The 43382-nt window shown below is 73.0% G+C and carries 38 protein-coding genes; 32 read left to right on the top strand and 6 right to left on the bottom strand.

Annotated features, from left to right (window positions below; all coding sequences use genetic code 11):
- Positions 1–179: 179 nt before the first annotated feature.
- Positions 180–1040, top strand: coding sequence for a helix-turn-helix transcriptional regulator (locus tag ABZ479_RS37630; RefSeq protein WP_500465763.1), 861 nt, complete (start codon positions 180–182; stop codon positions 1038–1040).
- Between the two features lie 135 nt (positions 1041–1175).
- Positions 1176–2009, top strand: coding sequence for an oxidoreductase (locus ABZ479_RS37625; protein ID WP_500465762.1), 834 nt, complete (start codon positions 1176–1178; stop codon positions 2007–2009).
- Between the two features lie 96 nt (positions 2010–2105).
- On the opposite strand, the gene ABZ479_RS37620 is transcribed toward ABZ479_RS37625, so the two are convergent.
- Genes ABZ479_RS37620 through ABZ479_RS37605 form a run of 4 tightly spaced genes read right to left on the bottom strand, consistent with a single transcriptional unit; the run spans position 2106 to position 7285 of the window.
- Entirely contained in the window at positions 2106–4061 is a 1956-nt protein-coding gene (locus ABZ479_RS37620) for an amylo-alpha-1,6-glucosidase (RefSeq protein WP_500465761.1), read from the bottom strand.
- Positions 4058–5428, bottom strand: coding sequence for an MGH1-like glycoside hydrolase domain-containing protein (locus ABZ479_RS37615; protein WP_500465760.1), 1371 nt, complete (start codon positions 5426–5428; stop codon positions 4058–4060). Before ABZ479_RS37615 ends, ABZ479_RS37620 begins: the two co-directional genes overlap by 4 nt.
- Positions 5425–6225 (bottom strand): sugar phosphate isomerase/epimerase family protein, encoded by an 801-nt coding sequence (locus tag ABZ479_RS37610; protein WP_500465759.1) that lies wholly within the window; start codon positions 6223–6225, stop codon positions 5425–5427. Before ABZ479_RS37610 ends, ABZ479_RS37615 begins: the two co-directional genes overlap by 4 nt.
- 13 nt (positions 6226–6238) lie before the next feature.
- On the bottom strand, positions 6239–7285 hold the full coding sequence (locus tag ABZ479_RS37605) for a zinc-dependent alcohol dehydrogenase (protein WP_500465758.1): 1047 nt from the start codon (positions 7283–7285) through the stop codon (positions 6239–6241).
- A gap of 153 nt (positions 7286–7438) precedes the next feature.
- Here ABZ479_RS37605 and ABZ479_RS37600 point away from each other — a divergent pair, with 153 nt between their 5' ends.
- The 10 genes from ABZ479_RS37600 (at position 7439) to ABZ479_RS37555 (ending at position 16559) form a co-directional block, all read left to right on the top strand.
- Entirely contained in the window at positions 7439–8839 is a 1401-nt protein-coding gene (locus tag ABZ479_RS37600; RefSeq protein ID WP_500465757.1) for an ABC transporter substrate-binding protein, read from the top strand.
- Between the two features lie 34 nt (positions 8840–8873).
- Positions 8874–9881, top strand: coding sequence for a carbohydrate ABC transporter permease (locus ABZ479_RS37595; RefSeq protein WP_500465756.1), 1008 nt, complete (start codon positions 8874–8876; stop codon positions 9879–9881).
- Positions 9881–10750 (top strand): carbohydrate ABC transporter permease, encoded by an 870-nt coding sequence (locus tag ABZ479_RS37590; protein WP_500465755.1) that lies wholly within the window; start codon positions 9881–9883, stop codon positions 10748–10750. Before ABZ479_RS37595 ends, ABZ479_RS37590 begins: the two co-directional genes overlap by 1 nt.
- A 35-nt stretch (positions 10751–10785) precedes the next feature.
- Positions 10786–11982, top strand: a complete 1197-nt coding sequence (locus ABZ479_RS37585; RefSeq protein ID WP_500465754.1) for an ROK family protein — start codon at positions 10786–10788, stop codon at positions 11980–11982.
- Positions 11983–12057: 75 nt separating this feature from the next.
- Positions 12058–12870, top strand: a complete 813-nt coding sequence (locus tag ABZ479_RS37580; protein ID WP_500465767.1) for a Gfo/Idh/MocA family protein — start codon at positions 12058–12060, stop codon at positions 12868–12870.
- A gap of 142 nt (positions 12871–13012) precedes the next feature.
- Entirely contained in the window at positions 13013–13879 is an 867-nt protein-coding gene (locus ABZ479_RS37575; RefSeq protein WP_500465753.1) for an NAD-dependent epimerase/dehydratase family protein, read from the top strand.
- Between the two features lie 77 nt (positions 13880–13956).
- Positions 13957–14832, top strand: coding sequence for a LysR family transcriptional regulator (locus tag ABZ479_RS37570; RefSeq protein ID WP_500465752.1), 876 nt, complete (start codon positions 13957–13959; stop codon positions 14830–14832).
- Between the two features lie 104 nt (positions 14833–14936).
- Positions 14937–15290: a WhiB family transcriptional regulator gene (locus tag ABZ479_RS37565; RefSeq protein WP_500465751.1), complete on the top strand. Its 354-nt coding sequence runs from the start codon at positions 14937–14939 to the stop codon at positions 15288–15290.
- A 71-nt stretch (positions 15291–15361) separates the two neighbouring features.
- Entirely contained in the window at positions 15362–16054 is a 693-nt protein-coding gene (locus ABZ479_RS37560) for a hypothetical protein (RefSeq protein ID WP_500465750.1), read from the top strand.
- A gap of 64 nt (positions 16055–16118) precedes the next feature.
- The gene (locus ABZ479_RS37555) at positions 16119–16559 is read left to right on the top strand and encodes a hypothetical protein (RefSeq protein WP_500465749.1); all 441 of its coding nucleotides are present in this window, start codon (positions 16119–16121) and stop codon (positions 16557–16559) included.
- Positions 16560–16607: 48 nt separating this feature from the next.
- On the opposite strand, the gene ABZ479_RS37550 is transcribed toward ABZ479_RS37555, so the two are convergent.
- Together ABZ479_RS37550 and ABZ479_RS37545 are read right to left on the bottom strand one after the other, a co-directional pair.
- Positions 16608–17033: a nuclear transport factor 2 family protein gene (locus ABZ479_RS37550; RefSeq protein ID WP_500465748.1), complete on the bottom strand. Its 426-nt coding sequence runs from the start codon at positions 17031–17033 to the stop codon at positions 16608–16610.
- Between the two features lie 578 nt (positions 17034–17611).
- Complete coding sequence (locus tag ABZ479_RS37545; RefSeq protein ID WP_500465747.1) at positions 17612–18412, bottom strand: alpha/beta fold hydrolase; 801 nt, start codon at positions 18410–18412, stop codon at positions 17612–17614.
- 221 nt (positions 18413–18633) lie between these two features.
- Here ABZ479_RS37545 and ABZ479_RS37540 point away from each other — a divergent pair, with 221 nt between their 5' ends.
- The 20 genes from ABZ479_RS37540 to ABZ479_RS37445 all read left to right on the top strand — a co-directional run bounded on the left by ABZ479_RS37540 (position 18634) and on the right by ABZ479_RS37445 (position 43267).
- Complete coding sequence (locus tag ABZ479_RS37540) at positions 18634–19815, top strand: ROK family protein (RefSeq protein WP_500465766.1); 1182 nt, start codon at positions 18634–18636, stop codon at positions 19813–19815.
- 293 nt (positions 19816–20108) lie between these two features.
- Complete coding sequence (locus tag ABZ479_RS37535) at positions 20109–21290, top strand: ROK family protein (protein WP_500465746.1); 1182 nt, start codon at positions 20109–20111, stop codon at positions 21288–21290.
- A 95-nt stretch (positions 21291–21385) separates the two neighbouring features.
- Positions 21386–22933, top strand: coding sequence for a sugar ABC transporter ATP-binding protein (locus tag ABZ479_RS37530; RefSeq protein WP_500465745.1), 1548 nt, complete (start codon positions 21386–21388; stop codon positions 22931–22933).
- Positions 22930–23967 (top strand): ABC transporter permease, encoded by a 1038-nt coding sequence (locus tag ABZ479_RS37525; RefSeq protein ID WP_500465744.1) that lies wholly within the window; start codon positions 22930–22932, stop codon positions 23965–23967. Before ABZ479_RS37530 ends, ABZ479_RS37525 begins: the two co-directional genes overlap by 4 nt.
- An 86-nt stretch (positions 23968–24053) precedes the next feature.
- Positions 24054–25091 carry a substrate-binding domain-containing protein gene (locus tag ABZ479_RS37520; RefSeq protein ID WP_500465765.1) on the top strand — a complete coding sequence of 346 codons (1038 nt, stop codon included), beginning with the start codon at positions 24054–24056 and terminating at the stop codon, positions 25089–25091.
- A 49-nt stretch (positions 25092–25140) separates the two neighbouring features.
- On the top strand, positions 25141–26367 hold the full coding sequence (locus ABZ479_RS37515; protein ID WP_500465743.1) for a Gfo/Idh/MocA family protein: 1227 nt from the start codon (positions 25141–25143) through the stop codon (positions 26365–26367).
- A gap of 28 nt (positions 26368–26395) precedes the next feature.
- Positions 26396–27400 carry a sugar phosphate isomerase/epimerase family protein gene (locus tag ABZ479_RS37510; protein WP_499605321.1) on the top strand — a complete coding sequence of 335 codons (1005 nt, stop codon included), beginning with the start codon at positions 26396–26398 and terminating at the stop codon, positions 27398–27400.
- 299 nt (positions 27401–27699) lie between these two features.
- A complete protein-coding gene (locus tag ABZ479_RS37505; RefSeq protein WP_500465742.1) occupies positions 27700–31419 on the top strand; it encodes a ThuA domain-containing protein in 3720 nt (1239 codons plus the stop codon).
- Between the two features lie 94 nt (positions 31420–31513).
- Positions 31514–32668: an inositol-3-phosphate synthase gene (locus ABZ479_RS37500; RefSeq protein ID WP_500465741.1), complete on the top strand. Its 1155-nt coding sequence runs from the start codon at positions 31514–31516 to the stop codon at positions 32666–32668.
- Positions 32665–33912 carry an SCO3242 family prenyltransferase gene (locus ABZ479_RS37495; RefSeq protein WP_500465740.1) on the top strand — a complete coding sequence of 416 codons (1248 nt, stop codon included), beginning with the start codon at positions 32665–32667 and terminating at the stop codon, positions 33910–33912. The genes ABZ479_RS37500 and ABZ479_RS37495 overlap by 4 nt, the downstream gene beginning before the upstream one ends.
- Entirely contained in the window at positions 33909–34766 is an 858-nt protein-coding gene (locus ABZ479_RS37490) for a sugar phosphate isomerase/epimerase family protein (RefSeq protein WP_500465739.1), read from the top strand. Before ABZ479_RS37495 ends, ABZ479_RS37490 begins: the two co-directional genes overlap by 4 nt.
- Complete coding sequence (locus tag ABZ479_RS37485; protein WP_500465738.1) at positions 34763–35398, top strand: EboA domain-containing protein; 636 nt, start codon at positions 34763–34765, stop codon at positions 35396–35398. Before ABZ479_RS37490 ends, ABZ479_RS37485 begins: the two co-directional genes overlap by 4 nt.
- Complete coding sequence (locus tag ABZ479_RS37480) at positions 35398–36246, top strand: TatD family hydrolase (protein WP_500465737.1); 849 nt, start codon at positions 35398–35400, stop codon at positions 36244–36246. The genes ABZ479_RS37485 and ABZ479_RS37480 overlap by 1 nt, the downstream gene beginning before the upstream one ends.
- A gap of 13 nt (positions 36247–36259) precedes the next feature.
- Entirely contained in the window at positions 36260–37429 is a 1170-nt protein-coding gene (gene eboE, locus ABZ479_RS37475) for a metabolite traffic protein EboE (RefSeq protein ID WP_500465736.1), read from the top strand.
- The gene (locus ABZ479_RS37470; protein ID WP_500465735.1) at positions 37426–38814 is read left to right on the top strand and encodes an alkaline phosphatase family protein; all 1389 of its coding nucleotides are present in this window, start codon (positions 37426–37428) and stop codon (positions 38812–38814) included. The genes eboE and ABZ479_RS37470 overlap by 4 nt, the downstream gene beginning before the upstream one ends.
- Positions 38815–38914: 100 nt before the next feature.
- Positions 38915–39910 (top strand): sugar phosphate isomerase/epimerase family protein, encoded by a 996-nt coding sequence (locus ABZ479_RS37465; protein ID WP_500465764.1) that lies wholly within the window; start codon positions 38915–38917, stop codon positions 39908–39910.
- 568 nt (positions 39911–40478) lie between these two features.
- Positions 40479–40715, top strand: coding sequence for a hypothetical protein (locus tag ABZ479_RS37460; RefSeq protein WP_499605304.1), 237 nt, complete (start codon positions 40479–40481; stop codon positions 40713–40715).
- Positions 40716–40952: 237 nt separating this feature from the next.
- Positions 40953–41699: an SDR family oxidoreductase gene (locus ABZ479_RS37455; protein ID WP_500465734.1), complete on the top strand. Its 747-nt coding sequence runs from the start codon at positions 40953–40955 to the stop codon at positions 41697–41699.
- Positions 41700–41877: 178 nt separating this feature from the next.
- On the top strand, positions 41878–42783 hold the full coding sequence (locus ABZ479_RS37450; protein WP_500465733.1) for an SDR family NAD(P)-dependent oxidoreductase: 906 nt from the start codon (positions 41878–41880) through the stop codon (positions 42781–42783).
- A 148-nt stretch (positions 42784–42931) separates the two neighbouring features.
- Positions 42932–43267: a nuclear transport factor 2 family protein gene (locus ABZ479_RS37445; RefSeq protein WP_500465732.1), complete on the top strand. Its 336-nt coding sequence runs from the start codon at positions 42932–42934 to the stop codon at positions 43265–43267.
- The last annotated feature ends 115 nt before the right edge of the window (positions 43268–43382 follow it).

Genomic DNA, 43382 nt, shown 5'->3' with positions numbered 1-43382 from the left:
TGGTGCGTTCGGTGGACGCCCCGGAGCCGCCGCACCCCCCGCAGATGGAGGTGCTTCACCGGCTGCGCCGCCGTTCCCGCGCCGGGGCAGGCCGCGGCGGGGCCCCGCCCGGGAGGCCGCCGCAGGGCCTTCGGCCGCCGGCGCCCCCGGTACCGTCCCGGAGCGTCGATAATCGACGTATGAGTCAGCGCAACGCTTCGAACACCACACTGGGTGACTTCCTGCGGGCGTGCCGTTCCCGGGTGAACCCCGGGGACGTCGGCCTCCCGGACGACGGGCGCCACCGCCGGGTCCCGGGCCTTCGCCGGGAGGAGCTGGCGCAGCTGGCGAACGTGAGCGTGGACTACGTGGTGCGCCTGGAGCAGGGCCGCACGGTGCACGTCTCCACGGCGGTGCTGGAGTCGCTGGCGCGGGCGCTGCGCCTGCGGCCCGACGAGCGCGACTACCTGCTGCGGGTCGCCGCGGCCGGCGCCGAACCGCTCACCCCGGCGCCGGGCCGTATCAGGCCGCAGACGCAGACCCTGCTCGACGGGCTGCAGGAGTACCCGGCCCTGGTGCTGAGCCACCGGCTGGACGTGCTGGGCTGGAACGCGCTGGGCGCGGCGCTGCTCACGGACTTCGCCGCCGTGCCGGAGCCGCGGCGCAACCTCGTGCGCATGGCGTTCCTGGACCCGGCCTTCCGCGAGCTGTACGTGGACTGGCGGACCGTCGCCCGCGAGTGCGTCGCCTACCTCCGCATGGGCGCGGCGCGGGACCCGCAGGACCCGCGGCTGAAAGCGCTGGTGGCGGAACTCTCCGACGCCGACGCCGACTTCCGCCGCTGGTGGTCCGACCACCGGGTGCGGACCCGGGCCGCGGGCGAGAAGACCTTCCGGCACCCGGTGGCCGGCACGATGACGCTGGACTTCCAGAGCCTCGTCGTGGGCGACGACCCGGACCAGACCGTCTTCGTCTACACCGCGCAGCCCGGCACACCCGCCCACGAGGCGCTGCGCTTCCTGGCCACGTGGTCGGCGAGCCCCGCGGCCGTCCGCCCCTGACCGGATCCGACTGGTAACGCCGGTCCCAGGAAGCCGTCGCCTACGGATGATCCTTCTCTGGCCCGCCCTCCACCGCGGGCCGACGCTGGGGCACGTCGACACAACGACCCCCAGTGATCATCAGGAGCACATCACATGACGACGTGGTTCATCACCGGCGCATCCCGCGGGTTCGGTCTCGAGATCGCCCGGCAGGCCCTCGAACGGGGCGACAACGTCGTGGCCACCGCCCGCACCCCCCGCGTTGTAGAGGACGCGCTCGCGGCCCACGCCGACCGGCTGCTGGCCGTACCGCTCGACGTGAACGACGAGGAGCAGGCGCGGGCCGCCGTCGAGGCCGCGGTGGAGCGGTTCGGCACCATCGACGTCCTCGTCAACAACGCCGGCCGCGGTCTGCTCGGCGCGGTGGAGGAGACCAGCGACGCCGAGGCGCGCGCGGTGTTCGACACGAACGTCTTCGGACTGCTGACCGTGACCCGTGCCGTCCTGCCCGTCATGCGGGCCCGGCGGTCGGGGCGGATCGTCAACCTCAGCTCCGTCGGCGGCTTCGTCGGCTGGGCGGGCTGGGGCCTGTACTGCGCGACCAAGTTCTCGGTCGAGGCGGTCACCGAGTCCCTGCGCCTGGAGCTCGCGCCGCTCGGCATCCAGGCGACCGCGGTCGAGCCCGGCCCGTTCCGTACGGACTTCCTGGACTCCTCCTCCCTGCACCGCACCGAGCGGGTCATCGAGGACTACCAGGACAGCGCGGGCGGCATGCGCGCCTGGGCCGACGACAGCAACCACGCCCAGGACGGCGACCCCGTGAAGGCGGCGGCCGCCATCATCACCGTCGCCGGGGCGGAGGAGATGCCGGCCCGCATCCCGCTGGGCAAGGCCAGCGTCGCCGACGTGGAGGCGAAGCTCGCCGGTGTGGCCCGCGAGATCGGGACGTGGCGGGAGCTCGCCCTGTCCACCGACTTCACCTTGTGATCCAGGCCGGCCCCGCGGCCGTGTGAAGGCCCCGGGTCCCCCGCCGTCACGGCCGGGGACCCGGGGCCTTCGGTGCACCGCCTTGGCGGCAGGGTCTCAACGCAGCGCGTCCGGGCCCCCGTTGAGCGCGGTGAGCAGGGCCAGGGGAGTGGCCGCGGCCCACGCCTGGGGCGAGCAGGAGTGCGGGTACGGCACGGGGACCGGGTGCTCGTCCCGGCCGTACCCCGCCATCACCTCCGGCAGGCGCCAGTCGTGGGCGGCGGCGGCCTGGACCAGCCCGTGGGCGATCTGCGAGGCCTCCTCCGCCAGACCGCTGCGCGCCAGCCCCAGCACGACGACCGCGTTGTCGTGCGGCCAGATGCTGCCGCGGTGGTACGACAGCGGGTGGTACGGGGCCTGGCCCGCGGCGAGCGTGCGCACGCCCCAGCCGGAGAAGAAGTCCGGCTGCAGCAGCCGCCGGCCCACCGTCCGCGCGTCGGCCGGGTCGAGGATGCCGGACCACAGCAGGTGCCCGGCGTCCGAGGCGAGCGCGTCCACCTGTCGGTCCTCGCCGTCCAGGGCGAGGGCGGGGAAGTTCCGGCCGCTCATCCAGAAGTCCCGGCGGAACCGCTCCCGCAGGTCGGCCGCGGCCTTCTCGAGCCGGTCCGCCTCCTCGGCGTCACCCCAGACGGTACGGGCCAGGCGGGCGGTGCGGACCAGGGCGTCGTAGGCGTAGCCCTGGACCTCGGCCACGGCGAGCGCGCCCTCGGGGCGGCGGCCGTCGGCGAAGCAGATGGCCCCTTCGGAGTCCTTCCAGTTCTGGTGCGCCAGCCCGCCGCGCGCCGCGTCGGAGGTGTAGCGGAGGTAGCCGCCCGCGCCCAGCCCGCCGTCGCGGAACATCCACTCCACCGCGGCACGGGCGTGCGGCTCCAGGCGCCGCGCGAGCCCGGGGTCGCCGGTCGCCGCGCTGTGCGCCTCCAGCAGCACCAGGAACAGCGGTGTGGCGTCGACGCTGCCGTAGTAGCGGCCGTACGGTACCTGCCGGAAGTGGGCGAGTTCGCCGTGCCGGACCTCGTGCACGATCCGGCCCGGCTGCTCGAGGCGGGCCGCGTCGTGCCGGGTGCCCTGGGCCGCGGCGAGGGCCAGCAGCGTGTCCGCGGCCAGCTCCGGCCGGTACGGCAGCGCGAAGAGCGAGGTCAGCAGGGAGTCGCGGCCGAAGAGGGTGAGGAACCAGGGGATGCCGGCCGCGGGCACCAGCAGCGGCTCGCCGGCCGGGCCCGTCGCCGGCACGCGCAGCCGGGCCAGGTCGGCCAGGCCCGCCGCGCAGGCGCGCGCGAGTTCGTCCCAGTTGGTCAGCGAACGCGGCCGCGGCCGCGCCTGGACGAAGCCGTCCTCCTCGGCGGCGTGCCGGTTGCGGACCGACTCCGGGTCCGGGGGAGCGGCCGGTTCGGCGGCGCCGTGGGGCACCGCCCGGACGCTCAGGGCGAGCTCCGCCGCGCCGTGCCCGGGCAGCGGCAGCCGCCAGGTCAGCAGGCGCGCGGTGCCCGCGGGCTCCGTCCGGCGGACGGCCGCGGGGGCGGGGGAGGCGGTGACGGTGGTCCGGGCGTCCCAGTCCTCGCCGCGCCGGTAGCGGAAGGTGACACCGTCCGGACGGTCCTCGGCGGTGCGCCGGCCGTCCGCCTTGTCGTAGCGCCGGTGGTCGCCGCGCAGCTCGAACTGGTCCGCGAAGTCGGCGTCCACCTCCAGCGCGATCTCCACCGTGACCGGCTCCGCGCGGTTGCTGACCACACGGACGCGCTCGGTGAGGGCGCCCGCCTCGACGGCCTGCCGGCGGAAGAGCGAGTACGCCGGGGGTTCGTCCCGGCCGCCCTCGGGGGTGAGGACGAAACCGTCGTCGGAGGAGGTCAGCAGGGACGGCACGACACCGTCCGCGGTGAGCCGCCAGCGGCTCAGGTGCCGGGCGTCGCGGATGAAGAGGCCGTCGGGGGTGTCCCCGCGCCGTCCGGTGATGTCGCCGGAGCGGCTGGTGGAGGCGAAGGTGCCGCGGTGGACCAGCAGACGTTCGACGGTCATCGGGCGGGCTCTCCTTGCGGTGTCCGGTGCAGCAGGTCCAGGGCCAGGGCGGCGGTCCAGCTGAAGCGGCGGATGCCGCGGCCCTGGCCGCCGTGCGGTTCGACGTACTCGGCGAACCCGGTGCGGCGGGCGTCGTCGAGCGCCTGGTCGCGCAGGGCGTCGGCCGCGCGGTCCGCGCCGTGCTGCCGCAGCCCGCGCTCGACCAGCCAGGCGGTGTTGAACCAGCTGGGGCCCCGCCAGTAGCGGTTGCCGTCGTACTCAGGGGCGGTGAGGTCGTAGCTCGGCACCAGGTGCACCCGGCCGAGCCCGAAGCGCTCGCCGTGCGCCGTCGCGATCAGCGACCGCGCGACGTCCTGCGGGAGGCCGGGCACGACCAGCGGCACCAGGCCCGCGACGCTGTGGCCGCCGACCGTCTCGCCGGTCGTCAGGTCGCGGGCGAGGAAGATGCCGGCGGCGGGGTCCCACAGCCGCTCCACCAGGGCGGACGTGGCCTCGGTCGCCCTGCGGCGGTGCGGCGCGGGGTCCGCGCCGGTCGCCGCGGCGATCTCGGCGAGGGCGTGCTCGGACGCGATCGCCAGGGCGTTGAAGCAGGGGTCCTCGAGGGCGAAGGCGTGCGGGGTGCGCGCGTCGTCGTAGCCGTGGTCGCGGTAGTCGGCGGCGAGCCGGACGTAGCGGCCGTAGTCGAGGTCGGTGGGGCGGTCGGCGGCCGCGCTGTGGTCGAGGTCCGCCCTGCGGAAGGACTCCGGCGGCGCCGGTTCGACGCGGGCGAGCGCCGCGTCCCACACCGGGCTGTTGTCCAGCCCCGGCTCCCAGGGGTGCACCACGGTCGCCAGCCCGCCGCCGCCCAGGTCGCGCGAGCCGGCGAGGTAGCGGTGCCAGGCGGCCAGCCGGGGGTACATCCGCCGCAGGAAGCCGCGCCGCCGGGACTCGGCCGGGTCCGCGAGGTGGACCTGCCAGGCGGCGAGCGCGTGCACCGGCGGCTGGACGATGCCGGAGGTCTCGATGTCCGCGGGGGCGCCCGACGCCGCGCCCGCGGACGAGCTGCGCCAGAAGTCGGGGCTCGGGAAGTACGCGTCCAGGGGCACCGAGGGGTTGAAGACGATGTGCGGGATCCGGCCGTCCCGCCACTGCGCCCCGAGCAGGGTCTCCAGCTCCCGCTGGGCCCTGCGCGGAGCGAGCCGGGCCAGCCCGATGGCGATGAAGGCGGAGTCCCAGCTCCACTGGTGCGGGTAGAGGGTGCGCGAAGGGACGGTCGCCGCGCCCGTCCAGTTGGACAGCAGCACGCGGGCCGCGGCCCGGCGCAGCGCGGCGTCCCGGTCCTCCTCGCGACCCGCGGACCGCAGGGCCGGTTCGAGGACGGCCGTCATCCGGTGGCCCGGTGCAGGAAGGCGGGGACCGAGCGCACGGCGTCGACGGGGTCGCCGGTCAGACGGCATTCCGCGGCCAGGTAGCCGTCGTAACCGGCGGCGTCCAGCGCTCCGAGCCACGCGGGCCAGTCCAGGTGGCCCGCGCCGGGCTGGAAGCGGTTGGAGTCGCTGACCTGGGCGTGGCCGATCAGCGGTGCCACGGCCAGGATGGCCGCCGCCGGATCGGTCTCCTCGATGTTCATGTGGTAGCTGTCGATCCCGATGCGCACCGAGTCCAGACCGACGGTGCGGATCAGGCCGGCGGCCTGCTCCAGCCGGTTGACCATGTGGTCCTCGTAGCGGTTGAGGGGCTCGAGGAACAGCGTGACCCCCTCGGCGCGGGCGTGCTCGCCCAGTTCCGTCAGCCCCGTCAGGAGCACCTCGCGGTCCTCCTCCTCGCTGCGCGGCGGCTCGAAGGGCGGCAGCCGGCGGGAGAACATGCCGTAGGAGGCGGGGGTCTGGGCGCCCAGACCGCCGAGTTCGGCGATGACGCTGAGCTGCGACTTCATCTGTGCGACGGCGTCGCGGCGCAGGTCGGGGTCGAAGGCGCCGAAGAAGTGCAGCATGTCGACGCAGACGGTCGGCATGACGACGCCGTCGGCCTGCGCCCTGCGCAGCTCGGGGAGCCGGTCGCGGAAGTGGAAGTCGCCCTTCCCGCGCAGTTCGACGGCGTCGTAGCCGGCCTCCTGGGCGAACTCCCACTTCTGCTGGAGGGTGTCACCGGGCAGCAGCTGTTCCTGGCAAGCGGTCTTGAACATCTCGAGGGGCCTCTCAGAACTCCAGGACGACCTGGAGCGCGTCGGCGGGACGCTCATCCAGCAGGACGTAGGCTTCGGCCGCGTCGGCGACCGGGACGACATGGCTGACGAGGGACCGCACGTCGACGTGCCCCTCGGCGACCAGCCGCAGGAAGGTCTGCTGCAGGCGCTCGACGCTCCAGCGCCCGGAGAGCTGCGGCGGGACCCCGCCGATCTGGGAGCAGATCAGCTGGACGCGGTTGTGGTGGAACTCGTCACCGAGTCGCAGGCCCACACCGTCGCCCTGGTAGAAGCCGGAGGCCACGACCCGGCCGCCGACCGCGACCGAGCGCAGGGCGTCGTGCAGGGCCGGGTAGGCGCCGCTGATCTCGATGGCGACGTCGGCGCCGCGGCCGTCGGTGGCGGTGCGGATCCGCTCGGCGACCGCGTCCGTACGGGCGTTGAGGGTGGTCGTCGCGCCGTACTCCGCGGCCTTGGCGAGGCGGACGTCGAGCGCGTCGACGGCGGTGACGCGGGCGCCGTTCAGCTGGGCGAGGCGGGTGGTGAGCAGTCCGATGACGCCCTGGCCGAAGACGGCGACGTCCTCGCCGAGGTGGACGTCGGCACCGAGGACGGCGTTGTAGGCGATCGCGCCGACGCGGGCGAAGGCCCCGGCCAGCGGCTCCAGGCCGGCCGGGAGCACGTGCCCGGCCATGCGCTCGGCGGGCACGACGCCCTCGCTGCGGTGGCCCCAGATGCCCCAGACCAGTTCGCCGACGGCCGGCATGCCGGGCACGTCCGTGAGTTCGGGTGAGACTTCCGTCACCTCGCCGACCTCGGAGTACCCCCAGCCCGCCACGGGGTACTCGATGCCCGCCGCGCCGTCGCGGAACAGGCGGGCCTCCGGGTCCCAGGTGCGGGTCAGGTACGGGTTGGTCCCGCGGTACGCGGTGAGTTCGGTGCCGGCCGAGATGCCGGAGTAGCGGGTCCTCACGCGCAGATGGCCGGGGGGCAGGGGGACTGACTCGCTCGGGGCGACCTCCACCTGACGGGGGCCGGTGAACTGGACTACGCGTTCCACAGGGGGACTCCGGAAAGATCGGTTATGCGGTCCGTTCAGCCATCGACGGCTGACTTACGTCGAAGATATCCGAGACTTAAGTCTTGTCAACAAGCAAAAGTGGTGCTCTGATGCAACGCGTACGTAACGCAAGGCTGACGATGAGGACGGTTGATGCGCATGTGGTCCCGACGGTCGAGGGCGCTGGCGAGCGGCTTGGCCGCCGTAGTGGGAATCGGGGTGATGTCCGGCTGCGCGGCGCAGGACAACGGGAAACCCGACAACAAGATCACCGTCTGGAGCCTGGAGAACCTCACCGATCGCGTCGAGGCGACGAAGAAGGTCGTCTCCGCCTTCGAGAAGGAGTCCGGGGTCAAGGTGAACCTCGTCGGGGTCGACGAGGGCCAGCTGCCGCAGCTGATCATGTCGGCCGCCGCCGCGGGCACCCTTCCCGACGTCATCGGCGGCATACCCCTCGCGCCGGTCTGGCAGATGTACAGCAACGGCCTGCTGAACACCGCCGCCACGAAGAAGATCGTCGACGACCTGGGGGCCGGCACCTTCAACGGCAACGCCCTCAAGCTGACCGGCGACGGCGCCACCCGCCTCGGCGTGCCCAGCGACGCCTGGATGCAGATCCTCGTCTACCGCAAGGACCTCTTCGCCAAGGCAGGTCTCGCCGCCCCCGACAGCTACGACGCGATGCTCAAGGCCGCGCGGAAGCTCAACAGCGGAGGCACCAGCGGCATCTCGCTCTCCACCGACCCCAGCGACGTCTTCACCCAGCAGAGCTTCGAGGACCTCGCCCTCGCCAACGGCTGCGAACTCGCCGACGCCAAGGGCGACGTCACCCTCGACAGCCCGCAGTGCGACCGCGCCTTCGACGCCTACGACAAGCTCGCCGGCGACTACGGCGCCCCCGGAACCCAGACCGTGGACACCACCCGGGCCGTCTACTTCGCCGGCCGCTCCTCCATGATCGTCTGGTCCACCTTCCTCCTCGACGAGCTGGCCGGCCTGCGCGGCGACGCCCTGCCCAGCTGCGCCCCGTGCAAGAAGGACCCGCAGTACCTCTCCGACAACAGCGGGATCGTCACCGCGCTGAGCGGTCCCGACGCCGCCAAGCCCGCCCAGTTCGGCGAGGTCTCCTCCTGGGTGGTGACCAAGACCGCGGAGACCGCGGCCTCGGAGAAGTTCATCGAGTACATGATGGGCGACGGCTACCAGGGCTGGTTCGGCATGGCCCCCGAGGGCAAGATCCCGGTCCGGTCCGGAACCGCCGACGACCCGCAGAAGTACCTCAAGGCCTGGCGGGCCAGCGACATGGGCGTGGACACGAAGAAGTCCATGGAAGAGGTCTTCTCCCCGCAGCTGCTCGACGAACTCATCGCCGGGGTCGGCAACATGAAGCGCTGGGGCATCACCCAGGGTCAGGGCGCGCTCGTGGGCGCCACCATCGGCGAACTGCCCATCCCCAAGGCGGTGGGCGACATGACCACCGGCCAGACCTCCCCCCAGGAGGCCGCCGAGGAGGCCGACGAGGAAGTCGCGTCCCTGCAGAAGTCCCTCCAGTGAGCCGCCCCCGGCCTCGTCCTTCAAGGAAGCAGTGATGAGCACCGCACAGAGCACACAGCAGCGGAGAACGCCGGAGGCGGATACCGCGAACACCAAGCCCCGGCGCCAACTGACCCTGGCCCAGCGGGAGAACCGGGCCGGACTCGCCTTCGTCTCGCCCACCCTCCTGGTGGTGCTGGTCGTCGTGGTCCTGCCGATCGCCTGGACCGTCCTGCTGGCCTTCCAGCACGCCCGGCTGGTCGACATCCAGAGCATGGGCTTCCTGTCCAACTGGACCTGGAGCAACTTCAGCGAGGTCTTCACCTCGCCCGGCTTCTGGACCTCGCTGTGGACCACGCTGGTCTACACGGTCGGCGCCACGGCCGGCTCCATCGTCCTCGGCCTGATCGCCGCCCTCGCGCTGCGCCGTCCCTTCCGCGGCCGGGCCCTGCTGCGCGGCACCATGCTGCTGCCGTACGTGGCGCCCGTCGTCGCCGTGACCTTCGTCTGGGAGATCGCGCTCAGCCCGCAGTTCGGCATCGTCAACGAGGTGGGCACCAAGCTGTTCGGCTGGGACGAACCGGTCGCCTTCCTGTCGACCCGGTCCCAGGAGATCTCCCTCCTCGGGTGGCACGTCCACGTGCCGCTGGCCCTGTTCACCGTGATCGCCTTCGAGACCTGGCGCTACTTCCCCTTCGCCTTCCTCTTCCTGATGGCCCGGCTACAGGCCGTCCCGGAGGGCCTGGAGGAGGCCGCCGTCGTCGACGGCGCCACCATCACCCAGCGCTTCCGCCACATCCTGCTGCCCCAGCTGATGCCGGTCATCGCGCTGCTGGCGGTGCTGCGCTTCATCCTCACCTTCAACAAGTTCGACGACATCTACCTGCTCACGGGCGGCGGCTCCGGCACCGACGTGGTCGCCGTGCGCGTCTACGACTTCCTCACCGCCCGCTACGACGTGGGCGCCGCCGCGGCCCAGGCCCTCGTCCTCGCCGCGATCCTCGCCGTGCTGCTCGGCATCTACTTCAAGTTCTTCGCCAAGAAGGTCCAGGAGGAGGCGTGATGGCCAGTCGTGCACAGATCGAGGACCGCACCTTCGCCGTCCTGCGCTGGGTGGTGATCGCCGGACTCGCCGTCATCACGATCTTCCCCTTCTACTACATGCTGCTGCTCTCGGTGAAGCCCATCGACCAGCTGCTGCTCGACCCAGGCAAGCTGTGGGTCGGCACCTCCGAGTTCACCCTCGACACCTACCGCACCGTCCTCAAGTCCGTGGACGACGGCGGCCAGGGCTTCCTGCGGATGCTCGGCAACTCCGCGCTCGTCGCGCTCGGCTCGATGCTGCTCACCCTGCTGGTGTCCGTCCCCGGCGCCTACGCCATCACCCGGCTGAGGTTCTTCGGCGGCCGGCAGGTCAGCGCGCTGTTCCTGGCGGTCTACCTCTTCCCCGCGACGCTGCTCGCGGTGCCGCTGTTCGTCGTGTTCGCCCGCATCGGCCTGCAGGGCAGCCTGTTCGGCCTCGCGATCGTGTACATCGCGCAGACCGTGCCGGTGTCCATCTACATGCTCAAGAACTACTTCATCACCATCCCGGAGAGCATCGAGGAAGCCGCCGCCCTCGACGGCGCCTCGCGGCTGCAGACCGTCCGGCGGATCGTCCTGCCGCTGGCCGCACCCTCGTTGATGGCCACCGGGCTGTACGTCTTCATGATCGCCTGGAACGAGTTCCTCTTCGCGCTGCTCTTCCTGGCCGCCGATCCGGACAAGTGGACGGTGTCCCTGGGACTCCAGCAGCTCGCCAACGGCATCGAGGTGCCGAAGACCGTCCTCATGGCAGGCTCCGTCGTGCTGACGATTCCCGTGGTACTCCTTTTCTACGCGGCCGAACGGCTCCTCACCGAGGGCCTGACCAGCGGCGCGGACAAGAGCTGAGCACCATGGCCCGACACGAGGGGGAGCGAGCACGGATGGCTACGCCCTGGAGCACCGCCGGACACCTGCTGGAACTGATCAGGACCGGACAGGCGACCACCCGTAGGGAACTCCAGCGCGTGACGGGCCTGTCCCGCTCCACCGTCGGCCAGCGGCTGGACCAGCTCTTCGCCGCCGGCTGGCTGCGGACCGTACCCGGCGGGCAGTCCACCGGCGGACGGCCCTCCACCCACCTGCAGTTCGACGCCGGGCACGCCGCCGTGCTCGCCGCCGACCTGGACACCACCTCCGCCCGCGCGGCGGTGCTGGACCTGTCCGGCCGGGTACTGGCCGAGCACACCGGGGAGTTGCTGCTCGACCAGGGCCCGGACCGGGTGCTGGACGAGCTCGGCCGCTGGTTCGCCAAGCTCGTCGTGGCCGCCGGCGTCCCGGCGGCCACCGTGTGCGGCGTCGGGCTGTCGGTGCCCGGCCCCGTCGACTGGACCACCGGCGTGGTGGTCCGGCCGCCGATCATGCCCGGCTGGGACGGGTACCCCGTCCCCGCCCGCATGCAGGAGGCGCTGGCCCGCCACGCCGGCCTGCCCGCCTCGGTGCCGGTCCTCGTCGACAACGACGCCAACCTGATGGCCCTGGGCGAACAGCGCGACTCCTGGCGCGACTGCTCGGCCTTCGTGCTGGTCAAGGTCTCCACCGGCATCGGCGCGGGCGTCGTCATCGACGGCACCGCCTTCCGCGGGATCGACGGCGGCGCGGGCGACCTCGGGCACATCCGCCTGCACGACGCGTCCGACGCCCTGTGCATGTGCGGCTCCCACGGCTGCCTCGCCGCCGTCGCCAGCGGCCGCGCGCTGGCCGGGCAGCTCAGCGCCCTCGGCGTACCGGCCGGCTCCGCCGCGCAGGTGCGCGAGCACCTCGACGCCGGCCACCCCGACGCGGTGCGCCTCGCCCGCGAGGCCGGCCGGCGCTGCGGCGAGGTGCTGGTCACGGTCGTCACCCTGCTCAACCCCGGTGTCCTGATGATCGCCGGAGACCTCGCCGAGACCCACTTCGTCACCGGGGTGCGCGAACTGCTGTACCAGCGCGCGCTGCCCCGGGCCACCCGCAACCTGCAGGTCGTGACCTCCCGCCTCGGTGACCGCGCCGCCCTCGCCGGCGCCACCGCCATGGTGGTCGAGCACCTCTACGCCCCGGACCAGGCCAACGAACGGCTGGCCGCCGCGGCCCCCAACTGACCCTGGAGCACCACCGTGAACACCCCTGCCCCCGTCGAGGTCGGACTGATCGGCGCCGGTCCCTGGGCCCGTACGATGCACGCGCGGATCCTGGCCGCCGGACCCGAGACCCGGCTCACCGCCGTCTGGGCCCGGCGGACCGAGGCCGCCCGCGAGATCGCCGACACCTACGGCGCGGTGACGGCCGGCAGCCCGGAGGAACTCTTCGACCGCTGCGAGGCGGTGGCCTTCGCCGTGCCGCCCGCCGTCCAGGCCGGACTCGCCGTACGCGCCGCCAAGGCCGGCAAGGCCCTGCTGCTGGAGAAGCCGCTCGGCCCCGACCTGGCCTCGGCACGCGCGGTCGCCGACGCCGTCGCGGAGGCCGGCGTCGTCTCCCAAATGGTGCTGACCAAGCGCTACCAGGCTGAGACCCGCGACTTCCTGCGCCGCGCACAGGAGGCCGAGATCACCGGCGCGCGGTCCTGCTACCTGCACGGGGCCTTCCTGGGCGGGGAGTTCGCCACCGGCTGGCGCCTGGAACAGGGCGCCCTGCTCGACCTCGGCCCGCACCTGATCGACCTGCTCGACGCCGCCGTCGGCCCCATCACCTCCATCCGTGCCACCGGCGACCCCCGCAAGTGGGTCGAGGTCACCTGCGAGCACGAGAACGGCGCGGTCAGCCAGGCCTCCCTCTCCGGCAGCGTCCGGCTGCCGAAGCCCCGGACCCGCATCGAACTCCTCGGCCCGGGCGGAGAGCTCGTGTACGACACCTCCGTCATCGACCACGAGGAGGGCTGGCCCGTCCTGCGCGCCGAGTTCGCCGCCGCCGTCCGCTCCGGCCGCGCGGGCGAGCTCGACGCGCGGCGCGGACTGCGCCTGCAGGAACTCATCGACGCGGCCCTCCGGTGACGTCCGGCGGTGACGTCCTGTGCTGACGACCGGCGCTGATACCCGGCGGGCATCACAGGGCCGGGAACAGGTCTTGGACGCGCCGCCCGCCCCGCCCGAAGACTCGGAGGTGTCACAGCACACCACGAGAAGGGCGAACGTCATGAAGGTCTTCCTCACCGGAGGCTCCGGTTACGTCGGGCGGGCCACCATCGAGGCCCTGGTGCGCCGCGGCGTCCAGGTCGCCGCCCTGGCGCGCAGCGAGGACGCGGCCCGGACCGTCCGCGACCTCGGGGCCGTCCCCGTACCGGGGGACCTGACCGCGACGAACGTGCTGCGGGCCGCCGCACGCGCCGCCGACGGGGTCGTCCACCTGGGCCAGCACTACGGTCCCGACACCGCCGAGGTCGACCGTGCGGCGGCCGAGGCACTGCAGGACGGCGCCGGGCCGCGTCCCTACGTCCACACCGGCGGGGTGTGGGTCTACGGCGACACCGACGGCGTGGCGGACGAGGACGCCCCGCTCTCCCCGCCGCGCATCACCGCCTGGCGGATGGAGAACGAGAAGCGCGTCCTGGCCCGCGCCGCGACCGGCGAGCGGCCCGTCCTGGTCATGCCCGGCCTGGTCCACGGCCGCTCGGGCGGGCTCGTCGAGACGTTCTACGCGGCCCCGGGCCGTGAGACCGGGTCCGTGCCCTGCGTGGGCGACGGGGCCAACCACTGGTCGACCGTCCACGTCGACGACGTCGCCGAGCTCTACGTGCTGGCCCTCGACGCCGCCCCCGGCTCCGTCTACGCCGGGGTCGACGACCGCCACCCGACGCAGGCCGAGGTCGCCCACGCGGTCAGCCGGGCGATCGGCCGGCCCGGACCCCTCCGGCACCTGACGGAGGAGGAGGCCGAGCAGCGGATGGGCCCCATCGCGGAGGCCTTCGCCCTCGACCAGCGGCTCACCGGTGCCCGGGCCCGCCGCGAGCTGGGCTGGCGGCCCACCCGGCGCGACCTGGCGGCCGACCTCGCCCGCCCGTGAGCCCGCTCCCCTGAGAAGCGCGGTCCGGGCGGATACGCTCGGATGTGTCCGTCCCGGCGAGGAACGAGGAGCGGCCCGTGGACCTCGATCTCCGCAAGCTGCGGTACTTCGTCGCGGTGGCCGAGGAACTGCACTTCGGCAGGGCCGCGGAACGCCTGCACATCGCGCAGCCCGTGCTGTCGCGGCAGATCAGGGCGCTGGAGGACGAGCTCAAGGTACGGCTGTTCTCCCGCGACCGCCGCAGCACCGAGCTGACCGCCGCCGGCACGCAGCTCCTCTCCGACGCCGGACCGCTCCTGGCGGCCGCCGACGCCACCCGGCGGCGCGTCACCCGTGCCGCCCGGGGCCACGCCTCCTTCACCGTGGGATTCATGCCGGGGCTGATCGTCACGGGTGCCGTGCGGGAGTTCTCCGGCCGGCACCCGGACCTGTCGGTCGAGGTCGTCAGGACGGGCTGGGACGACCAGACGGAGGTCATCCTCGACGGGCGCGTCGACATCGGCTACGTCAGGATGCCCGTCGACACCCGGGGCCTGGCGACCCGCAGCCTCCTCGCCGAGCCCCGCGTCGCCGTCCTGCCCGCGGACCACCCCTGTGCCGACAAGCCCGTCCTCGGCATCGCGGACCTCGCCGGCGAGCACCTCCTGCAGGACCCGGCCGCCGTGCCCGAGTGGCGTGACGTCGCCCGGGAACCCGCCGGTCCGGGACGCCGGCCGGACGTACCGGTCTTCCGCTCCGTCGAGGAGAAGCTCGAGAGCGTGGCGGCGGGGCGCGGGGTCGTCGTGCTGCCGCTCTCCACCGCGACGTACTACACCCGTGCCGACATCGCCCACGTCGAGATCGAGGACATCGGCCCCAACCGGGTGTTCCTGGCCTGGGACGGCAACCGGCACGATGCGCTGATCGAGGAGTTCGCCGACATCGCCGTCGCCCGCGCCGACTCGTCCGCCTGACCGCTGAACGGTTTCCGCACCCGGTCCGTACTGAGGGCACGGGGACGAGAGGAGAGGCCCCGCGCGAAGGCGCGACGGGGTGGCGGAGCGGGAGAGAGACGCCGATGAATCTTGACGTGGTGGGGGAGCCGGTGCCGACGGGTGCCGGCGGCGAGGCCGACGTCTGGGTGGAGAACTGGGGAGCGCAGGCCATGTGCCGGATGGAGGACCCGGACGTGCTGTTCGTCCAGGGCGCCGCCCAGAAGCGGGTCAAGGCCGTGTGCGGCGGTTGCCCCGTGCGCACCGAGTGCCTGGCCGACGCCCTCGACAACCGTACCGAGTTCGGGATCTGGGGCGGCATGACGGAGCGTGAGCGCCGCGCTCTGCTGCGCCGCCGCCCCACCGTCACGTCCTGGCGCACCCTGCTGCGGACGGCGCGCCAGGCCTACGAGCGGGGACCGCAGCGGGCCTCGGCCTGAAGCGCGGCCGCACACCGGCGGCGGCAGGGCTCCAGCAGCGTTGTCGGACCACGCTGTTACGGTCACCTGTCATGGCGGCGGACGATGGAATCGCGTGGATCGGCGGGCGCCGGCCGGATTCAGACGACCCCCTCCTGGGGGTGCAGGCCGGTCTCGTGTTCGCGGAGCACGTCGCGCCGCAGGACCTCGCGGTGGTCTTCGGGGCCGTCCCCTGGGAGATCCCCGAGCCCGTCGGCGCCGAGGCCAAGGCCGTCCACGAGAGGACCCACCCCCGCATCCGGGTCCCCGACGAACCCCTCCTCACCGCCTACGGGAAGGAAGGGGACTGGTCCTTCCTCGCCGGGGCCTTCGACTACCTGGTCCACTTCCGGGAGGGCTTCGCGCTGCCCCGGGGGACGGGCCGGGCCGTCCTCCCCTACAACATCGCCGCAAAGGGCATGTACTGCATGGCCTACTTCGAGGACGGCCGCCAGGTGTGGAGCGGCGAGATCCACGGCCGCTTCGCCGGCGCGGCCGGACCGGACGGCGGACACTACTTCGACCATGCGCCGGAGATGTCCTTCCTCAACTGGGCCATGCACGACGCGGGATGCCGTCCCGAGGTCCGCTACGCCGCCGGGCGCCCGGTCTTCGAGGACGAAGGCCGGATCACCGACTGGCGGGAGCGGTTCCTCAAGGGACTGGAGATCGCCTTCGGGATCTCCGTGTGCCAGGAGGCCTTCGACGCGGGCCAGTACCCGCTGGCCTCCGTGTGCGAGTCCTGATCACCGCCGGGCCGTTCGAGGGCGCCGGACGCAACCGGGCCGGGCGATCGGGCACCATGGCCCGGTGAGCACCATCGTCGAGTTCTTCGTCGCGCCGGGTCACGACACGGCCGCCGCGGTCGTGGTCGGCGGCCCCGGCAGGGCGTTCGAGTCGCTGAAGTACGGCAACTTCGACGCCGAGGAAGCGCTGATCGAGTGGGAGGGCATCGTCACCGGCCGGAGTTTCGACGAACTCGTCGACGCCGGTGTGCCCAAAGCCGTCGCCGTCGCCGGCGACTGGGAAGGTCCCGTCGTCCTCGCCGTTTCCCGAGCCCTTCAGGACGCGCTCGCCGCCGCCGACGCGCCCCGGCTCGCCGAGATCGGCGAAGCGTGGATCCGGCAGCGGGCGGCGGACGGGGAGGTGTTCGACCACGAGATCGTGACCGAGATCCTGGGCGGTCTCGCCCGGCTGGCCCGCGGCCTCGGCGGGCGGGACGGCCACCGCCTCTACTGCTGGACGGCGTAGGGGCGCGGGCGTACCGCCGGTCAACTCCCGCTCGGTCAAGCGCCCGTGTCAGTCCGGCGCGCCGGTGCCGTCGATCGCCGTGGCGACGGGCCCGCCCTCGCCGTAGGCGTCGAACCCGACGATCCTGCCCTCCTCGACCGTGAAGACGTGGACGACCGCGGAGTCGAAGGGCCCGCCGGTCCCTGGGCCCGCGCCTTGCGTGCGTCCCACGGCGACGACCTGGCCGCCCTCCTCGAAGAGCCGGTCGGTCTCGATGCGGCTCTCGATCATGTGGAACGTCTTCTTGAATAACGCCGCGAAACCGGCGAGTCCGGGGTCCGCGCCACCGGCAGGCAGTGCGTCCGTCACCCGGATCCGGATCCCCGGGGAGGCGATGGCGGCCAGGGTGTCGCGGTCGGACCGCAGCATGGCGTCGTACATCGCCTCGGCGACCTCCTGTGGGGCCGCGCTCCCGGATCCTGGCGTCTCGGGCATGGCGATCTCCTGAGGTGATTCAAGGATCAACTGTTGGGAAGGTTGTCGGATCGTAGGCGAGCATAGGGGAATCGGGGGTTCCTTCGCCGGACGGTCCGAAGGGCGGGACCCGGCACGTCCGTTGACGTTCCTGGCCCGCTCGGGGCGTGCCACGGGTCAAGACCGAACACCTCGTGGCGGGTCGCCACGGAAGCCACCCCGGCCGGGTCCTCGTACCGGACGTGCGGCCGCCCGCCGAGCCTCCGCACGTACTCCTCCGCCTCGCAGCGCAGCGGACGCGTCCACGCGGTGCGGTCGTGGTGGAGCACCATGCTGACCAGCGGCGCGACACCGATGCCCGAGGTGGCGAGGGGCAGCGGGGCGTCGGAGTCGTCCGGGACCACCTCGCCGTAGGGCGTGACATCCGGACGGTGACCCCGAGCCCCAGGTGCTCGTGCGGGAAGAGCGACGGGCGCCGACGTCAGGCCGGCTGAACCGGCGCAGCCGGAACGCCCCGTCGGGCAGCGCGACGGCCATGGTGATGCACCGCCCGGCCGCGGCGCGCCCACCGGGCCGCGCGCGGCCTTCAGGAGGGCCCGTCAGCCGAGCCCGTCGAGGAAGGCGGCCATCGCCTGGCGCAGCGCGTCCGGGCGCTCCAGGTGCAGGTCGTGGCCGGTCCCCGGTACGCAGACGGCCACCGTCCGCGGCTGTCGGCGGCACATCTCCTCGGCCTCCGCGGCCCCGATGATCCCCTTCTCGGCCAGGACGACCAGCGTCGGGCACCGAAGCGCCTCCCACTCCTCCCAGAAGGAACGCTCCGCGTTCTCCCGCAGGGAACCGACCATCACGTCCCGGTCGAAGCGTGGCCACCAGCCGTCCTCGCGCCGCTCCAGGCCCTCCGCCCAGCCCCGGCCGACCGGGCCGCCGCCGAGGAACGCGGCGGCGGACCCCACCGAGGGGAAGGGCACCGGCCAGGAGTCCAGCCACGCCCCGATGTCCGCGGGAACACCCGGGTCCGGTCTTCCGGGTCCCGCCTCGACCAGCACCAGGGCGCGGACCAGATCCGGGCGGGCCGCGGCCGTCAGCATCGCCGTGTGGCCGCCGAGCGACTGGCCCACCAGGATCACCGGCCCGGTGCCCGACGCCTCGACGACGGCCACGGCGTCGTCCACGTAGGCCGCGCGGGAGACGTCCCCGGGGCGCCGTTCGGAGGCGCCGTGCCCCCGCTGGTCCACGGCGACCACGCGATGACGCGGGCTCAGCCACCGTGCGGTGTCGTCCCATTCGCCCGCGTGCCCCGCCAGGCCGTGCAGCATCACCACCGACGGCGCCGGGCCCGGCCGCACGCGGCACTCCAGCCGTACCCCCTCGCGGACCACCGTCATCCGGGACCACGTCATCGACAACCCCCTCCGTCGTCCCGCACCCTGCCGGACGCGGCGGGCGCCCGCAAACGACACCTCCCGGGGCCGCCCGCGAAAGCGGCCTCCGGGTGCCTTTCGGCGGTTTCTTCCCGGGCACCCACCCCGGTGGTACGGTCCGGTCCTGTCGTGGCCCCGTCCGGAGGGTGACGAGACGCACCCGAGGACGACCGGCGAGGGAGAAGCGCGACGTGAGACGGATGACGGCCCGTCCGGCCAACGGCCACCAGGCGCGGGTGCTGCGCCTGCTGCGCGACGCCGGCCCGCAGTCGCGGGCCGTGCTCGGCGACCAGGTGGAGCTCTCCCGGTCCAAGCTGGCCGTCGAGGTCGAACGCCTCCTGGAGACGGGGCTCGTGGTCCCCGACGGACTCGCCGCCTCCCGCGGCGGACGGCCCTCCCACAACCTGCGCCTCGCGCCCTCGCTGCGCTTCCTCGGCGTCGACATCGGCGCCACCTCGGTGGACGTCGCCGTCACCAACGCCGAGCTGGAGGTGTTGGGCCACCGTGCCGCGCGGTTCGACGTGCGTGAGGGACCGGTCGCCGTGTTCGAGCAGGTCCTGGCCATGGCGGCCGAACTGCGCGCCGCCGGCGCCGCGGAGAGCTTCGACGGGGCGGGGATCGGGGTGCCCGGTCCGGTGCGCTTCCCCGACGGCGTGCCGGTCGCCCCGCCGATCATGCCCGGCTGGGACGGATTCCCCGTCCGGGAGGCGATGAGCCAGGAACTCGGGTGTCCCGTCCTGGTCGACAACGACGTGAACCTGATGGCGCTGGGGGAGCAGCACGCCGGGGTCGCCCGTTCCGTGCGGGACTTCCTCTTCGTCAAGATCGGCACCGGGATCGGCTGCGGCATCGTCGTGGGCGGACAGGTCCACCGGGGTGTCACCGGCAGCGCCGGGGACATCGGCCACATCCAGGTGGTGCCGGGCGGGCTCCCCTGCGCCTGCGGCAACCACGGCTGCCTGGAGGCCTACTTCGGGGGCAGCGCCCTGGCCCGGGACGCCGCCGCCTCGGCCGCCGCCGGGGAGTCGGCGTCGCTCGCCGAGCGGCTGGCCTCGGCGGGCACCCTGACCTCCGCCGACGTGGCGGCCGCCGCGGCGGGCGGGGACGGCGCGGCACTCGACCTCATCCGGCAGGGCGGCAACCGCACCGGCCAGGTGATCGCCGGCCTGGTGAGCTTCTTCAACCCCGGACTCGTCGTGATCGGCGGTGGGCTCACCGGCCTGGGGCACACCCTGCTGGCGAGCATCCGCAGCCAGGTGTACGGCCAGTCGCTGCCGCTCGCGACCGGCAACCTGCCGATCGTCCTCAGCGAACTCGGCCCGGCCGCGGGCGTGGTCGGCGCCACCCGTCTGATCAGCGACCACGTCTTCTCGCCGGTGTGACCCCCGGCGGCACCGCCCCGCCGGTACGCGGGGACGTCGCCCGCCGTTCGCCACGGCGCCGCCGCGCGTTGGGCGTCCCCCGTGTCCACGTCCCTTGCGTCGCAGGTGAGTTGGCACGCCTCAAGACTTTGTCCTGGAACCGGAAAAAGACCTTCCCGATTCCTGCGCAACTTCTTCCCCCACTGGGCGGGCGCTGCTACTTTCCCATCGAAAGCCTGACGGAGCGGGACCGGCCGATGCCGGTCCGGTATCCCCATGCCGCGGCCGGGGGAGGTGAGGGGCACGTGAGACGCATGACAGCTCGACCCGCCAACGCGCACCAGGCGCGGCTCCTGCGGCTGCTCCGCGACGGCGGACCCAACTCCCGTGCCCAGATGGGGGACCAGATCGACCTGTCCCGCTCCAAGCTCGCCGTCGAGGTCGACCGGCTGCTGGAGACGGGCCTCGTCGTCGCGGACGGACTCGCCGCCTCGCGCGGCGGGCGGCGTTCGCACAACATCAGGCTCGCGCCCTCACTGCGCTTCCTCGGCGTCGACATCGGCGCCACCTCGGTGGACGTCGCCGTCACCAACGCCGAACTGGAGGTGCTCGGCCACCTCAACCACCCGATGGACGTGCGCGAAGGACCGGTCGCCGTCTTCGAGCGGATCCTCGAGATGGCCGCCAAACTCCGCGCCGCCGGCCTCGCCGAGGGCTTCGACGGGGCGGGGATCGGGGTGCCGGGACCGGTGCGCTTCCCCGAGGGCGTCCCCGTCGCCCCGCCGATCATGCCCGGCTGGGACGGCTTCCCGGTCCGCGAGGCACTCAGCCAGGAACTGGGCTGCCCCGTCATGGTCGACAACGACGTGAACCTGATGGCCATGGGGGAGCAGCACGCCGGGGTCGCCCGCTCCGTCGGCGACTTCCTCTGCGTCAAGATCGGCACCGGGATCGGCTGCGGCATCGTCGTCGGCGGTGAGGTGCACCGCGGTGTGACGGGCAGCGCCGGCGACATCGGCCACATCCGGGTCGAAGCCGACGGACGTGCCTGCGCCTGCGGCAACAAGGGCTGCCTGGAAGCCCACTTCAGCGGCGCCGCGCTCGCCCAGGACGCCCTGGAGGCGGCCAGGACGGGACGGTCCGCCGCCCTCGCCGCCCGCCTCGAAGCGGCCGGGCAGCTCTCCGCCGTCGACGTCGCCGCGGCGGCCGCGGTGGGCGACGCGGCCGCACTGGAACTCATCCGCGAGGGGGGCAACCGCGTCGGGCAGGTCATCGCCGGACTCGTCAGCTTCTTCAACCCCGCGCTGGTCGTGATCGGCGGCGGCGTCACCGGCCTCGGCCACACGCTGCTCGCCAGCATCCGCAGCCAGGTCTACCGCCAGTCGCTGCCGCTCGCGACCGGCAACCTGCCCATCGTCCTGGGTGAACTGGGCCCCACCGCCGGTGTGATCGGCGCGGCCCGGCTCATCAGCGACCACGTGTTCTCCCCGGCCTGATCCCCCCCACCGGCCGCATGCTCCACCGGCACCACCGGCTCCACTTGCACGCTCCGCACGCGCACGTGTCACCCGCACCCGCCGAGGGGATCGTCATGGCACCTGAACCACCGGCACCGCCGCCGCCCCCGACAGCAGCGCCGCTGCTCACCATGTCCGGCATCACCAAGTCCTTCCCCGGTGTCCGTGCCCTGGACGGCGTCGACCTGGACGTCCAGGCCGGCGAGGTGCACTGCCTCCTCGGCCAGAACGGCGCGGGGAAGTCCACCCTGATCAAGGTGCTCGCCGGGGCCCACCAGCCCGACGGCGGCGAGATCACCTGGCGCGGGGAACCGGTGGCGCTGAAGTCGCCGATCGCCGCCATGCGGCTCGGCATCGCCACCATCTACCAGGAACTCGACCTGGTCGAGGGGCTGTCGGTGGCCGAGAACGTCTTCCTCGGCCACGAGCCGACCACCGCCGGGTTCGTCGTGCGCGGGGGCGACGCCCGCCGGGAGGCCGCCGTCCTGCTGCGCCGGCTCGGCCACGCCGAGATCGACCCGGCCCGCCACGTCGGCGACCTCTCGGCCGCCCAGCAGCAGATCGTCTCGATGGCCCGCGCGCTCTCCCACGACGTGCGCCTCATCGTCATGGACGAGCCGTCCGCCGCGCTCGACCCGGAGGAGACCGACAACCTGCTCCGCATCGTCGGGCAGCTGACCGCCGACGGCGTCGCGGTCGTCTACATCTCCCACCGGCTCGAGGAGATCCGCCGCGTCGGAGACCGGGTCACCGTCCTCAAGGACGGCCGCGCGGTTGCCAACGGGCTCCCCGCCAAGTCCATGCCGACACGGGACATCGTGGCGCTCATGACGGGCCGTGACGTCGAGTACGTCTTCCCGCCGCGCCCCGTGGGACCGCGCTCCGGTGACCCCGTCCTGCGGGTCGAAGGGCTCGCCAGGGACGGCGAGTTCGCCGCCGTCGACCTGGAGGTGCGCCCGGGCGAGATCGTCGGGCTCGCCGGACTCGTGGGCTCCGGACGCTCGGAGATCCTCGAGACGCTCTACGGCGCCCGGAAGCCCACCGCCGGCCGGGTCACCGTCGACGGCCGGCCCCTCAAGCCCGGCAGCGTCCGCTCGGCCGTCCGCGCCGGGCTGGGACTGGCACCCGAGGAGCGCAAGGCCCAGGCGCTGCTGATGCTGGAGTCCGTCACGCGCAACGTGTCGGTCTCCACCCTCGCCCGCTTCTCCCGGGCCGGCTGGCTGGACCGCAAGGAGGAACGGCGGGCCGCCCGGGAGTCCACCCGGTCGCTGTCGCTGCGGCCCGACAACCCCGACGCCCGGGTGCGCACCCTGTCCGGAGGCAACCAGCAGAAGGCCGTGCTGGCCCGCTGGCTGCTGCGCGGCTGCCGCGTCCTGCTGCTCGACGAGCCGACCCGCGGCGTCGACGTGGGTGCCCGCGCCGAGCTCTACGCGGTGATCCGCAGGCTCGCCGACGACGGCCTGGCCGTACTGCTCGTGTCCAGCGAGGTCCCCGAGGTCCTGGGGCTCGCGGACCGGGTGCTGGTGCTCCGCGAGGGACGCGTCGTGCACGCGGCGCCCGCGACGGAGCTGGACGAACACCGCGTACTCGACCTCGTCATGGAAGGGAGCCCGAGCCGATGACGCAGCCCGCCTCCGAGGCCCCGCAGGCACCGAAGCCGCCCGCGGAAGCGCCTCCCGTCACGAAGGGCGGCGACCGGCGCCCGGCGCTGGGGTTCCACGCCGACCTCCGGAACCTGTCCCTGCTCGGCGTCCTCGCCGCCCTCGTCCTCGTCGGGGGCATCACGCAGCCCGACAGCTTCCTGGACGTCTCCAACCTCCAACTGGTGCTCACCCAGGCGTCCGTCATCGGTGTCGTCACCGTCGGCATGACCTTCGTGATCACCAGCGGGGGCATCGACCTGTCCGTCGGCGCGATCGTCGCACTCTCCTCCGTGTGGGCGACGACCCTCGCCACCCAGGAGTACGGCTTGACGGGCATCCTGTTCACCGCGATCGTCGTCGGCGTCGGTTGCGGGCTGGTCAACGGGGTGCTCGTCGCCTACGGCGGCATGGTGCCCTTCATCGCGACCCTCGCCATGCTCGCCTCGGCGCGCGGGCTCGCCCTGTACCTCACGGACGGCAAGACGCAGATCGTCACCGTGTCCTCGGTGCTCGACCTCGGTCTTCCCGACAGCTACGTCCTCGGCATCCCGCCGCTGGTGCTGGTCTTCGCCGCGGTCACCGTCGTCGGCTGGCTGGTGCTGAACCGTACGACGTTCGGACGCCGGACGGTGGCCGTCGGCGGCAACGCGGAGGCGGCCCGCCTGGCCGGCATCGACGTCCGCCGCCAGCGGCTCTACCTCTACCTGCTGTCCGGGCTGTGCTGCGGCATCGCGGCCTTCATGCTGATCATCCTGTCCGGCTCGGGCCAGAACACCAACGGCAACCTCTACGAACTCGACGCCATCGCCGCGGCGATCATCGGCGGCACGCTGCTCAGTGGCGGCCGCGGCACGATCGTCGGCTCCGTACTGGGCGTGCTGGTGTTCATGACCATCCAGAACATCTTCGCCCTCAACAACCTGGAGAGCGCCGTCCAGCAGATCGCCAAGGGAGCGATCATCGTGGCCGCCGTCCTGGTCCAGCGCAGCACCGTGCGCAACGGCGACGGCTGACAAGGCCCGTCGCACCACGCTCCACCCGACAACCCGCACGCGCCCCGCACCGCCCTATCCCGGAGGGTTTCACCGCCATGCCACGAATCCCGGTCACCAGCCGTAGAGGACTGCTCTTCGGCGCCGCCGCCGTCTCCGCCGGAGCGGCCCTCACCGCCTGCACCAGCAACGAGCCGAAGAAGGCCGGCACGGCCGCCACAACGGCGGCCGCCGCCGACGACAAGCCCGGCACGCCGGTCACGATCGGCTTCGCCGGCCCGCAGGCCGACCACGGCTGGCTCAACGCCATCAACCAGAACGCCAAGGACCGTGCCGCGAAGTACTCCGAGGTGACGCTGGAGATCACCGAGGGCTCCAACGACACCGCCGCCCAGATCGGGCAGATCCAGACGCTGATCAACAAGAAGGTCGACGTCCTGGTCATCCTGCCGGCCGACGGCAAGGCCCTCACCCAGGTGGGCCTGCAGGCCATGAAGGCCGGCATCCCGGTGATCAACCTGGACCGGATCTTCGCCTCCCCGCAGGCGTACCGCTGCTGGATCGGCGGCGACAACTACGGCATGGGGCTCAACGCCGGCCGCTACATCGGCGAACAGCTCAAGGACAAGCCGGACGCCAAGGTCGTCGAGCTCGCGGGCATCGACAACCTGGAGCTCACCCGGCAGCGCACCCAGGGCTTCGACGACGCCCTGAAGAACTACCCCAACATCAAGAAGGTGGCCCGGCAGGCCGCCGAGTTCACCGTCGAGACCGGCCAGGCCAAGATGGCCCAGCTGCTCCAGGCGCAGAAGCAGTTCGACGCGCTGTGGAACCACGACGACGACCAGGGCGTCGGTGCCCTGCGCGCCATCGCGCAGGCGGGCCGCGACGAGTTCTTCATGGTCGGCGGCGCCGGGTCCAAGTCGGCGATGGACGCCATCAAGGCCGACAACGGCGTGCTGAAGGCCACCGTCCTCTACCCGCCCACCATGGCCGCCTCCGCCATCGACCTGGCCCGCGCGCTCGGCCAGAAGAAGGGCGTCGGCGGGATGGCGGAACTGGAGATCCCCGCGTCGATCACCCTGTACTCCGCCGTCGTCACCAAGGAGAACGTCGACGAGTACCTGCCGACGGGCTTCATTTAACGGATCCGCCCCGCCCGTCCGAACCGAGCAACCGACGAGGAGCAACGGCATGGCTGATATGGCCGGCAACGAAGACAGTGAGGCAGGGGCCGCTTCGCCGGCGCTCGGCATCGGCATGGTCGGCTACGCCTTCATGGGCGCCACCCACTCCCACGCGTGGCGCACCGTGGGCCACGTGTTCGACCTGCCGATGAGGCCCGTCCTGGCCGCGATCGGCGGCCGGGACGAGGGGGCCGTCCGGGCCGCGGCCGCCCGGCACGGCTGGGCGGCCGCGGAGACGGACTGGCGGGCCCTGGTGGACCGGGACGACGTCCAGCTGGTGGACGTGTGCACCCCCGGTGACAGCCACGCCGAGATCGCCGTCGCGGCGCTCGAGGCGGGCAAGCACGTGCTGTGCGAGAAGCCGCTGGCCAATTCGGTCGCCGAGGCCGAGGTCATGGCCGCGGCGGCCGAACGGGCCGCCGCCCGCGGCCAGGTGGCCATGGTCGGCTTCAACTACCGGCGGGTGCCGGCGGTCGCCTACGCCCGCCGGCTCGTCGCGGACGGGAGGGTCGGCGCGATCCGCCACGTGCGGGTGACCTACCTCCAGGACTGGCTGGTCGACCCGGACTTCCCGCTGACCTGGCGGCTGAAGCGCGAGTACGCGGGTTCGGGGGCGCTGGGGGACCTCGGCGCGCACGCCGTCGACCTGGCCCAGTACCTGGCGGGGGAGCTCCTGGTGGGCGTCTCGGCGCTCACCGAGACCTTCGTGCGGGACCGGCCCGAGCTGGACGGCGCCTCATCGGGGCTGTCGGGCTCCGGGGGCGGACGGCGGGGGCCCGTGACGGTCGACGACGCGGCGCTGTTCACCGGGCGCCTCACCTCGGGGGCGCTCGCCTCGTTCGAGGCCACCCGGATGGCGTCGGGGCGCAAGAACGCCCTGCGGCTGGAGATCAACGGCGAGCGCGGCTCACTCGCCTTCGACCTGGAGCGGCTGAACGAGCTGTCGTTCCACGACCACACCGAGCCCGCCGAATCGGCCGGCTTCCGGCGGATCCTGGTCACCGAGCCGGGGCATCCGTACCTGGAGGCCTGGTGGCCGCCCGGCCACGCGCTCGGCTACGAGCACACCTTCACCCACCAGGCGCGCGACCTCGTCGTCGGCATCGCGGAGGGGGTCGCCCCGGCGCCCTCTTTCGCCGACGGCCTGCAGGTGCAGCGCGTCCTGGCGGCGGTGGAGGAGAGCGCGGAGAAGAACGCCGTCTACACCCCCGTCCACACCCCTGTCCCGTCCTGACCACGCCCGCATCGAGGAGGTCCTCGCCGTGCCACGACCCTTCACCCTCTTCACCGGCCAGTGGGCCGACCTGCCCCTGGAGGAGGTCTGCCGGCTCGCCCGTGACTTCGGTTACGACGGGCTCGAACTCGCCTGCTGGGGCGACCACTTCGAGGTCGACAAGGCCCTCGCCGACCCCGCGTACCTGGACGGGCGGCGGGCACTGCTCGACAAGTACGGACTGAAGTGCTGGGCCGTCTCCAACCACCTGGTCGGCCAGGCCGTCTGCGACAACCCGATCGACGAGCGCCACAAGGGGATCCTGCCCGCCCGCATCTGGGGCGACGGCGAACCGGAGGGCGTGCGGCAGCGCGCCGCGCGGGAGCTGGCCGACACCGCGCGCGCCGCGGCGGCCTTCGGGGTGCGCACCGTCATCGGCTTCACCGGATCGTCGATCTGGCACCTGGTCGCCATGTTCCCGCCGGTCCCGGAGCGGATGATCGAGCGCGGCTTCGAGGACTTCGCCGAGCGGTGGAACCCGGTCCTCGACGTCTTCGACGCCGAAGGCGTCCGCTTCGCCCACGAGGTCCACCCGGCCGAGATCGCCTACGACTACTGGACCACCCACCGCGCGCTGGAGGCCGTCGGCCACCGGCCGGCCTTCGGGCTGAACTTCGACCCGAGCCACTTCGTGTGGCAGGACCTCGACCCCGTCGGGTTCCTGTGGGACTTCAAGGACCGCATCTACCACGTCGACTGCAAGGAGGCCCGCAAGCGCCTCGACGGCCGCAACGGGCGCATGGGCTCCCACCTGCCGTGGGGTGACCCGCGGCGCGGCTGGGACTTCGTCTCGGCCGGGCACGGCGACGTGCCGTGGGAGGACGTGTTCCGGATGCTGCGGTCGATCGGATACGACGGCCCGATCTCGGTCGAGTGGGAGGACGCCGGGATGGACCGTCTCGCCGGTGCGCCGGAAGCGCTTTCCCTCCTGAAGCGGTACGACTTCGACCCGCCGGCGGCTTCCTTCGACGCCGCGTTCGGAGGCAACGACTAGGGCGTCACCGCAGGTCACAGCAGACAGTCCACAGCCCGGCGGCTCACCGCCGCCGGGCCTGTCGGGCTGTCCGGACACCTCTTTGTCCTGAGCCTGGAGAAAGTTCAACTTATCTGCCGCACAAGGGCTTTCGGTCCCGGACGAACCCGGCTACCGTCCCTGAGGTGTACAGGACACGGGCCTGAAACACGAGGCCGGTCCTGTCGTGGCACCCCCGACCAGCGTGACGGCGCACGCCGGTCCCCGGATCTTCCGCACGGCAGCTGCATCCGCCCGTACGACCTTCCCGGAGGACACACGTGCACAGAAAACGGCCCGGAGCACCCAGGACCCGATTCCGGCAGGGGCTCGCGCTCCTCACCGGCGGCCTCCTCGCCGCCACGTCCCTCGTCGTCTCCGCCCCGTTAGGCGCCTCGGCCCGACCTCTCGATACGGAGCCCGCGGCCGCGGCGGCGGAGGAGTTCCAGCAGGTCACCCTCGCCAAGGGCGAGCCCGAGACCGGCGAGCCCATGTCGCTCGCGGTCCTGCCCGACCGCAGCGTGCTGCACACCTCGCGGGACGGCGAGCTGCGCAGGACCGACGCCGCCGGCGACACCACCGTCATCGGCACCGTCCCCGTCTACACGCACGACGAGGAGGGCCTGCAGGGCGTCGGCATCGACCCGGACTTCGACGAGAACCGGGCGATCTTCCTCTACTACGCGCCCCCGCTCGACACCCCCGCGGGCGACGCCCCCGACCAGGGCACCGAGGCCGACTTCGCCAAGTTCGACGGCGTCAACCGCCTCTCGCGCTTCACGCTGGACGCCGACTGGACCCTCGACCTCGCCAGCGAGAAGAAGGTCCTCGACGTCTCCACCACCCGCGGCATCTGCTGCCACGTCGGCGGTGACATCGACTTCGACGCCCAGGGCAACCTGTACCTGTCGACCGGCGACGACTCCAACCCCTTCGCGTCCGACGGCTTCACGCCCATCGACGACCGTGCGGGCCGCAACCCCGCCTACGACGCCCGCCGCACCTCCGGCAACACCAACGACCTGCGCGGAAAGCTGCTGCGGATCAAGGTCGCCGACGACGGGTCGTACACCATCCCCGAGGGCAACCTCTTCGCCCCGGGCACCGAGAAGACCCGGCCCGAGATCTACGCCATGGGCTTCCGCAACCCGTTCCGCTTCAGCGTGGACAAGGCGACCGGCATCGCCTACGTCGGCGACTACGGTCCCGACGCCGGCGCGGCCGACCCCGGGCGCGGCCCCGGCGGCCAGGTCGAGTTCGCCCGCGTGACGGAGGCCGGCAACTTCGGCTGGCCGTTCTGCACCGGGGACAACGACCCGTACGTCGACTACGACTTCGCCACCGGGCAGTCCGGCGCGACCTTCGACTGCGCCGCCCCGAAGAACGACTCGCCGTACAACACGGGCCTGACCGACCTGCCGCCCGCGCAGGCCGCGTGGCTCCCCTACGACGGTGGCTCCGTGCCCGAGTTCGGCTCCGGCTCCGAGTCCCCGATGGGCGGCCCGGTCTACCGGTACGACCCCGAGCTGGACTCCCCGGTGAAGTTCCCCGAGGCCTACGACGGCGACTTCTTCGCCGGCGAGTTCGGGCGCCGCTGGATCAAGCGCATCGAGCAGGGCGGGGACGGCACCGTCCAGTCGATCAACGACGTCCCCTGGACCGGCACGCAGATCATGGACATGGCGTTCGGGCCGGACGGCGCGCTCTACGTCCTGGACTACGGCACCGCCTGGTTCGGCGGCGACGAGCACTCCGCCCTCTACCGGATCGAGAACGCCACCGACGGCCGCTCCCCGACCGCCGAGGCGTCCGCCAACAAGACCTCCGGCGTCGCACCGCTGAAGGTCACCTTCTCCTCGGCCGGCACCACCGACCCCGACGGCGACACGCTCGCCTACAGCTGGGACTTCGGTGACGGCGGCACCTCCACCGCGGCGAACCCCGCGCACACCTACCGCAAGAACGGCACCTACACCGCGACCCTCACGGTGAAGGACCCGACCGGGCGCACCGCGACCGCGAGCGTCCAGGTCGTCGTCGGCAACACCGCGCCCAAGGTGACCCTGGACCTGCCCGCCGAGGGAGCCCTGTTCAGCTTCGGCGACGAGATCCCGTTCAAGGTGACCGTCACCGATCCCGAGGACGGCACCGTCGACTGCTCCAAGGTCAAGGTCACCTACATCCTCGGCCACGACAGCCACGGCCACCCCGTGACCTCCGTCCACGGCTGCTCCGGCACCATCAAGACCTCAGCCGACGGTGGCCACGACCCCAACGCCAACATCTTCGGCGTCATCGACGCCGAGTACACCGACGGCGGGGGCGGCGGTCAGGAGGCGCTCGCCGGCCACGACCAGGCGCAGCTGCAGCCGCGCCACCGGCAGGCCGAGCACTTCACCTCCTCGTCCGGTGTGGACCTCTTCGACAAGGCCGAGGCCCACGGCGGCCGCACGGTCGGCAACATCGACAACGGCGACTGGATCTCCTTCACGCCGTACAACCTCACCGGCTCCGTCCGGCTGACCGCCCGGGTCTCCTCCGGCGGCGCGGGCGGCTTCCTCGAGGTGCGCACCGGTTCGGCGACCGGCCCGATCCTGGGCTCCGCCCCCGTTCCGGTGACCGGCAGCTGGGAGACCTTCCAGGAGATCGACGTACCGCTGCGCGCCGTGCCGAAGAAGACCACCGAGCTCTTCCTGGTCTTCAAGGGCGGCTCCGGAGCGCTCTACGACATGGACGACTTCGAGCTCTCCGACGTCCCGGCCGACCGCGCCGCCAAGCGCGTGCTGGTCTTCTCCAGGACCGCCGGCTTCCGTCACGACGCCATCCCCACCGGGATCGCCGCGCTGAAGGAACTCGGCGCCACCGCCAACATCACCGTCGACGCCACCGAGGAACCGCGCCAGTTCACCAGCAACAACCTGGCGCGCTACGACGCGGTGGTCTTCCTGTCGACCACCGGTGACGTCCTCAACGCCGAGCAGCAGACGGCGTTCGAGAACTACGTCAAGGGCGGGGGCGCCTACATGGGTGTCCACGCCGCCGCCGACACCGAGTACGACTGGCCCTTCTACGGCGGCCTCGTCGGCGCCTACTTCCAGGGGCACCCGCAGATCCAGAAGGCCACCGTCCGTGCCGAGGACCACGACCACCCGGCCACCGCGCACCTCGACGAGGCCGGCTGGGAGCGCACCGACGAGTGGTACAACTACCGCACCAACCCGCGCGGCCAGGCCCGCGTCCTCGCCACCCTGGACGAGACCACCTACCAGGGCGGCACGATGAAGGGTGACCACCCCATCGCGTGGTGCCAGACCTACCAGTCCGGCCGCTCCTTCTACACCGGTCTCGGGCACACCAAGGAGTCCTACGCCGAGCCGGCCTTCCGCCAGCACCTCCTGGGCGGACTGCGCTACGCCGTCGGGCAGGTCAAGGCCGACTGCAAGCCGCAGACGGGCTACCGCGACCTGTTCAACGGGCACACCCTGGAGGGCTGGAAGCAGGCGGGCCCCGGCAAGTTCAACGTCGTCGACGGTGAACTGCGCACCGAGGGCGGCATGGGCCTGCTGTGGTACCAGGCCAAGCAGTTCGGGTCGTACTCGCTGACGCTCGACTGGAAGATGGACGGCGACGACAACTCCGGTGTCTTCGTGGGCTTCCCGGCCTCCGACGACCCGTGGTCCGCGGTCGACAAGGGCTACGAGATCCAGATCGACGCCTCGGACGCCCCCGACCGGACCACCGGCTCCGTCTACAGCTTCAAGTCGGCCAACCTCAAGGCCCGCGACCAGGTGCTGCGTCCGCCGGGTCAGTGGAACAGCTACGAGATCAAGGTCCAGGGTGAACGGCTCCAGGTCTTCCTCAACGGAGTGAAGATCAACGACTTCACCAACACCGACCCGGTCCGCAGTCTGAAGGACGGCTACATCGGCCTGCAGAACCACGGGGCCGCAGACCAGGTGTCCTTCCGGAACGTCAAGATCAAGGAACTGCCCTCCTCGTAGGGCGGGTCCTGCCGGCACCCACGAGCCGGCGGCGGGCGGGGAGACGCCGTGCCCCCGCCCGCCGCCCCCCACCACTCGCACCAGGGAGGCAGCCGTGACGAACCCGCCCGCCCCGGCACCGGCATCGGACAAGCAGTCGCCCCCGCGCACCGGGGTGTGGCTGATCGGAGCCCGCGGCTCCGTCGCCACCACCGCCGTCGCGGGATGCGCGGCGGTCACCGCAGGGCTCCACCCGGCGACGGGCATGGTGAGCGAGACCGCGCCCTTCGCGGCGGCCGGGCTCCCACCGCTGCCCTCCCTGGTCTTCGGCGGCCACGACACGGCCGCCTGCCCGCTGGGCAAGCGGGCCGAACAACTCGCGGAGGGCGGCGTGCTGCCGCACGGCCTGCCGACCGCACTCCGCGCCGAACTCGCCGCCGCCGACCGGGAGATCCGCACCGGCGGCCCGCTCCCCGGCGACACCCGCGGCGACGCGGAACTGATCGCCGCGTTCGCGGCGGACATCACCGACTTCACCCGGCGCCACGGCCTGGCCCGGACCGTGGTCGTCAACGTCGCCTCCACCGAGCCCGTCCCCGAGCCCGGCAGCGACCGCATGCCCGCGAGTTCCCTCTACGCGGCGGCGGCCGTCGAGGCCGGATGCGCCTACGTGAACTTCACCCCCTCCACCGGGATGAGGACCCCGGCCCTCGCCGAGGAGGCCTCCGCCCGCGGCCTGCCCCACGCGGGACGGGACGGCAAGACGGGGCAGACCCTGCTGCGCTCCGTCCTCGCCCCGATGTTCGTGCAACGCGCCCTGACGGTACGGGCCTGGTCCGGCACCAACCTGCTCGGCGGCGGCGACGGGGCGGTCCTGGCCGATCCCGCGGCGGCCGCGGCGAAGAACGCCGGCAAGGAACGCGTCCTCGCCGACGCCCTCGGCGCCGCCCCCGAGGGCGAGGTCCACATCGACGACGTCCCGGCCCTCGGCGACTGGAAGACGGCCTGGGACCACATCGCCTTCGACGGTTTCCTCGGCACCCGGATGGTCCTGCAGACCACCTGGCAGGGCTGCGACTCCGCCCTCGCCGCCCCGCTCGTCATCGACCTCGCCCGCTTCGCGGCCCGCGCCCACGAGGTGGGTTTGAGCGGCCCCCTCCCACAACTGGCCTTCTACTTCAAGGACCCCGACGCCGGCGCCCCCGCGGCGCTGTCCGAGCAGTACGGCGAGTTGCTCGACCTCGCCGCCAGGCTGGGGGAGTCCCGGTGAGCGTTCCGGGAGCACGTGGGCTGCGGGCCCTCGCCGTCGTGGCGGCTCTCGGAGTCCTGACCGCCTTCGCCACCCGCCGCCCACCGCGCGGTACGGCGCAGGACTGCGTCGCCCCGCCGGGCGGCGCGGGCGGCACCCGTCGGCCCGGGGCGGAGGAGGGGGCCGCCCCGGGGGCGCACGCCGACGCCGCCCCGGCCGGTGCCGCCGGCACGGCGGACGCCGTGGGCGCCGTGGGCGCCGTCGGCGCCGCCGGGGCGCAACGGTCCGCGCCGGGCGCGAGGCTGTGGGACTGGGCCGAACTCCTGCGCGTGTCCGCGCTGTTCACCGTCCCGGGTGACGCGCTCGCGGGCGCCGCCGCGACCGGACGGGGCCCCGGTCGCGGCACCTTCCTCGCCATCGGCAGCTCGCTGTGCCTGTACCACGCGGGCATGGCGCTCAACGACTGGGCCGACCGCGACGAGGACGCCGTCGACCGCCCCCACCGCCCCCTGCCGTCGGGCCGGATCAGCCCGGCCGCCGCGCTGACGGCCGCCGCGGCGCTCACCGGGGCCGGTTTGTCGCTGGCCGCCCGCGCGGGCCGCGCCCCGCTCGCCCTCGCCACGATCCTCGCCGCGACGGTCTGGGCGTACGACCTGCGCCTGAAGCACACGGCGGCGGGCCCGGCCGCCATGGCGACGGCACGCGCCCTCGACCTCGTGCTCGGCGCGACGGCCACCCGCCCCCGGGCGGTCGCCGCCGCGCTGCCCCACGCAGCCCTGCTCGGCGCGCACACCTTCGCCGTCACCACCGTCTCCCGCAACGAGACACAGGGCGGCTCCAGCACGGCACCGCTCGCCGCGCTGCTCACCACCACGGCGATCGCCGCCGTCACCGGCGACGCCGCCCGGACGCTGCGCCGGGCCCGCGCCTCCGCACGCCCGCCGTCGCCCACCGCCCGTCACGGGGCGGGCGGTGGCCGGCGCGGGCGACCGGTCCCGGGTACCGAGCGTGCGGCGGCCCTGCCCCACGCCATGACGGCACTGGCCTCCGCCGCCTACGCGGGCACCGCGCTCACCCCCTTCCTCCACGCGGTCCTCAACCCGTCCCCACCGCTCACCCAGCGCGCGGTCGGCGGCGGGATCCGCGCGATGATCCCGCTGCAGGCCGCGATGGCGGCCCGCTCCGGCTCTCCGGCGTCGGCGCTGGCGGTCCTCGCCCTCGGCCCCGTCGCCCGCCGGGTCGCCAGGAAGGTGAGCCCCACATGAGCCTGCGCCTCGGCTACGGAACAAACGGCCTCACCGACCTCCGCCTCGACGACGCCCTCGCCCTCCTGGCCGACCTCGGCTACGACGGCGTCGGTCTCACCCTCGACCACATGCACCTCGACCCCCTCGCTCCCGACCTGGGCGCCCGTACCCGCCGCCTGGCGCAGCGGCTGTCCGCGCTCGGCCTCGAGGTCACCGTCGAGACCGGCGCCCGCTACGTCCTCGACCCGCGCCGCAAGCACGGACCCTCCCTCCTCGACCCGGACCCCGACGCCCGGGCCGCCCGCACCCGGCTCCTCGAACGCGCCGTCCAGGTGGCCGCCGACCTCGGCGCCCACGCCGTGCACTGCTTCAGCGGGATCACGCCCGCCGGCACGTCGCCCGCCACCGCCTGGCAGCGGCTCCAAGGCGCCCTCGCACCCGTCCTGGACGCCTCCTCGTCCGCGGGGGTCCCGCTCGCCGTCGAGCCCGAACCCGGTCACCTCCTCGCCTGCCTGGACGACTTCCACCACCTGCGCGGCCTGCTCGGCGACCCCGAACCCCTCGGACTCACCCTGGACATCGGCCACTGCCAGTGCCTGGAGCCGGCGCCTCCCGCCGACTGCGTCAAGCAGGCCGCTCCCTGGCTGCGCCACGTCCAGATCGAGGACATGCGCCGCGGCGTCCACGAACACCTCCCCTTCGGCGACGGGGAGATCGACTTCCCGCCCGTCCTGCGGGCCCTGGCGGAGACCGGCTACCAGGGCCTGACCGTCGTCGAACTTCCCCGCCACTCCCACGCCGGACCCGAACTCGCCCGCACCTCCCTCGACTTCCTGCGCTCCCACACCCCCGCGAACGGAGCCACGGCATGACGACACCCACCCGCGAGGGCCTCCACGGCCGGCTGGGCGACGCCGCCCGCGCCTGGCTCGACGCGGCCCTCGCCGAAGCCGGAGCCGCCCCCGGCGCGGCCGCGGACGACAACACCCCCACCGCACCCTCCTCCCCTCCCGCCTGGGAACGGCACTTCGCCGCCGCCGGCCGCCACTGCGGACAGGAACACGCCGACGCCGCCCGCGTGCTGCTCCTGCGCGAGGCCCGTGCCGACGCCGCCACCCTGACCCGGCTGTACCGGCAGGGCACCGCCGCCGAGCGCCGCGCCGTCCTCCTCGCCCTGCCCCACCTCGAGCCGGACCCCGCCGACGGGCTCCCCCTCGTCGAGGACGCCCTGCGCACCAACGACACACGGCTGGTCGCCGCCGCCGTCGGCCCCTACGCCGCGGCGCACCTCGACGCGCACACCTGGCGGCACGCCCTCCTCAAGTGCCTCTTCACCGGTGTGCCCGTGGACGCGGCCGCCGGGCTCGGACAGCGGGCGCACGGCGACGCCGAACTGGCCCGCATGCTCGGCGACTACGCCGCGGAACGCACCGCCGCGGGCCGGCCCGTCCCCGCGGACCTCCACCGCGTGCTCGCCCTGACGTCCCGGACGGAGGAGTCCTGATGCGCATCTTCGACCCCCACATCCACATGACCTCCCGCACCACGGACGACTACGAGGCCATGTACGCCGCCGGTGTCCGGGCCCTGGTCGAACCCTCCTTCTGGCTCGGTCAGCCCCGCACCTGCCCCGAGTCCTTCTTCGACTACTTCGACTCCCTCCTGGGCTGGGAACCCTTCCGCGCCGCGCAGTACGGCATCGCCCACCACTGCACCGTCGCCCTGAACCCCAAGGAGGCGAACGACCCGCGCTGCCTCCCCGTCCTCGACGAGCTGCCCCGCTTCCTCGTCAAGGACAACGTCGTCGCGGTCGGCGAGATCGGCTACGACTCGATGACCCCCGCCGAGGACACCGCACTCGCCACCCAGCTCCAGCTCGCCGCCGACCACGGACTGCCCGCCCTCGTCCACACCCCGCACCGCGACAAGCTCGCCGGGATGCGCCGCACCATCGACGTCGTCCGCGAGTCGGCGCTCGACCCCGAGCGCGTCCTGCTGGACCACCTGAACGAGACCACGGTCAAGGAGGCCGCCGACAGCGGCTGCTGGCTCGGCTTCTCGATCTACCCCGACACCAAGATGGACGAGGACCGCATGGTCGCCGTGCTCAAGGCCCACGGCACCGAGAAGATGCTGGTCAACTCGGCGGCCGACTGGGGGAAGAGCGACCCCCTCAAGACCCGCAGGACCGCCGACGCGATGCTCGCCGCCGGCTTCACCGCGGACGACGTCGACCAGGTCCTGTGGCGCAACCCCGTCGCCTTCTACGGCAGCAGCGGAAAGCTGCAGCTCGACGTCCCCGCGCCGGGGGACCTGCACGAGGGCAACTCCATCCTCCGCGGCGGGGAATGAGGAGGCGGCACCCATGCGCTTCCGGCACCCCGACGGCTCGGTCGTCCACCTGGCCTACTGCACCAACGTCCATCCCGCGGAGACGCTCGAGGGGGTCCTCTCCCAGCTCCGCGACCACTGCGAACCGGTCCGCAAACGCCTCGGCCGGGACCGCCTCGGCATCGGACTGTGGCTCGCCAAGGACGCCGCCCACGCCCTCCACACCGATCCGGCGGCGCTGCGGGGCCTGCGCACCGCACTGGACCGCCGCGGCCTGGAGGTCGTCACCCTCAACGGGTTCCCCTACCAGGGGTTCGGCGCCGCCGAGGTCAAGTACCGGGTCTACCGGCCGGACTGGACCGAACCGGAACGGCTCGCCTACACCAGCGGCCTCGCCGACCTCCTCGCCGCCCTGCTCCCCGCCGACGTCACCGAAGGGTCGATCTCCACCCTCCCGCTCGCCTGGCGCACCCTCTGGGACGACCGCGCCGCGCGGACCGCCAGGACCGCCCTGACCACCCTCGCCGGACGGCTCGACGCACTGGCCGAACTCACCGGCAAGTCCATCAGGATCGCCCTGGAACCCGAACCCGGCTGCATCGTCGAGACCACCGCGGACGCGCTCGCGCCCCTCACCGCCATCGCGCACCCACGCATCGGCGTGTGCGTCGACACCTGCCACCTCGCCACCTCCTTCGAGGAACCCGCCGCCGCGCTGGACGCGCTGACCGCGGCGGGCATCGCCATTCCCAAGGTCCAGCTCTCCGCCGCCCTGCACGCCGAACACCCGCACCTGCAAGACGTACGCGACGCGCTCGCCGCCTTCTCCGAACCCCGTTTCCTCCATCAGACGCGCGCCCGCACCGCCGACGGCCTGCACGGCACCGACGACCTCCACCAGGCGCTGACCGAGGGGCCGCTTCCCACCGGCGCCCCCTGGCGAGCCCACTTCCACGTGCCGCTGCACGCTCCGCCCGCGCCCCCGCTCACCTCCACCGTCCCCGTCCTGAAGGACGTCCTCGCCCGTCTCGTCGGCGGCCCCGCGCCGCTCACCCACCACCTCGAGGTCGAGACCTACACCTGGCAGGCCCTCCCCGCCGAGCTGCGCCCGCGCACCCGAGCGCAGCTCGCCGACGGCATCGCCGCGGAACTCGGCCTCGCCCGCGACCTCCTCCACGACCTCGGCCTGAAGGAACTGCCATGACCGACACCGCCGGGCCGGCCCCCCTCCTCGTCCTCGACGTCGTCGGCCTCACCCCGCGGCTCCTGGAGCACATGCCGCGCCTGAAGCGGCTCGCCGACACCGGATCCCGGGCCCCGCTCGGCACCGTCCTGCCGGCGGTGACCTGCGCCGCCCAGTCCACCTTCCTCACCGGCGCCCCGCCCGCCGGGCACGGCATCGTCGGCAACGGCTGGTACTTCCGCGACCTCGGCGACGTCCTGCTGTGGCGTCAGCACAACGGTCTCGTCGCCGGCGACAAGCTCTGGGACGCCGCCCGCCGTGCGCACCCGGGCTACACCGTGGCCAACATCTGCTGGTGGTACGCCATGGGCGCCGACACCGATGTCACGGTCACGCCGCGCCCCGTCTACTACGCCGACGGCCGCAAGGAACCCGACTGCTACACCCGGCCCCCCGAGCTCCACGACGAGCTCACCGACCTCCTCGGAACCTTCCCCCTCTTCCGTTTCTGGGGCCCGGGCGCCGACATCGTCTCCAGCCGCTGGATCGTCGACGCCACCCGGCACATCCTGCGTACCCGTACACCCGACCTCGCCCTCTGCTACCTCCCGCACCTCGACTACGACCTCCAGCGCTTCGGCCCCGACGACCCCCGCTCCCGCCGTGCCGCCACCGACCTCGACGAGGCACTGGCCCCGCTCCTGGACGACGCACACCGGGAGGGCCGCACGGTCGTGGCGCTCTCCGAGTACGCCATCACCCCGGTCAGCCGGCCCGTCGACATCAACCGCGAGCTGCGGCGCGCCGGCCTGCTGGAGGTGCACACCCAGGACGGCATGGAGTACCTCGACCCGATGGCCTCCCGTGCGTTCGCGGTCGCCGACCACCAGATCGCCCACGTGTACGTGCGCCGGCCCGAGGACCTCGAGGCCACCCGCAAGATCCTCGCCGCCCTGCCCGGCGTCGCCGAACTCCTCGACGACGAGGGCAAGAAGCGCCACGGCCTGGACCATCCGCGCTCCGGCGAACTCGTCGCCGTGGCGGACCCGGACGCCTGGTTCACGTACTACTACTGGCTCGACGACGACAGGGCACCCGACTTCGCCCGGCTCGTGGAGATCCACCGCAAGCCCGGTTACGACCCCGTCGAACTGTTCATGGACCCCGAGGACCCCTACGTCCGGGTCAAGGCCGCCACAGCCCTGGCCCGCAAGAAGCTCGGCATGCGCTACCGCATGGCGGTCGTGCCGCTCGATCCCTCGCCTATTCGCGGCAGCCACGGCCGCCTCCCTGCGAGCGACGAGGAAGGTCCGCTCATCATCTGCTCCGTCCCCCGTGCCGTCGGCGGCCGCGTCGCGGCCACCGAAGTGAAGTCCCTGCTCCTGCGCCTGGCAGGACTCCACTGAACCACACGTCACCGACGCCAAGGAGTTATCCACAGTGACCAGCACGCGTCGTAACAGCACCCCCGACCCGGAGCTCAGCCGCAAGCTCAGCAGAAGGGGCATGCTCGGTGTCGCCGCCGGGGCCACCGCCGCCGCGCTGCTCGGGGCGACCGCCCCCACCGCCGCCGCCCACGGCAAGTCCCACGACAAGCCGCACGGCAAGGGCCACGGCCGCCCCGTCCTGCCCCCCGGCCGCCTCGGCATCCAGCTGTACTCACTGCGCGACAAGGTCTCCACGCTCGGCTTCGCCCCCGTCTTCGCCGAACTCGCGAAGTACGGCTACGACGAGATCGAGTACGCCGGCTACACCCAGGGCTCCGTGGGCGCCATCACCCTCGCCCAGCTGCGCCGGCTCGCCCGCGACCACGGGCTGCGCGCCATCGGAAGCCACGTCGGCTACTACGACGACGGCAACCCGGGCGCCTACACCTTCGCCCAGAACCTGACGAAGGTCCTCGACGACGCCCAGGCCCTCGGGCTCAAGCACATCGGGACCGCGTCGGGTCCGTGGCGGTACGGGAGCACCGTCGACGGCTGGAAGCGCTGCGCGGAGGAGTTCAACGAGTACGGCGCCGCGGCCAAGGCGCGGGGCATGAAGTTCTACCAGCACAACCACGCGGAGGAGTTCTCCTTCGCGACCGACCGTCCGAACGTGCGGCTGTACGACGTCCTCCTCGCGGAGACCGACCCCGACCTGGTCTACCTGGAGATGGACATCTACTGGGCCTACGCCGGCCAGTTCCGCTTCTCCCGGCGGGCGGACGGCACCCCGGCGCCCTTCGACCCGCTGCGCTACGTCCTGAAGCAGCCCGACCGCTATCCCTTGTTCCACGTCAAGGACGGCGAGCACGACGAGACCAACCCCGACGGCTACCGCATGGTCGACGTCGGGGACGGCGACATCGACTACCAGCGGTTCATCTCGGCCGTGACGCGCACGCACGGCGGCCGGCTCGACCACCACTGGCAGACCGAGCACGACACGCCGCCGGACTCCCTCAGCTTCGCCCGCCGGTCGAGCGCGTACCTTCACTCGCTGCGTGAGAAGGACTGCTGACGCCGTGTCGACGGTCATCTGACGTTCCGTCCGGCACGCCGTTCGGCGTGCCGTCGGGGCCCTGTGCCCGCCGCTCGGGCGGGCCGGGGCCCTTCGTCTTCCCGAGGAGGGCCGGGCTTGCGCCACGCCGTGACTTCGGGCAGTCCGCACGTCGCGGCGGCGCGCGAGGCCGTGACCAGTGCGGCAGCGGTTCGCCACGGCCCGGGACGCCCCGCCCGCGTAATGTCCCGGGGCCGTGCCGGGCCGAAGCCGGGCGCGGTCGGTGACGAGGATTCACCCATCGGGAGGCCCGGACGTGACGGTTCGTGATTACGGTCCGTGGTCGCACGGTTGAGGCCCCGTCGGACCCGTGATCATCAGGCCTTCGTCGTCCCGGGCCGGGTTCGGAGTCCACCGTTCGCCGTAGCTGACGCGTCGTCGTGTGACGGAGCGTGACGGGATTCCGTGGTGCGGCGTGGATGTCCTCGACGCAGGCTCTTCCTTGTCGGAACCCTGCGGTCACCGCCACGGTGTCCGCCGAGACAGGAGAGTCAGTATGCGCGTTTCCCGTTTTGTGGCCGCTGTCGGTGTGGCCTCTGTCGTTCTGTTGGGTGGTGCCACTGCTGCAGGCGCCGCCACCCCGGACCTCGCGAGCGCCAAGGGAACCCACGTCACGGGCGACCACGGTCGCGGCGGGTACGACCGCGGTCACGGCGGTCGCGGCCACCACCGTGACTCCTACCGCTTCGACCGCGGCTTCTTCGGCTCGTACCTGTTCGGGCCCTACCTCTTCGACCCCTTCTTCTTCGGCGGTCGCTTCCGCTGACCTCCGCCCGGCCTGAACGCTCGCGCGTGACGGCCGTCGATTCCCGGGCCGCCACCCCCGCACGAGGGGTGGCGGCCCGGGCACGTGCGGGAGGCGGCGCACGCCGCGGGACCGGTAGGTGAACGGCGATAACAAGCCAGCGTTATCGGTGCTTGCGTTTCCGTCGATAACGTGGCACTGTTATCGGCGGAAGCGGGGCGACGGAAGGAGCCGCCCCCCTCGCATGAGGAGACCGCCATGACCGAGACCACCAACACCGCCCGCCGCGTCGCGATCGTCACGGGCGGTTCCCGCGGCATCGGCCGCGAGGTCGCGCTGCGCCTCGCCGCCGACGGCCAGGCGGTCGTCGTGGTCTACGCAGGCAACCAGGCCGACGCCGACGCGACCGTCGCGCAGATCGCCGAGGGCGGCGGTTCCGCGATAGCGGTGCGGGCCGACGTCGCCGACGAGAAGGCGGTCGAGGTGCTCTTCGACACCGCGGAGCAGGAGTTCGGCGGCGTGGACGTGGTGGTCAACTCCGCCGGCCTGATGATCCTGAACACCGTGGCGGACTTCGACCTCGACGCCCTGGACCGCATGCACCGCACCAACATCCGCGGCACCTTCGTGGTCAACCAGCAGGCCGCCCGCAGGCTCCGCAACGGCGGTGCGGTGATCAACGTGTCCTCGTCCCAGACCCGGATCGCCACGCCCACCTACGCCGCGTACGCCGCGTCGAAGGGCGCGGTCGAGGCCATGAGCCTGATCCTGGCGCGGGAGCTGCGGGGCCGCGACATCACCGTGAACGCCGTCGCGCCCGGCCCGGTCGCCACCGACCTGTTCCTCAACGGCAAGGACGAGGAGACGATCGAGCGGTTCGCGAAGATGAACCCGCTCGAGCGCCTGGGGGCCCCCGAGGACATCTCCGCGGTCGTCTCCTTCCTGGCCGGCCCCGGTCGCTGGATCAACGGCCAGACGATCTTCGCCAACGGCGGAGTGGCCTGACCCACGCGCCGCGCCCCTCGCGCGGCTCCTCCGGGCACCGGGCCGCCGGCCCGCCCGCCGGACCTCGGCGCCCGGACCCCCGGCCCCTCGGCTCCCAGATCCCGTACCTCGCACCACCGTCCCATCCCGAGCCGGACGCCACGCCCGATCCGGCCCCAGCAGTGCAAGGAGATCCGTCATGTCCCCCGTGTCTTCCGTCGTCCTGGTCACCGGTGCGAGCTCCGGATTCGGCGCCCTTGCCGCCCACGCACTCGCCGCTGCGGGTCACACCGTCTACGCGAGCATGCGTGACATATCCGGCCGCAACGAGGAACGCGCCGCTGAGGTACGGGACCGGGCCGCTCGCGAGGGCATCGACCTGCGGGTCGTCGAACTCGACGTGCTGTCGCAGGACAGCGCGGACCGCGCCGTCGCCACCGTCCTGCGGGAGGCCGGCCGGCTGGACGTCCTGGTCCACAACGCGGGCCACATGGTGCTCGGCCCCACCGAGGCCTTCACCCCGGAGGAGATGGCGGCCGTCTACGACACCAATGTGCTGGGCACCCAGCGGGTGAACCGCGCCGCCCTGCCCCAGCTGCGGGCCCAGGGGCACGGTCTGCTGCTGTGGGTCGGTTCCAGCAGCACCCGCGGCGGCACCCCGCCCTACCTGGCTCCCTACTTCGCCGCGAAGGCGGCCATGGACGCGGTCGCCGTCAGCTACGCCGCCGAGGTGGCCCGCTTCGGCATCGACACCTCCATCATCGTCCCCGGTGCCTTCACCTCCGGGACGAACCACTTCGCCAACGCGGGCCACCCCGCCGACACCGGCACCGTCGCGGCCTACGAGACCCGCTACGCGGGCCTGACCGAGCAGGTGGGCCGGGCCCTGGCGGCGATCACCCCCGAGGACGCCGACGTCGCGGAGGTAGCGCGTGAGATCGTCCGCGTCGTCGGGCTCCCCGCGGGCGAGCGGCCCTTCCGCACCCACATCGACCCCGCCGACGACGGCTCGGAGGCCGTCTCCGTGGTCGCCGACCGGATCCGTGAGGACTTCTACCACCGGATCGGCCTGGAAGACCTGCTCAGCCCCCGCGCGGGAGTCTGACGGCGGCGCGGCCGACTGACCCCGGGCCGCCCGGTCCGTCCCGTCCACCACCGGGCACCATCACCAGCCACGGCCACCGGCCTCCGGCCCGCGCGCACCGGTCCCTTCGGGGCCGGTGCGCCGCCCGAAACCGACAAGGAGAAGCGCCATGACCACGTCCGAGTTTCCCGAACTTCCCGAGCCGGTCCGCCGCGCCGTCACGGCGGCGAACGCCCATGACACCGAGGCGTTCCTCGACCAGTTCACCGAGCACGGTGCGGTGGACGACTGGGGCCGCCGCTTCGAGGGCCGCGAGGCCGTCGAGGGGTGGAGCGACCGTGAGTTCATCGGGGTCAAGGTCTCGCTGAAGGTCACCGGGGTGACCCGGCGCGCCGGCCAGGTGATCGTGTCCGCCCAGGTCGGGGGCAACGGGTTCAACGGCCCGTCGGACTTCGCCTTCACGGTCGAGGGTGACGGGATCGCCCTGATGAAGATCACCGGCTGACCGGCGGGTGCCGGGACGCCGGGACACGGAAACGCCCGGTGGGGAACCGTCGTACGACGGTTCCCCACCGGGCGTTTCCGGGGTGGGGGGGCCGGGCCCCCCCCACCCGAGGGGC

This window comes from Streptomyces sp. NPDC005722 (assembly GCF_040630935.1).
Taxonomy (GTDB): Bacteria; Actinomycetota; Actinomycetes; order Streptomycetales; family Streptomycetaceae; genus Actinacidiphila.
The sequence above is the reverse complement of the archived record's forward strand: the minus strand, read 5'-3'. Positions and strand labels throughout refer to the sequence as shown.

Bases quoted from the DNA above. Each gene is read 5' to 3' on its own strand.
- ABZ479_RS37630 (WP_500465763.1), top strand. From the start codon at position 180: ATGAGTCAGCGCAACGCTTCGAACACCACACTGGGTGACTTCCTGCGG.
- ABZ479_RS37625 (WP_500465762.1), top strand. From the start codon at position 1,176: ATGACGACGTGGTTCATCACCGGCGCATCCCGCGGGTTCGGTCTCGAG.
- ABZ479_RS37620 (WP_500465761.1), bottom strand. From the start codon at position 4,061: ATGACCGTCGAACGTCTGCTGGTCCACCGCGGCACCTTCGCCTCCACC.
- ABZ479_RS37615 (WP_500465760.1), bottom strand. From the start codon at position 5,428: ATGACGGCCGTCCTCGAACCGGCCCTGCGGTCCGCGGGTCGCGAGGAG.
- ABZ479_RS37610 (WP_500465759.1), bottom strand. From the start codon at position 6,225: ATGTTCAAGACCGCTTGCCAGGAACAGCTGCTGCCCGGTGACACCCTC.
- ABZ479_RS37600 (WP_500465757.1), top strand. From the start codon at position 7,439: ATGCGCATGTGGTCCCGACGGTCGAGGGCGCTGGCGAGCGGCTTGGCC.
- ABZ479_RS37595 (WP_500465756.1), top strand. From the start codon at position 8,874: ATGAGCACCGCACAGAGCACACAGCAGCGGAGAACGCCGGAGGCGGAT.
- ABZ479_RS37590 (WP_500465755.1), top strand. From the start codon at position 9,881: ATGGCCAGTCGTGCACAGATCGAGGACCGCACCTTCGCCGTCCTGCGC.
- ABZ479_RS37585 (WP_500465754.1), top strand. From the start codon at position 10,786: ATGGCTACGCCCTGGAGCACCGCCGGACACCTGCTGGAACTGATCAGG.
- ABZ479_RS37580 (WP_500465767.1), top strand. From the start codon at position 12,058: ATGCACGCGCGGATCCTGGCCGCCGGACCCGAGACCCGGCTCACCGCC.
- ABZ479_RS37575 (WP_500465753.1), top strand. From the start codon at position 13,013: ATGAAGGTCTTCCTCACCGGAGGCTCCGGTTACGTCGGGCGGGCCACC.
- ABZ479_RS37565 (WP_500465751.1), top strand. From the start codon at position 14,937: ATGAATCTTGACGTGGTGGGGGAGCCGGTGCCGACGGGTGCCGGCGGC.
- ABZ479_RS37560 (WP_500465750.1), top strand. From the start codon at position 15,362: ATGGCGGCGGACGATGGAATCGCGTGGATCGGCGGGCGCCGGCCGGAT.
- ABZ479_RS37550 (WP_500465748.1), bottom strand. From the start codon at position 17,033: ATGCCCGAGACGCCAGGATCCGGGAGCGCGGCCCCACAGGAGGTCGCC.
- ABZ479_RS37545 (WP_500465747.1), bottom strand. From the start codon at position 18,412: ATGACGTGGTCCCGGATGACGGTGGTCCGCGAGGGGGTACGGCTGGAG.
- ABZ479_RS37540 (WP_500465766.1), top strand. From the start codon at position 18,634: ATGACGGCCCGTCCGGCCAACGGCCACCAGGCGCGGGTGCTGCGCCTG.
- ABZ479_RS37535 (WP_500465746.1), top strand. From the start codon at position 20,109: ATGACAGCTCGACCCGCCAACGCGCACCAGGCGCGGCTCCTGCGGCTG.
- ABZ479_RS37530 (WP_500465745.1), top strand. From the start codon at position 21,386: ATGGCACCTGAACCACCGGCACCGCCGCCGCCCCCGACAGCAGCGCCG.
- ABZ479_RS37525 (WP_500465744.1), top strand. From the start codon at position 22,930: ATGACGCAGCCCGCCTCCGAGGCCCCGCAGGCACCGAAGCCGCCCGCG.
- ABZ479_RS37515 (WP_500465743.1), top strand. From the start codon at position 25,141: ATGGCTGATATGGCCGGCAACGAAGACAGTGAGGCAGGGGCCGCTTCG.
- ABZ479_RS37490 (WP_500465739.1), top strand. From the start codon at position 33,909: ATGAGCCTGCGCCTCGGCTACGGAACAAACGGCCTCACCGACCTCCGC.
- ABZ479_RS37485 (WP_500465738.1), top strand. From the start codon at position 34,763: ATGACGACACCCACCCGCGAGGGCCTCCACGGCCGGCTGGGCGACGCC.
- ABZ479_RS37480 (WP_500465737.1), top strand. From the start codon at position 35,398: ATGCGCATCTTCGACCCCCACATCCACATGACCTCCCGCACCACGGAC.
- eboE (WP_500465736.1), top strand. From the start codon at position 36,260: ATGCGCTTCCGGCACCCCGACGGCTCGGTCGTCCACCTGGCCTACTGC.
- ABZ479_RS37470 (WP_500465735.1), top strand. From the start codon at position 37,426: ATGACCGACACCGCCGGGCCGGCCCCCCTCCTCGTCCTCGACGTCGTC.
- ABZ479_RS37465 (WP_500465764.1), top strand. From the start codon at position 38,915: ATGCTCGGTGTCGCCGCCGGGGCCACCGCCGCCGCGCTGCTCGGGGCG.
- ABZ479_RS37455 (WP_500465734.1), top strand. From the start codon at position 40,953: ATGACCGAGACCACCAACACCGCCCGCCGCGTCGCGATCGTCACGGGC.
- ABZ479_RS37450 (WP_500465733.1), top strand. From the start codon at position 41,878: ATGTCCCCCGTGTCTTCCGTCGTCCTGGTCACCGGTGCGAGCTCCGGA.
- ABZ479_RS37445 (WP_500465732.1), top strand. From the start codon at position 42,932: ATGACCACGTCCGAGTTTCCCGAACTTCCCGAGCCGGTCCGCCGCGCC.